Below are 57,671 nucleotides of genomic sequence, written 5' to 3'. Positions count from 1 at the left end.
GGTGGTACGCGGCCACTGGCGCCAGCAACCACACGGCCCACAGCGCTCGCAGCGGCGACCGGTCTGGATCGAATCGCACCTCAAAGGCCCGGCCGGCGGGCCACTACTCGCCACCGACCAGGTCAGAGTATGGCGGCGATAACCGTTTCCCGCCCCGGACGCCGGACACAGCGGGGGACCGGCGACCGGCCCCCGGCCCTCATCCCGACCACTACAAAAGGTCAGCGGCCCCGGCGTCGGGGGGAGAGGCCGGGGCGCCCGCGCGTTCGGGGAGTTGATGCCGGATTCGGAATTTCTTTGATTCCGTCCGTTCCGGTATTCGTCCAGGTCGATGTCTCGTGTCGAGGCCGAGTTCGCGGGGCCTTCCCGGGATTGAGGACTGGGCCTTGGCGCACCGACGAGTGCGTCTCAGCGGATTGCGTTGTCCTTGACGTACAACGTGATGGCCTCCCGCATGACCTCGGCCGCTCGCCGGCCTTGCGCCTGCGCGATCGCGTCGACCTGCTCACTGACCGCGATCGGAAGTCGAACCTGCCGTCTGGGCGATTCGGTGCCGGGCTCGGCGTGGGGGTCGAGACTCGGGCGTCCGGCGTGCGCGCGCGCCAGCAGCGCTCGCCCCACCTCGGCGGCCGCTGAGCCCCGTCGCGCCGTCTTCGAGTTCTCCGGGAGGACCATGTCGTCCTCCGCCCATCGAGCCGCGTCCTCGTAGGTCTTCTTCTTGGTCATTGCTTCCTCCATTCCTGCCCGCCCGCATGGAATCCGGCTGCATCAGTCCTCCAACCGTTCGAGGTGCTTCTTGCGGGCCTCCATGACGTGAAAGATCGTCACGTCGCGGCGACCGACCTCGACCATCACTTCGAGCCACGGCGCTCCCAGTCGGCGCTGAGGACCGATGAACAGGGTGGGCCGGATCGTCGATGGAGGCCGCGGCTCGTCGAACTCGGCCTCCATGTACTCGGCGTGCGCGATGGCATACTTCGCGTCCTCAATGTCGATTCCGTGCTTGAGGGCACTCTCGGTCCACTTGATCGCCATAGTAATACTGTACTACAGAATTGGCTATTTGTGTACTACAAAATAGGTATTGGGTGGGACGTCGTGTGTCGGCACTGGAACCCGCTGGTGCCGTGAAACGCCAGTTCCGCGGGGTTGACTTGACGGGTGTTGGCCGGACTCGGGGTTTGTGTGCCCGTGGTCGGGCGAGCTGTGCGGAGATAGACTGAAGGCCCCGGGGCGGGTTCTTCAACACGGTGAAACGAACCTGGACGACGTGGGAACCGACGTTCCGGCCGTACCCGCGGCTTGAACCGACGACGCCCGAGAAGGGCGTTGCCGAACCACTTCACCGAGGTTGTTCGACACGCTTTAACGACTCTGCCGCCGGTTCCGCTCTCGTTGAATCTGCATGTACACCCCGGCTCGGCTGAGGCCGAAGCGTTTCTGTAGCTGGGGGACGGTCTCGGTGCCCGAAATGTACAGCTCGTAGAGCCTCTGGCGTTGCTCGGCGGTGAGTTTCGGTCGGCCTCCCGGATATCGGCCTGCGGCCTTGGCTTGCTCTCGTGGTCCGGTCAGCCGCAGCTCGTAGATGCCGGCCTCGAACGCGGGAAAGATGCTGGTGAACAGTTCGAATGCGGTTCGGCCGGCCTCGGTCGCGGGATCGTAGACGGTGCCGCCGACACGTAGGCGGGCCTGCCGGTCGCGGATCACGGCGGTGACCTCGCCCAGTTCGGCTGCGGACCGGGCGAGCCGTTCCAGGCTGGTGACTACCACCGTGTCACCGGGATTCAACGCATCGAGCATGCCGGTGCGGTTCGGCAACTCGTGTCTGGTGCCCTTCAGTCCGGTGTCGATGTGAATACGGCGCGGGGCGACGCCGAGGGATACGAGCTGTGCTCGTTGCTCGTTCTCGTCTGATCCTTCGCCGGTTCGGGCGTATCCGACCATCACGGCGCTCACTCTAGTTCAGTTGACAACATTGAAGATTGGACCCCGTCTTCTGGATCGGGAAGCTACCGGTGGTTATCCGGTGGCAAGCCGGTGGCGTAGCCAGTGGCGCGGCAGGACTGTTCGGTGTCAGGGCGCAACAGTCGTCCGCTTCCCGAGCCAGCTGTCCACGGTGGAGAGGTAGTCGATCTGTGCCCGGAGGTTCGCGGCCGCAGCGTCCAGATCGTTCGCAGTGATCTGCGCGTTGAGAGAGGCGACATCGGCGGCGGCTAGATGCCGGGAGAGACGGTCTATCGCAAGGGTTCCTACGGCCAGCTCCTCGGCGGCCCGCCTTTCTTCGGCCAGCCGATGAACCCGGTCGAGGGCTTGCTCGACGAGACGAAGCGAGACGGCCCGCTCGATGAGCGCGGAGCGACTGTGCGCGAACGCGACCTGCCGGCGATCCCATTCCTGTCGCACGTAGGAGTCGGGGTCGGTGTGGGCAGGCACCTCCGGTGTTGCGCAGCGAAGTTGCAGCAACTCGTAGGTGGTTGCAGCGAAGTCGTGCAGCTCCATGTGCAGGGCGACAACCGAGCGGTGCCCATATGCAACCGGATGCTGCCAGGCCGGGTGCGTTGCGATCCGATCGACGATCCCCTCCACCACGGTCAGCAACCGGGTCTCGTCGTTGTCGAGAGTGGCCGGCCACCGCAACGAGGTTGCGGCTGACTCGACCACTCGCACCTCGTCGGCGCTGAGGCCGGATCCACGGCCATGCCACCACCGCCGGCGCGGGAGTCTGCTGCTGTAGTCGATGGACCCGCCGGCGCGGACCACTTCTTCGAGCCTGCGCTGCACCGGCTGCGGCACCGAACTCCAATTCACCACGATCGCGGTGCGCGGTAGACGCTGCGGGTATCGCAGCTGGTCACCGACCCACTCGCGTGCTGCCTCATGCGCGGAATCTGCCACGGGGAACCCCCTCCTACTCCAGTATCGGTGCGGGTGTTAGGCGGTGAGGGGTTCCGGTTCGGGCACGAACTGCTGCTTCACCAGCTTGGCGATGGCGAACGTGGGCGTGCCGTCCTCGAACAGCTCTCGCACCCGATCCCTAACACTCGCGCCGCGGTACCCGTCGTCCTCCAGTGTCCAGATCAGGGCTTTGAGCTGGTGGGGACCGTCGATGTCGGTGGATCGACGGGTGGTCGGAGCCGTGGCGGGAGTTTCGGCGTGCTCGTCGCGGGTCTCCGGTTCGCTGGACGATTCGGCGGTGTGTGTCGGCTCGGTGCGGGACTGCGCAGAGGGCTGTGCGCTGGGGAATGCTTGCTTGATCGCCGTGGTGCGTAGTTCGTCGGCGGAGACGCCGAACGGTGCGGTGTCGGGCTCGGACATGGCCTTGAGGAACTTGGTGAACGCGCTTCCCCAGCAGCGCCGGTTCTGGCCGGGTGTGGACATGGTTTTCCGGAACTGCTCGACCGCAAGGTCGAGGTGTACCCCCAGCTTCTTCGCGGTGGCGCGGTTGGCGTTGTTCGGCTGCCACTGCGGGTGCAGCGGCATCGGCTTCGGTGTGGTCTCACCGGTGCGGCGCTTGCGTTCGATCAACCGTGCCGAGAATTCGCCGGGCGGGGCGGCAGCTGCGCCCGAGGTCGTTTCCGCGGAGGTCGAACCGAAAGAGATCTCTGTATGGGTTGTTGGTGATGGGTTGTTGGTAGGTGGTTCTTGTTCGCCTGCGTTGTGGCGCACCCCCCCGGTGCGTTGTGGCGCACCCCCCCCCTGCGTTGTGGCGCACCCCGGTGCGACCTGCGGGGATGCGGGGCTCATGTTCACGACATAGAGGTTGGACGTCTGCTCGGGGTGTGCCTTGTCCGGCCTGTCGAGAACCCAGTCACGCCTGTCGGCGGGATTGCAGAACCGGGGGCGGACGTCGTGGATGAGGCCGGCCTCGCGCAGTTCGGTGATGTACGGATCGACGGACCTTCCCTGGCGCATCCTGAGGCGCTCGGCGAGGGTTTCCTTCTTCGGCCAGGCCCACCCCGTGTGGTGGTCGGTGAACTTCTTCAGGTGCGCATACAGAGCCAAGGCTTGTGGACTGAGGTCGTACTCTTCGAGGACGGTGAGGTCGATTAGAACGAACCGCCGCGAGTTCTCCGGAAGAGAGTCGCTGGTCTGGTCCGACCGATCGGGAAAGGTGCTGCCGCTGCTTTCGGGCGGGGCGGTGGTCATGCTGGGTCCTCTCGTGGAGGAAGACCGGAGACACGCCCGTCTTGGGATGGGTCCCAAAGTAGTCAGGTGTTCAAAGACCCTGTAGCATTACCGGTGTGTTGGGCCAGGTACGTGCTTCTCTACTTTGGGATCCTCTCCCTTGAGAGTGTGTATCTGATCTTCAATTTGCTGAACCCCTCGGCTGCCAACCGGGGGGTTTCGGCTTTTTCTGGTGCTTAGCTCGCTTTCTGGCGGGTTTCGGCGAGGTAGTTGTCCACTGCCTGGCGGATCAACTTCGACACCGTGAGTCCTGTCTGGCGGGAGAGCGCTTCGAGCTCTTCGTCCACAACATCGGGGAATCGCACCGAACGACGTGGTGATTCGGGCGTTTCACTGTTCGGGTTCAGCCGGAGCTTTCGCTTGGTGTGAGGTGCGTACTTACGTGGCTTCGACTCCGTCGCCATACCTCTCCCCGTCCTCCCCCGACTCGCTGTGTGCGGGCATGACCCTACACCGCTGGGCCACAGTGCGTCGGACACTATTCGGGTTCGGCGTGTCGCGTCGTGCGCGAGATTCCAGCTGACCAGTCGTTGGGCTCCGGGAGGCTGCACCGGGCCGGGCCTCGGTGCGCACCGAGGCCGGCCGGGTGGTTCAGACTCGCTCGGTTTCCCGGTTGCGCTCGCTTGCTTCGGCCGTGGGCAACGGTGGCACCGAAAATCCCTCGGCTTCGGCGGCGTCCCGGAACTGCCGCCAGCGGCGGCTGACGGTGGATTTGTCGATCTTCAACCGTTGTGCAACGTCGATCTGCTTCAGTTGCGGCTCGCTCACGAGCATCGACGCCACGATCTTGACGGTTTCGTGGGAGTCCGAATCTTCGAGGAATCGCAGCAACCCGTCCCGGGTCTGCGGATAGCCGTTGCAGGTCGCCCCATCGGAGCGAGGCAGGGTGTCCTCGGCAACGGCAACGGCGGTTCCTGCCCCGTCTGCATCGTTGCGTTCGGACGCCTTCGTAACCGGCAGGGGCGCAACCGCTTCCTCAGCGGGATGCAACTCCGGACGGCGCACACTCGTGGTAGTGCCGGTCTCGTGGTCCCAAGGGGTACCGAGGGCGGATGCTTCATCCTCGACGTTGACACGGTGTTGCACCGGATCTTCGTCCGTTGCGACGGCCCGGTGCTGGGCGCGTTCGTCGAGGACAACCTGCAACAGCATCGTGAACAGGTGGAACAACGCCAGCCACAACAGCGGGAAGATCGCCGCGATGATTGCCGCGATCCACGGGGTTTGCGGGATGAAACCGAGATCCTCCCCCGCTGCCACGCGGGCGAGGTTGCGATCAGCCATCTGCCACGAGTGGTAGGCGTTGCCGATCACGCTCAGTGCGACGGTGACGATCGCCAGTGCCATGCAGTACAGGCGGGCGTAGTTGTATTTGCCGGACACCCGGAAGATGACATAGCCGGCCGTTGCAGCCGCCTGTGCAACATCGATGGCAACCGGTGCCATCCACGCCCGCCCTGGTTGCACGTTGATCTCGATCGCCAGAGCGCGCAACGCATCAAACGAGAGGGTGAACGCCAGCGCTGCGAGAAACAACGCCATCGCTGCAACTGCTGCGATGGCCAGCATCTTCGAGTGGCTCATCGGCAGATTCCTGCGCAACGGGGCCTGGGACTGGGTTGTATCGTCGGACATGACCTGGGGATCTCCTATCTGGTGGTTTTCCTGGTCAGGGCGTCCTGCGGAGCGGCAATTCCTTGCAGGACGCCCGTCATTCCTGTGAATGCAAGCAAAACAGGCATTGAAAGCGTTGGTTGACTTCAGGTGTCAGCGAGCGGTCGACCGGGAGAAAGGGGCGCATCGACTCCCTCGAACGGTTTCCCGCCGTTGTGCAGTTCGGACCGTCGCCGGACTTCTTCCGCAATGGCCTTCTCGACGAACTGTGACCAGTTGCGGTCGGCTTCGGCTGTGCGTGTGGCGTTGAAGGCGAGGCGGGCCTGGGTGTACACCGTCGGGGCGATGTACACCGTCACCGCCTTGTTGCTCTGCTTCTTCTCGGGTTGCTCAGCAGGTTGCTCGACTGGTTGCGCGGGTGGTGCAACGTTGCGGTGCTTTGCCTGCAACCCGGACAGATCTCCCGTGACCTGTCGTGCGCCGGACGAGACGCGAGGCAGACCTGAGAGCTTCCGGCGCGGCTCGGTCACGATGCTGCCTCCTCGGCTTCTGCTGCGGTCATGCGGCGCACGACCTCTTCGGTGATGCCCACCAAGTCGTCCGCAACGGACGTGGAGGACTGGGGTGCGAGGGCTTGAGCTTGAGCCTCCCCGCGCAGGACCTCGTACCACTTGGGTCCGTTGCGAACCACGTCGTCGAGTTCGTGGACGAGCAGTCCCCGTTCTCGTGTTGCTGCCGCGGTGGCTTCGGAGTGCCGCACCGTCTTGTCGAAGATGGCGTCGGTGCTGCCACCGAATGCCTCAGCGATTGCGTCTCGAGCGTTCTGTTGAACTTTGGTTGCGGACGTGCCGACACCTGTGAGCACAACGCCGAGAAGGTCGAGGTCGGGATTGTCAGCGAGGACCGCATTGAGGCGGTTCATCACGCCGGCCATGCCCTTGCGGCTGGATGCATCGCTCTTGACCGGGATCAGAAGCCATCGTGCTGCGGCCGCAGCTGCCGTCTGCAACGCTTCGTCGCCGGGTGGGCAGTCCAGCAGGATCATGTCGTACTGGTGCGCGATCGGTGCCAAGGCCATTGCAAGGGCGAGTTTCGCTCCTGCTGGGTCTTTGGATGCTCTCGAGGTGAGTGCTGCTGTTGCTGCTTCGAGGTGGTGTCCGCCGGGAGCGACGTCCAGATTTGGCCGGACATCGCGAACCGGCTCGAGTGGGCCGCCGAATGCGAGTGCTTGCGCAAGGTTGCGTCCCTCGTCGTCGAGCTCGGTGTTGGTGTAGCCGAGATCCTCGGCGACGTTACCCTGAGGGTCGAGATCGACGAGTAGAACCTTGTAGTCGGAAGCGGCGAGTAGGCCACCGATATTGGATGCCAGTGTTGTCTTGAACACTCCCCCTTTGCTGTTGATGAGCGCGACGACTCGTCGTAGCGCCGCGGCGTCGCGCTTGAGGGACACCTTCTCGCGTGTGACCACTGCACTTCCCTTCCTGTCGTAGCAATCAATGCAGGTTTTGCTTCTTTTGCCAGCAAAACCGGCATTCCTGGTGAAGTCGGTGCCACCCCGAGGGTTGCAGGCGACTCGTCATTGCTGGCAATGAGGACATTACCAGGTATCACCATAATGCAAGTATTACTTGCATCGGGCAGACTTCGCGGCAATACCAGCATTGCTGGTATTGCGGACCCGCTGCTCAAGGAGGTGGAAAGGTGAGTCGGGGCGATCGCCCCGACTCGGAGGATCCTGCGTGGTCGAGCAATTGCAAGTATTGATGGCGATGATGTCACTGTCGGCATTGGCGCCTTCCGTGCACGGGCCGGCTACAGCGAAATTGCCTGTAATGCCATTTCGATGGGACCTCCGCATCAATGCCAGTATTGCTGGTCCGGCTGGCCTTGCCGGGGCCTATTCGTGAACCTCGCGGTGGGGGGCGAAGGTGGATACCGGGGGAACCTGCGCATGCGGTGTCGTGCATCACGGGTACGGGGTGGTGTCAGTCGGTACGATACCGGCCGGTCGGGATCTCGGGATCCATCGATGTTCGGTCGGGGGCATCGGCAGTCGAAGCGATTGCTGTGACCGCTCGATTTGATGTATGTGCCGAGTTCTCTGTTGAGCGAATCGAGGTGCCGAGGTGGAGGAGGCGTCTATGGACCCGGTGGCGGGGGCAGTGAGCGAACTGCTTGCACATGCGCGGGGTGATGAAGCGGCCTCCGTTCTCGGTTTGGTGCCGACGATCGAGCGGATGCGCCGTCGTCCACTCGTGGTGACCAGGGACGTGGACCTTGGCCCTGGCGTCTTCGCGCTCTGGCGTAAATATCCCGACTGGGACGAGATTCACTACGCTCCGTGGGTTGCGGACTTGGACCGCGCGATCGGGCACGAGTTCGGCCACATCCTCATGGGGCATGAGGGACGCTCTGTCCACGACACGGCGCGCCGGACTCTTCCATCCGAATGGCACGGTATGGCTCGGATGATGCTTCGCGAGTGTGGACAGGGGAGTTGCTCCGATGAGCGTGTGCGCCGACTGGAGATGGAGGCGGAGGCATTCGGTTCGGAGTTGTGCCGGCGGATCTGGGGTGCCGGCATCGCCAGGTCGGCCCGTATTCGGTCGTTGCTCAATGAGGCGCTGTAGCGGTGTACTCGACGATTGTTCTGTCGGTGTTGTTGTGGTGGGTCGCTTTCACCAGGGTGCGCCGATGGCGTCAATCGCACTCGGTTCTGGCGCTCGGGATCGCGGTGGTCTTCGTCTGCATGGCAGCGCACACGACCGTCAACGTGGGGCCGGTCGATCGGTTCGTCAGCAACGCGATAGGCGTTGCCAATGCCGCATCGGCGGTGAAGCAAGGCCTCTTCCTGGGGATGTGTCTGGGGGCAGCGTTGCTCCTGGTGGCGCTGTGCGTCCATGACGCAGGTGCTCAACGCCGTTGGGTAGGACCCTTATCGCTGGGTACGGTCGGTGCGATTGTTGTGGCTGTGGTCCTGTTTCTCGGCGCAGCTGATGCTCCGCAGGCGAGAGATGGCTACCAGTTCGATCAGCTCTACGGTCATCTGCCGGGCTATGCGGAGTCCGCGGCCTTCGTGATGGTCGTAGCTGCTGTGCTGTGCACGATCATCACGGTGGTGGTGGTGCACGGCTGGGATCTCGGCACTCCCGCCGGACGTGGTCTGGCGATCGTGGCTGTGGGGGTCGCCGTTCTGTCGGTGTATGCGTGGATGCGCGCCGGGTACATCGTTGCTGCCCGTGCGGGGTGGGTTGAACCCTCCACCCACGTGTTCGATGTGTCGACCGAGCTGGCGCTGGTGGGGTCTGTGCTGACGATGCTGGGCTTTACGTGGGCGTCCATCGAGAGGTTCTTCATGGGCCGGTCGCAGCGGAGGGACTTCGCGGAGCTGTACCAGGTGTTGGTGAAGCAGCGCTGGCCCGGAGTCATGCGGGAATCGTGGTCTGCGCTCGTTCCGGCTCGGCAGGTATCGGATCGGGCGAGTGAAGTGCTCGACGCGCTGTCGATGCAGGCCGACGAGGACGGGCTTCCGGAACGGGGCAGGCCGGCGACACCGGAGTCGATCGCGCGATGGGTGTGCACCGGTGAATCCGGGGGCGTCGGGGTCGACGGGCTGCGACCCCCTAGCGGGACCGACACGGTGAAGTGGGTGCGGGCAGTCGGTAAGGCGTTCGAGGTGCTTCGCGCTTCCGGTGAGGTGGAGTTGCAGCGTTGAAGGATGTGGTAGCCAGAGGCTTGACCGAAATCGCTGCGCCCTGGACGGTCAATGTCGCATCGTGCCTGACGCTCGGCATCCTGATCGGACACCCCGGGTGGGGGGCTTTCGTCGCGCTGTTCGCCGGGGTGCTGCCGATGATGCTGATCGTGTGGGGGATGGTGCGCGAGCGCATCGGGAACCATCACGTAACGGAGCATTCGGAACGGCATGGTCTGATCCTCGCGATACTTGCCCTGGTCGTCACAGCTCTCGTGGTGCAGCTCGTCGCGCAGGGCCCGGTCGAGATGATCGCGTTGACGTGTGCGGCCATAGCGACTCTGGTCAGTGTCGCTGTCTGGACGAGCATGGTCGGCATCAAGGCGTCGGTGCACATGGGCGTGTGGTGCGGCGTCGTAGCGATTTTCGCGGTCGGGCTCAGCCCCTGGTGGTGGACAGGGCTTGCTCTCGCGCCGGCCATCGCCTGGTCCCGGATGCAACTGGGGCATCACACGAGCAGGGAGATAGCGGTCGGTGCGGCCACCGGACTGGCTATCGCCCCGTTGACCTACCTCGCGGTCGCGAACCTCGTCTCCTAGGGGCGCTTCGGTTCGTCGGTGCCGACGCCGGTGTCATAGGGGTTGTACGCGCGGGCGGCGGATGCCACGTCGTTCGTTCGTAGCGACTGCACCCAGGAGATGTAGCGCACGGCCTGCTCGAACGAGTCGTCGTCGGCGAAGTACTGGAGCGGGACGTGGAAGAAGTCGGCGAGGTCCTGGGCGACCTTGAGTCCGGGGTTGGGGCGCTGGCCGTTGAGCAGCATGGAGATGTAGCCCTGGGTGATCGAGCCGCCGTTGCGCCGGATGCCATCCACGATCTCGTTCATGGTGAACGGGCCTCGGTCTTTGGGGTGCACATTGTCGATCAGATAGCGGAGCTTTTCGGCGAATGTCGCCACGCCCACCTCCTCATCGGGAATCAACAACGGCCCAGGTGAACCGGGCTCGTCAAATCTACAACCACCCCGGCGGCGATCAGAATCGCCGCCAGGGGACTCCTCCGCGCCCATTGCCTATCACCACGGTAATATTACTATTGTGATAGAGACGTATGGGGGTTTCCGCTTGGTCGGTCAAACGTATGAACGCAGGTAAGGGTGCCGGTGGTGTCAGCGTGATCCGCCCGGTCTGCGGTGAGCGCGCATCCACAGCGACGTCACCTGCTCCTCGCTCGTGTCGAGAATGGTCGCCAACTTCCGCCTCTCGTCACTCGTCGGGGAGCGTTCGCCTCGTTCGAGCCGGGAGTAGGTGGACTTCGACATACCCAGCTCCTGGGCGATGTCGGACTGTGCCAGACCTCTGCGAGTCCGCCAGCTGGCGAGGGTCTGCGCTTGCTCTGGCACGACGGCGAGTTCGTGCACTGTGACTCCGAGGACTTCGGCCACTCGCTCCAGTGTGCTCGGGCTCGGTGCACTCTCACCGGTTTCCCAGTTGCGAACGGTGTTGTAGGTGACCGAGGACAGGCGTCCGAGATCGGAGCGGGACAGGCCCCGTTCGCGGCGCACCTCGGTGAGCCGGGTGGGATCGAACCCGTACAGGGCGCGGCGCGGCACTCTCACCTCCGTCTCGGGTCCACTCCGGTAACTCTCGCACCAACTTTGCCGCATATGCGCAGCTGGGTGGAAATCGCCGCCGACATTCTGTAGGAAATAACTGTGGGAAATAACTTCGATCTGGAGTAAGGTCGTAGCCGTGAAGGAGGGGAATATGAGCGCGTGGCCCAAACGCTTTGCGGCCATATCATTTTCGGCGGCTGTGCTGGCTACTGCCGGCCTGGGTACCGCCCCGGCCTATGCCCAGTCGAGCACAGGCGATGAACCGCACTGGCTCGGTGAGCTGGTCTCGGACTGCCCGGATCTGTACGTGCTCGGGATGCAGGGCACCACCGAGACGTCGCCGGACGCGCCGGTGAAGGTCGATACCGGAATGCTCTCGAACATCATGGGTCCGCTGCTCGATCAGGCCCGTGAGCTGGGCGCGAGCGTCGATCGGGCGTATGTGCCGTATCCCGGTTCGTTCGGTGGCCTGACGCCAGGCGGCACCGAGTCGTATGTCGAGTCGGTGACGGCAGGGGAGGAGAATCTGTCCCTGGCGGCGCAGAAGGTGCTCTCGCAGTGCCCTTCGGCCAAGCTCGCCGTCGTCGGCTTCTCCCAGGGCGCCCATGCCGCGTCGAACTTCCTGCGGTCGGTCGGCAAGGGCACCGGGGTCGTTCCGGCCCGCTCGGTCGCAGCCGGTGCCCTGTTCGGCGCGCCGACCCGCAGCCCCGGATCGGGACTGTTCCCCGGGACCTCGCAGATGGCCCCGTCGCCGGTTCCCGGCACCAGGGGAGAGGCGGTCAAGGCGCTGTCGTCGGTGTCGTTCACCGCCCCCGAAGGAGGTGGCATCGGGCCGGTGGCCGATCTGACCAGCAGCTACGGCAGCCTGTCGGGGCGGGTGTCGTCCTGGTGCCAGGGCGGGGATCTGGCCTGTGATGCGCCGGCGAACGCCCCGGTCGTGCGGGCGGTGGTCAACGTCGCCGGTCAGGTCGAGGTCGGCGGGGATCCGTTCGTCGCGATCTCCACGGTCGGACGGGCGCTGGCGTCGACGGCGTTCAAGACCGCCGTCGATGTGGTCAACCAGGACATTCAGGCGCCGAAGAGCGCGCTGTCGGCGATCTCGGTCCAGCCGAAGAAGACTATCTCGCAGCGGCTGGCCGAGGCATCCGATCCTCGGGCGACGCCGCCGACGGGGCAGGAAGTCACGGCAGCGTTGATGAAGGTCGGGCTGATCGGCATCAATGCGGCGGTCACGGTCGTCAAGAAGGTGCTGACCCCGGAGACGATCGCGGCGGTCGCGGCGGCTGGGCTGGCCAATCCGGCTGCGGCCTTCGGTGTGCTCGCGGCCAAGACGGTCAGTGTGCTGCCCGAGCTGGTCCCGCCGGCGACCTCGCAGCGGTTGGTGCGGCAGGCGTTCCAGGTCGTGCAGAACGAGGTCAAGGCCAACCGGGACGCGTTCGACCTGGTGGCGATGACGACGGTGCGCAATGTCGCCGCCGAACACGGCTCCTACGGGTCGGTCCCGGCTACTGCCAGCGGACAGGCCCCGACCCGGTTCGCTGCCTCCTGGCTCGCTGCGGTGGCATCCGACCTCAGCGCTGCGGCCGACTCCACCACCTCCACGACGGTGACCTCCACCGCGACGACGCCGACCACTACGACGGTCCGGCCGTCGGCGACCACCTCGACCACCCCGTCGTCGCAGACGGCGACGTCCACCACCTCGGAACCGGCCGTGACCACCACGACTGTGGTCGACGCGGGACCGACGGTGCTCGATCAAGGCGGCATCTCGGCCGCCGAACTCAACTGATTCACGCCTCGACAGAAGAGAGAACCACTGATGAGCAAGCATCACAGGCCGTCACGGATCGCCAAGGCGAGCGTCGTGCCTGCCACGGCCGCCGCGATCGTGGCAGCGGGCACCGGTGTGGCCTGGGCAGCTCCGGTCGAGCTGCCCTCGCAGGGCGGGGTGACCACCCCGGCACCGTCCACTCAGGGCGGCACCACCAGCGCGCCGAAGCCGCCGGCCAAGCAGATCTACTGGACCCCGCCGCCGGCGCAGCAGCGCGAGTACGCGCCGCTGCCGGACTACAACTACGACACCAACCGCTATGAGCGGCAGTCCACTCCGGCGCCGATCAACCCGCTGGAGCTGCGTGCCCCGCAGCCGGTCGAGCCGGAACCGATCTACATCGCTCCGCCCGAGAAGATCATGATCGGCGATGTCCACTTCAACCAGCCGAATTGGGTCACCGACGACGACCGGGAGCGCACCAACAACACCGCCGGTCTGATCCGGTCGGACGTGGCGACGTTCTACAAGTCGATCGGTATCGAAGCCAGCCGTGCCGATCGTGTCGCTGCTGCTCAGATCGGCGCGACGGTGGCCGGTGCGGCAGCCGGCGGGGCGGCCGGTGCCGTTCCCGGTGCCCTGATCGGCGGCACCATCGGCGGTATCGCCGGTGCCACCGCCGGTGGTGTGGTGCCGCTGCCGATCCCGGTGCTGCCCGAGGTCACTACCGGTGTCGCCGGTACCGCAGCCGGAGCAGCGATCGGCGCTGCGGTCGGCGCGGTTCCCGGCGCAGTGCTCGGTGGCGCGGCCGGTCTGGCTGCCGGAACCGCCTTCGGTGCCGGTGACGACGAAGGTCAGCCCATCGAGGTGGAGCTGCCGGACGTGGGTGAAGACGTGCTCACCGAGCAGGCCGGTTCCACGGTCGAGCAGTGGCAGTCCTCCGGCCCGGTCGGACAGGCCGCCGCCGACGCAGTTCAGAACGTCGTGCAGACCGCTCCGCAGGTCGATTCGCAGGTCCGTGAGTGGGTCGAGGTCCAGCCCGGTGGTGAAGGCGTGATCGCCGGTGTGGACAGCGCTCTGGACACCTTCTTCGGCGGTTCGGCCGGCACTGCCGCCGAGATGATCTCGACCGCGATCGGCGACGGCATCGTGCCGGCCTGACCTGCTCGACCAGCTTTCGGTGGGGGCGGGCACGCCCCGCCCCCACCACCCGACGACGGAGGACACTTTGTCGACCGACAATCGAGGAACACTCTTCCCGGACGTGACCGAGCACTACGGGCCGCAGCCGACTCCGACCGAGACCGTTGCGACCGGATCGCTGCACTTCCCGATCCCGGACGAGACCATCGCCGACGCGGTAGTGGCATCGGACCTCGAACCGGTCGATGCCGACGTGGTGATCCAGACCGAACTCGAACCGATTCTCACCGCCGACACCACCGGCGAGCCCGATCCCGACGTACCTTCTCTCCCCGATCCCGGGGCCCACGACCCTGCCGACAACGGCGATGCCGCAACCGAGGTCGATCCCTATGCCGATGCCCCGGACTGGGTGCACGTCCACATTCCGCGAGGTCCGCTGGTGATCTCGCAGCGCAGCCGTGGGGGTCTCAAGTCCGCGATCGGCCGTGCCCGCCCTCCCCGGCCGACTCCGGCCCCCGAGTCGGCCGAGGCCCCCACCAGCGCCCCCGCCGTGCCGGTCACCGACACCGCTGCCGCTGCTCCCGCGAAGCCGGGCGGCGATCGGTCCCGCACCTGGATGCTCGTCGGCGGCGGTGTCGCCGTGCTGGCGGTGGTCTCCGCTGCGGTGGTGACCGCGATGACCGGCAGCACCGACGAACCACAGGCGCCGCCGCTGCCGTCCTCCTCGGTAGTGGCCTCGCCCTCGACCACCCCCTCGACGACCGCGACCGCGGCGCCGCCGCTGTGGTGCGCCCCGGTCGACGAACCCGACCGGATCGTCGGCAACGGCCCCGGTGGACGCGATTCCGGCCCGGCGGTGATCCAGGCATTCGAGCACGCCTACTACGTCCAGCGGGACGGCCAGGCCGTCGCAGAGCTGATGGTCCTGCCCGGCAGCGATATTCAGAGCTTCATCGACGCCGTTCCGGCCGGGACCGAGCATTGCGTGACCGTGCTGCCGACCGAGGACCCCAACCGCTGGTCGGTCGATGTGCTCCTGAAATTCCCGCCCGTGGGAGACGAAGGCATCCACAAGCAGTGGATCACCACCATGCCCGCCGACGGCGGCATGAAGATCGCGAACGTGGAGAACCGATGAACAACGTTGTTGCATTTCGCCGTAGCCCGAAAATCGAGCAACCCGAACACCTCTCGGCCATCGTGGTGGCCGGCTCCGGGGGAGCGGCCGCGACCACGACCTGCCTCGGCCTGGCCACCGCCCTGCGCCTGGGAACCGATGCACAGGTCGCGGCGATCGACGGCACCGTCGGTGGCGGAAACCTGCTCGACCGCGCCGGGGTCGAACCGATCGACCCGGCGCGGGCGATCCGCCAGCTCGGCTCCCACATGGCCGTCAGCAGTGCCGGGGCCGTCGTCGTCGGCGGTCACGGCGAATCCTCGGATTCGGTGCTGGTGGACAGCCTGCTCGCTGATCGGCATCTGGCCCGCATCCACGATGTCGGCACCGCCGTGCGGTCACCTCGTCTGACCCCGTTGATCGAGGCGGGCGCTGCGATCGTCGTCGCGGTGCCGCCCCGTGCCGAACCGCTGGCCCGGATGCGCGGCGCCCTCGACTGGCTGGTGCGCACCTACGGACGCGACGTGCTCTCCCACACGGTGGTGGCGATCTCACACCAGCTCCCGCAGAGAGTGGTCGATCTGACCCCGATCCGCGACGCACTGTCCCCACTGGTCGCCGCGTTCGTCGAAGTGCCGTTCGATGCGAACTTGGCTCGCCCCGGCACCGTCGACCATCGCCGCCTGTCGGTCGAGTCGATCGATGCCTGGACCGATGTACTCGACGCTTTCGGCCGCATCGAGGCCGGCGACCGCGACACCGACGGCCAGCACGCCGGGGCGGGGGAGCTGGCATGAGCATCCGCGAACACACCAGCGCCGACGCTCGTATCGAGCCGTACCCGGTGGCCACTCCCGGACCTGCGGTGTGGTTGCTCGGCGCGCACGGCGGATCCGGCGTGTCCACCCTGGCCCGGTACTGGAGCTTCGCCGACGACGCGCAGCGTCAGTGGCCGTGCGGGAATGCCCGAGAGATCGAATCGCCCTATGTGGTGGTCGTCTGCCGCGAAACCATCCAGGGCCTGTCCAGCGCCCACGATCTGATCCTCGAACACCGCAACCGCGGCCTGGCCTGCGAGCTGCTCGGGCTGGTCACCGTGGCCAACGCCGCCGGTCCGCCGCCGAAGCAGGTGCGCCAACTGCGTTCGATCGTCACCGGCGCAGTGGCTGCGCACTGGTCGATCGGCTGGCATCGCTTCCTGGCCTCGGCCGCCCGGTCGAGCCTTCCCACCTGGCGTGCCCTCGACGGCGTGCCCATCCAGACCAAGGGAGCGGTCATCGACGTTCCCGAGGACGTGATCGCTGCCGGCGTCGGCATCGTCACAGCACTCCAATCCGCCCTGCCGACCTTGTGGTCGGTGCAGTCATCACCCGGAGGGACACACTCATGATCCAGACCGTCGTGGACGTTGCGTATCTGGCGCAAGGTTCGGTCAACTTCGACATCAACCCGGAAGTGCCTCCGGGCGCGAACGGCCTGCTCAAGCTGCTGAACTGGCTGCTGTGGGGCGTCACGCTCGCCTGCGTGGCAGCCCTGATCTTCTCCGGCGGCAAGTTCGCGTGGGAGAAGTGGCAGCACGGCTCGGGGGACTCGCCGAAGATGCTCGTCGGCTCGCTCGTCGGTGCGATCGTGGCGATCTCGGCGAACCAGATCCTCGGCGCCGTCACCTCTGCGGCATAGGGCGGGGGTTACGCGATGCAGGTATCCGCCCAAGGGGTCGTGCCCCTTCCCGGCGAGGTCGTCGACGGCTTCCAAACGCTGCTCGGTTACGCGGCCGGGATCGTCTTCATCCTGTGCGTGGCCAAAGTGATCTTCGTCGGCGGACGGCTGGCCTGGGACCACAAGCACGGTGCCGGCATCGAATCCCCCACCGCCGCAGAGTTCGTCGCGGCGAACATCGGTGCGATCCTCGCCGGCGGCGTGGCCGCGACCATCGCCACGATCCTGCTGGCCACCGCCCAAGGGCCCCAAGCCCAGCAGATCGGAAGCGGCCATTCCCCGACGGTCATCGACCAGCTCGAACAGATGCAACAGCAACAGCAATCCGGCAACGAGGAGAACGAACGATGATGCGTCGGTGGGCGCGAGCAGCAATGGTCGCGGTGGCGTTGGTTGCCACCAGCTGCGGAGGATCGCACACCCCCGAGTCCGAGCTGTCGATCACCGATCCACCGCAGATCAACCGGTGGATCACCGTCGGCGGCATCGAGGTGCCGATCGGCACCACCGACGGCCCCAGCAATGGTGAATGGGAACCCTTCGCCGGATTCAGCCACACCCCACAGGGAGCGGCGCTGGCGGCGATCACCCAGTCGGTGCAACTGTCCACCGCCTCCGATCGCACCTGGCCCCAGATCCTGGCCGGTGTCGCCGCACCCGGCGAAGGCCGCGACCTGTACGCCGCCCACCGCGCCCTGGTGGAGATTTCGGGAACCGACCCCGAGATGGTGCCGACCATCGTCGGCTACACCATCGACGACTACAGCGACACCGCCGCCACCGTCAGTGTCGTGCAGCGCTTCTCCGATGACTCGCTCGCATCCTCGACCACCCAAGTGGTGTGGGTCGACGACGACTGGCGATTGAACCTGCCCAGCGAGACCGCCGCCACCATCACCGCTCTCGACGAAGTGCCGTCGGAGCTGGTCAACCTCGAGGAGACCCGCAAGTGACCGAGCAGAACACCACCGACTCGACCCACGAGAAGCACACTCCCTCGCTCGACGCCGAGAACGAACGCGCATCGTCGGCCACCAAACTCACCATCGGCTTGGCGGCGGTGGCCATCATCGTCGTCGTCGGTGTCGTGGTCAGCCTGGTGATGGTCTTCCGAGGCGAGGACGCAGAGCCGTTGGTCTCTCTCGATCCGACCACCGGCAGTAGCGCCACCGCCCAGGACAAGGACGGACTGTTCGAGCCGGACCCGGTCTTCGACAAAGGCAACCGTGTTATCTACGTGCCGCTCGAGCCCCACGGCGTGATCCTGTCCGACACCCTGGCCAGCTCGAACCGTCCGGCGGACCAGGCCCCTAGCGGGGTGATGCTCCAGCGCATCCACGGGAACATGGACCTTCCGTTCTCGACCTCCGATGGCCCCACCGCGTTCACCGACAACGGTGTCGCCACCGGGTTCTCTCGCACCGCGCAAGGAGCGGCACTCGCAGCAGCCCACTACTTCGGCTATGCCTACGCGGGCGGGAACCGGCTGAAAATGGCGACTGAGGCGGGACTGGTGTCGGACCCGAAGGGCGAGTTCTCCGCTCTGGGGATTGCTGACGACACGCCGGCGTCGGTGATGCCGATGGTCAACGTGCTGTTCAACCCTGATCTGACTCTGGTGAAGTTCGGCTACACCGTCGAACGCCCCAATGGCTCGACCCAGATCGCGGTCTCAAAGATCCCGATGGTCTGGCGTGAGGGCACCGGCTGGGTGCTCCAGGCCGATTCCACCGCTCTCGGTGTCGAGTACGAATCCCTCTCGGCGGACGGGTGGCAACAATGGTGGTGACCCGCAGCTTGTGGACAGCACTGATCAAGGTTGTCGCCGTGACGTGTGTTGTCGGTGTCCTCGCCCTCGTGGGAGCACACACCGCAGCAGCGCAGGAGACGGATTCCTCCCTCACTCCGGCTACTGACGACTCGTCCCAGGTCGACGACGAGGAAGCCACAGGACTCGAGCAGCTGGAGACCACCCTCGGCACGTTGACCTGCACCCCGGGTGGAATGCTGGCCGGCACCGTGGGTGGCTGGATCGCCAATCAGATCGGCGACGTGGACCTGCCCAGCTGCGGGGACGCGGTCGGCACCGCGGTCGATGCAGGTATCGGCACGATCGAAGATGTCGCCGGGGGCGTCGCTGAGGGTGCGGTCGAGAAGACGGCGCTGTGGATCGGCAACGCGGGTGTCGCGGTGCTGAAGTTCGCGCTCGGATGGTGGATCACCAGCACCGAAATGGACGGGGACACCTTCCAGACGACGGTAGCGACAGTCAACGACTACACCTTCTACATCCAGGTCGCGGCCCTGTCGTTGTCTCTGATCCTGCTCGGCGGCCGGCTGGCACTGGCCCGCTCCGGCGCGATCCGCGACACCTCGGAAGAGGGCCTCAAGCAGATGGGCCGTGCGGCGTTGCTCGCCGGGGGAGCATCGACGCTGATCGTGCTCGGCACCGAACTGTCGGACCAGATTTCGGCGTGGTTCATGGACAGTGCGGTCGGCTCCGACCCGTCCCGACTGGCCGAAGCGATGGTCTCGATCTACCTGTATTCGGGTCCGGCCGGGGTGGGCCTGCTGTTTCTGATCGGCATCATCGGCATGCTCGGCGGGTTGATGATGGCGTTCTTGATGCTGCTGCGCACCGGCATTCTCGTGCTCATGGCAGCGGCGCTGCCGATCGCCGGCGCGGCCGGAGGCACCAAGGTCGGCAGCCAGGCATACGAGAAGATGCTGGCCTGGACGATCGCGTTCTTGCTGGTCAAACCGGTCGGGGCGTTCGTGATCGGGGTCTCGGCGATCCTGTTCCTCGAAGCCACCCCGACCATCACCGACCCCGAGAACGGCGACGGGTTCATGGCCCTGTCCGGGGTCATCACCTTGTGCGCTGCGGCGCTGGTGCTGCCCGCCCTGATGCGGTTGATCGTCCCGAACGTCGGCGCACTGGGGGGCGGCGGCAGCGGCCTGGCCGCAGCCGCCGGCGCGGCCGCAGTCGGCGCGAAGGTCGGCGGGATGATCGCCACCGGCGGTGCCAGCGGCGCAGCATCCGGCGTAGCGACCACCAGCACCACCTCATCGAGCATCTCGAATTCTCCGAGTGGGGCTACCCCGTCGGGTTTCGGTGCCGCAGGGGGTGCCGGGGGTGGACAGGCAGGCGGCAATCAGAACGGAACTCCGTCCGCCGGCGGCAGCGCCGCCGTCGGCAGTGGTGGCCCGCAGGGCAACGACTCGGGCAGCCCCGGCGCCGCTGCGTCCGGCAGTTCTGGAGCGGGCGGTTCCGGTCACTCCGGCTTCGATGCGCCTGTGGCGACAGGAGCCGATCACCAGTTCAACCGAGGGGGCTTCGAACAGTGAGCAACGAGCCGACATTCAACACCTACGGCAACTGGCGCCGGCCCCGCAGCACCGGCCTGCTCGGAGCCACCTTCGGCACCTCGGTCGCGGCGATCCTCGCTGCAGCGGCCGTCATCATCGCGGGTCTGTTCCTCGGCATGACGGTCGCATTGCTGCTGGCCATCCCGGTGATCGTGTGCTTCATCCCCCTGGTCATCTCCCGTGACGGCCGCTCCGGCTACGAAAGGGCACTGATGCGATTCCAGTTCTGGCGCGGCCGCCGCCGCGGTGAGCACGCCTACGCTTCGGGCACGTTCTCCCGCGTTCCCGGGCGGGCCTACCGTCTTCCCGGCGTGCTCGGCGAGACCGAGCTCTACGAAGGCATCGACTCCGACGGGCGCACCTTCGGCATGATCCACATGCCCAGCCGGGGTGCCTACACCGTCGTCTTCGACGCCTATCCCCAAGGCGCCGAAGCCGTCGACCAGGACGTGATCGACCACTATGTCGGCAACTGGGCACAGTTTTTGTCCGGGGCCGGTGAGACCTCGGACATCCTCGCGGTGGTCACCACCGTCGAGACGCTGCCCGAGACCGGCATCGAGCTGTACGAGACGGTGCACCAGAACACCCGCGCCGATGCCCCGCAGCTGGCCCGCGATGCGGCCTACCAGCTCGCCACCGGCTTGACCTCCGGCGGTATCCGCCTCGCAGCGAGGATCGCGATCACCTTCGAGGCCAAGACCACCGAACGCAAACAGGACCCTTCCGAGCAGGCTGTCGAACTCGGCCGGCGTCTGCCCGGTCTGACGGCGTCGGCAGCACGCTCCGGTGTGCCCTGCTCGCCGATGGATGCCGACGAGATCATGGCGTTCGTGCGCCGCTCCTATGACCCGGCCTCGCTCGTCGATGTGGAAGCCGGCGTGTACTCCGGCGAGGGCACGGGGTTGACCTGGGAGGACTGCGGTCCCCGTACTGCCCTGGAGAGCGCCGACGGCGGCAAATACGTCCACGACGGTGCGGTGTCGGTGACCTGGGAGATGCGTGAAGCGCCCAAGGGGGCGGTGACCGAGCGGGTGCTGCAGCGCCTGTTGGCCCCGAACGAGGCGGTGCCGCTCAAGCGGGTCTCGGTGATCTATCGGCCGCATTCGGCCGGGGAAGCTACCGACATCGCTGACAGCGACTACCGCAACGCGATGGCCGAAGCACATGGTGGGTCGCTCAAGAACGGATCGATCGGTTCGGCGAAGTCGCAGATCGAGCTGGCGGCCACGGCCCAGGCCCGTATGGAACAGGCCCGTGGCGCCGGGATGGTGCGCTTCGGGGTGCTGGTGACCGTGACCGAACCGGCCGGCAGCTCCGATGTGCCGAAGATCGACGCCCTGGTCGAGGACCTCTCGCGTCAGAGCCGACTGACGATCCGCCGCTCGTGGTGCTGGCAGGCCGCAGCGTTCGCGGCCTCCCTCGGCGTGGGAGTCATCGCCCCCGACCACACCACCATTCCCAGCTTCCTCAGCAACTGAACACGCAAAGGGCACATCCATGAGTGCACGCAACGCCACGAGATCGTCGCGGCTGCTCACAGCGGAGAAGATCGCCAAGACTCTGCTGTCGGACGACGAGTTGTCCCGGCTCGAAGAGCAGGCCGCCACCGCAACCGGGCTCACGAAGGCATGGAAGAAAAGCCTGGTCAACCGCCAGTACAGCCGTCGGGCGACGGTCGAGCGGTTGACCCGGATCAATTCCGACGGCTTCGACCGCCCGCTCGCCGATCTCGACGACCGCGGATTCGACGGGGCCGGTGGGGGCCGGATGTCCACGGTGATGCCGCCGGTCGAATACCGCGGTACCTCGGTTCAGGTCGCCGGGATCTACCCGTGGATCGTCGGCGCGAAAGCGCCGCTGCTGGGTACCCCGCTGGGTCGGCATCTGACCACCGGCGCGGCCGTCGGATTCGATCCGCTCTACGCCTGGAAGATGAAGGCGATCACCGCGCCATCCTGTTTCATCTGCGCGCTCAACGGCTTCGGCAAGTCGACGCTGCTGCGCCGGATCGCCCTCGGCGACATCGCCCGCGGCACATTGGTGCTCGTGCCCGGTGACGTCAAGCCGGACCTGCGGGTGCTTACCGAGCAGGTCGGCGGGCAGGTCAGCGAGGTCGGCTACGGCACCGGCGCGATCAACCCCCTCGATCGCGGCCCGATCGGCGATGCGATCGAGCAACTGCCCGCCGGTTCCCTCGAACGGGACAAGGCCGAGTTCGCGCTGCACGCTCGCCAGCTCAACATGATCTGTGCGCTGCTCGAGATCGTCCGCCGCGGCCCCCTGAAGGACTTCGAGGAAACCCTGCTCGCCTCGGCGATCCGGCTGCTCTACGCCCCGGACTCGCAGTTCGACAACGACCACGCAGCCCGCCTCGAGGACCTGCTGACGCTGATCTCGACCGGACCCGAGGAACTGAAGGACGACGCGGTGGCCGACACCGACGACGAATACCGCGGTCAGATCAAACCGCTGCTGCGCTCGCTGCGCGCGCTGGTCAAAGGCCGGTTCGGAGAAACCTTCAACCGGCACAGCACCGTGCGGATCGACATCACCAAGCCGATGGTGGACCTGGACATGTCCTCGGTGCCGCCCGGCGATGAGTTGATGCGAGCCGCTGTGCTTCTCGCCGGCTGGAACGAAGCGTTCGCGGCGGTAGAAGCGGCGCACATCCTGGCCGACAACAAGGTGCCCGGTGCCAAGGCTCTGGCGGCGCACATCATCTTGGACGAAGTCTGGCAGGTGATCCAGACCGGCAGCTCGGCGGTGGCGCGTCTGGATGCGGTGCAGCGGTTGCAGCGGTCGATGGGCGTGGCGATGACGATGGTCACGCACTCGCTCGCGGACTTCGAGAAGGTCGGGGCGCTGGGCATGATCGAACGCTCCCGCGCCCGCATCGTCGGCCCGGTCCCCGAGGCCGAACTCGACCGACTCGGCCGCTTCATGAAGTTCTCCCGCGCTGAGCGGGCGATGGTGACCGGCTGGGCCAACGACAGCACCTCCTCGGTGGAGGAGAAAAAAGCATTGCGCCAGGCGCGCCGCAACAGTGCCGGCGACAACGGCACCGGCGCGGTCGAGAGCAAGCGCACCGCCGCCGGTGTCGGGCATTTCCTGCTCAAGCTCGGCGAAGGCGCAACACCGGGCACCCCGTTCAAGGTGTGGGTGCCCCAGGCAGAAAAGGATTCCGGGATTCACGACACCGATGCCCGTCTGCGGGCTGCCGATGAGGACCGAGCCAAGGGGTTCGCCGCATGAGCCGGCGGGAGCGTCGCGGCCGTCGCCGGTACACCCTGGTCGATGACCTCACTCGTGAGGCTGCGATCGAGACGGTCCTGGGGCGCATGAAGGCAGGGGTCAGCTTCACCGCTGCTACGCGAGCGGCCGCTGCGCAGCTGGATGTGGCCGAGACGACGGTGCGGGGCTGGGTCAACCGCTCCGGCCGTCGCCCTCGCCGCACACCGCAGGAAGTCGCCGCGTTGGAAGCGGAACTGGCACTGGCGCAGGACCTGAACCGGGCGCTGGCACGCAAGTACGGAGTTGTTGCCGAGGATCTGAGCCTGCGGTGAACGGCAAGGGGGGTACCGGCCTGATCGCGCTCATTCTGGCGCTCACACTCATTCCGTTCTTCCTGCTCCTCGTCCTCGTGATGGGGATTCAGGACGAACAAGACCGCCGCGCCGGCACGAGCTGCCTCGGACCCGGCTCCGGCCTCGGATCCGGCGACAAGCTCGCACCGATGGGCTCGTTCATCAAGCCGGTCGATCCCTCCACCGTCACCTTCACCTCCGGGTTCGGCCCGCGTTGGGGCACCGAGCATCAGGGCATCGACCTGGCCGGGGCCATCGGCACCCCGATCTACGCCTCGGCCGACGGGGTGGTGCGCAATGCCGGTCCCGCCAGTGGGTTCGGGCAGTGGGTGGTGCTCGATCATGTGATCGACGGTCAGCTCGTATCCACCGTGTACGGGCACATCGAGACCTACACCGTCGCCGTCGGCGAGCAGGTCCGCGCCGGTCAGCAGATCGCCACCGTGGGCAATCGCGGGGAATCGACCGGCCCGCATCTGCACTGGGAAGTCTGGCCCGGCGGCTGGGGCACCGCGGCGGTGGACCCGCTGCCGTACTACGAATCCGCTCCCGCACCGGGACAGACCCCGGCCGGGCCGCCCACCGCGGTGCCGTCCACCCCGCCCCAGGGCAACTTGGCGCAGCCGTTGCCGCCGTCGGCCGGCTCCGAGCAGGGCCTGCAGGTCGATGCGAAGAAACTCGCCCGCGCCCTGCACCTGCGCTTCGGCGACCGGATCGCGAGCATCGGTGGGTGGCGCGCCGACGGCGGCTACGCCAGCGATCACACCGAAGGTCGGGCTGTGGATCTGATGATCGCGAACTACCGCTCCGGCGACGGGGTGACTCTCGGGGACGAGATCACCGACTACATCCTGGCCAACGCAGAGTTCTTCAATGTCGAGTACGTGATCTGGCGGCAGACCTACTACCCGGTCGGCGGTACCCCCAGCCTGATGGAAGACCGCGGCAGCGAAACCGAAAACCACTACGACCACGTGCACGTGTCCGTCCGGGGACAGGGCACCGACGAGACGTTGGTGTCGTGGGGATCGCTGCCCGGTGGCAGCGGCAACGCCACCGCCGCGGCCGCCGACTGCCTCATCTCCGGTGAGGGTATCGGCGACCGGCTCGCCGACGGGACCGTGCCACCGGAGTTCGTTCCGTGGATCGAGCGGGCCGGGTCGATCTGCCCGCAGATCACACCCTCGTTGCTCGCCGCTCAGCTCGCCGCCGAGAACGGTTTCCGCCACGGAGACTCCGCTCCGGTGTCGGTCACCGGGGCGATGGGACCGGCGCAGTTCATGCCGGGCACCTGGGCGTCCTATGGCCGCGACTACGACGGCGACGGCCGGGTCGATGTCAACAGCATCGGCGATGCCGTCATGGCCCAGGGCCACTACATGTGCACCATCGCCGACACCATCGACGGCTGGATCGGCGACGGGGTGGTCTCCGCCCCCAATGGGCGCACCGAGCTGTATCTGGCCGGCTACAACGCCGGCGAAGGCGCCGTCCTGAACTCCGGGGGATTCCCTACCGGGCACACCGACTACGTGGTCCAGACCCGCCCCTACGCCGACAAGATCATCGCCTCCGAACCGCAGTACCGGGCGATGGGCAACCAGTGAAAGAAGGCACGCCTGTGAGGATCACACGAGTCACCGTCGCGGCGGTGTGCACCGCGGCCGCCGTCGCAGTGGCGGGCTGCGGCAGCATCGACCCCGCAGGTGAGCAGCACGTCTATGAGGGCAGCGACGACCACCAGGTGATCGAACCGCTCTCACCCCAGCAGATCGACGCCGACGACACTGCGATCACCGCGATGCAGATGATCCTGTCCTGGCAGCCCGCGATCGACGAGAGCAAAACCGACGCCCTGATCCGGGCCACACCGTATCTCGGCGGGGACCTGCTCGCCGTCGCCGAATCCGGCAGCCGTGCCGAGGTACGTCCGGACGCCGATTGGCAGCAGTGGGCAGCGGCGAAAGACGCCGTGACGGCGGTCTGCGCTCACTCGGATACCACCCCGACAGCCCCGGCCGGGATGCGCACCGTGGTCATCGACGTGATCTGTACCCAGACGGTGCTGCACGCCAGCGGGCGCAGCACCCGCCTGACCCCGCAACTGTGGCGCACCACCACCGTCCGCACCGATGACGGGTGGCGACTGACCGACTACCGATTCCAGCAGTAGAAGGGGCACACAAACGATGGCACACACCAGACGCGAGCGACCACGCAGCTCCTCGGCCGCCGACGAGGTGTTCCTCAAAGCGTTCCCCGCCCTCGTGGTGGCGGCCTATCTGCCGACGATCGCCTACAACACCGGCGGGGGAGCAGACCCCACCTGGAACCCGATCGGCCTGATCTTCGCCCTAGGGTTCGGATCGACGAGCTGGCCGGCCGGCGCGACGACCATCCTGGTCCTCGAACTGGTCCTGCTCGCCGCTCTCGCCGGGGCCGGATGGTGGGCGCTGCGCCGGTTCGGAGTGCTCGAGACCGTCAAGGGCAAGCAGTTCGAACAGCGCATCGACCGCCTCGCCCGCACGATGGTCGACCCGAAGGAGGTCGACGAGGCCGACCCGAAATACCTCGCCGCCAGCACCGACCGGCTCGCCCCGGCCATCCCCACCAATCACCCCGGCTACCTCGGCATCCCCCTCGGACACACCGTGGTCGGGGATCGCACCCTGCGCATGACCTGGGAGTTCGTAGCGATCGCCTTCGCCGGCGCCCGCATGGGCAAGTCCGCCAGCTTCGCGATCCCGGCGATCTGCCACGCCCCCGGTGCGGCACTGGTGGCCTCGAACCGCGGCGATGTGTACTCCCACACCGTCGGCATCCGCCGCGAAACAGGACGGGTGTGGGTATTCGACCTGCAAGGCGTGTCTACCGGCAACCGACAAGAACGTGCGAGCTTCTGGTTCAACCCGCTGCGCACCGTCACCGACCTGCCTTCTGCTGCGGCGGTATGCGGCTACTTCATCTCCGCTGCCACCGATGCCGGTGCCCGCGTCGATGCCTACTTCGACGGCAACGCCCGCGACCTGTTCGCCTCCTACCTGCTCGCCGCTGCCCTGGTCGGCGGGGACATCCGGCATGTGGTCGAGTGGCTGACCCACACCCAGTCACAGATCCCCCCGGCCGTGCTCGAGCAGTACGGCTACCCGGAGCTGGCCCGCACGATGCGCGGCAAACAATCCGTCAACGCCAAACAACGCGACGGCTTCTACGACATGGCCCGCCGATTCCTCTCCCCATTGGACGAGCCCCGCTACGCCGAAGCAGTCCTGCCGAACCGCCGGGTCGTCATCGGCACCGACCAGTCCGGCCGGGTCACCATCACAGACGGAGAGCACGTCCACGACCTGCCGGAGTTCATTTCCGCCGAGTTCGTCACCCGCACCGACACGATGTATGCGCTGTCCAAGGACGGCCCCGGCTCGTCCTCGGCGATCTCCAGTGCCCTGGTCGGGCAGATCCTCACCTGCGCCGAGGAATACTCCGAGCAGCAGGAATCGGAGCGGATGCCGATCCCGCTGACGGCGGTGCTCGACGAGGCCGCCAACATCTGCAAGATCGAGGACCTGCCCCGCTGGTACTCGCACTTCGGTGGTCGCGGCATCATCCTCATCACCTTCTTCCAGTCCCCCTCCCAGGGAGAAAAGGTCTGGGGCCGCGAAGCCTTCAAGTCCATGGTCGATGCGTGCAGTGTCGTCTGGTACGGCGGCAACGTCGAAGACGACGCCTTCCTGTCCGGCCTGGTCGATGCCGTGGGCACCCACTACGTCGACACCGAGTCTCGCAGCCGCCCTACCGGTTTGTTCTCCAGCGGTCAGGCGAGTGTGTCGAGCAATTGGCAGAAGGAAACCATCTTCGAAAAGCGGGACCTGCGGGCGCTGCCGAAAACCCGGGCGCTGGTGACGATCGGTGGCTCCACCCCGATCCTGGTCCGCAAGGCGTTCTGGGGGAACTCGCTGTTCGCCGAGGCGATCCGTCAGTCGACGAAGGACAGCAAGCAGCTCGGCCCTGCCCAACAGAAAGCGCTGCCGGTGGGGGAGTCCGATCGCCTAGGCAGTGAGGGTCCGCAGCAACCACGCACCGTGGACGCGCCTGTCGTGGATTCCTCCCGCACCACTGCCCTGTTTACGTCCGAGTTCATGTCGAAGGAATGAGCATGGTGAATCTGCCCCGCACGACCGATGATCGCTGGGACACCGGCAACGAGTCCGGAGACGGCACCGCCGACGAGTGGACCCCGGAACAGGCCGCAGCAGTCGACTCCACTCCGGAACCGCAGGAGAAGAAAGAGCCGAAGTACGCGAACGTCATCGACTGGGTGAACGGTTTCTTCCTGCCGGTGATCCGCCGGCGGATCAGTGACAACGACGGCGGCCTGTCCTGGGATGCGAGGTGGTGGGCGTACCCGGAGGTCGTGGCCCGACTGACCGCGCTACACCAGGCATGGGAGGAAGCACGAGCGTCGGATTCGATGTCCGCGGTGTCCGCGTGGTGGGTACAGCACCTCGAACCCCACCTGAAGGTCATCCTCGACGGCGACACCGGACCGATGGCCAACGCCAAAGCCGACCGCAGCTTCATGGGCTGGCCGGCCATGCCCGCGGACCCGATTCCGTCCGATCTGGTCGACACGATCATCAACCAGTACGGCTAGGAGAAACCGTGGGCATCCACGGTCACGGTGTCCCAGTCGTCCGAGCTTTCGGTCAGCAGTCCTACGTCCCTGAGCTGGGTACGACGCGGTGATCCGGGCAATGAGGGAGCGGTCCTCGGCCGGTACGAGCTGGGTTACGACATACGAAGGAGTGGCATGAAACTATCTTTGCCCGAGCCGGATCTGGCACCGGCCGGGGAGCAGTGGCGTCAGATGATCCGTGACGAACAGCAGCAGTGGCTTGACGAGCGGGGAGTGTCATTGAGCGACGATCAACGGAAGTTGGCGTTCTACCAGGCCGCGGTCGCGGTCGGGGAGCTGCGCGAGCGAGTTGCTCAGTTGCCTGCCGAGCAGGTGCGTGGCGAAGCCCTCGATGCTGTGTCCCGCTACGCACCCCGCAGCCGGTGGTGGTGGGTCCAGCACGCAGCAGTGGTCTTGGCGTTCGTCGCTGTGATCGGATGGTTCTATTTCAACCAGGACACGGTGGTCCTGTGGGAGTACGTCCCGGCCGGGGAAACTGCGGACCTGGTTGCGCAAGCCGTGGGATACGGGCGGTGGGCTACCTGGACGGCGATGGTCGCGGTGCTGGTGTTCGTCCTCGGTCTTGCCGCCGTCATGTGGTTCGGCAAAAGCCCGCTGTTCAAGGAAAAAGCCATCCAATACTGGCGGACGGCTCTGGGAATGGCGCTGTGCGCCCTGTGCACCGGGGTCTTCGTCCTCGCGTGCACGATCTACGCGTTCTACACAGACCTGGCGTAGCAGTATGACGACTGTGGGGGCCACCGTCCGGTGGTCCCCACAGTGCTGTCTTCGGTCAGTACCCGAGCGTTGCTTCGTGACTGTGTTCGACGCCGGTGTCAGGGACGAACGCGGCCTCGTTGGTGTGGTCGGGCGTGCGTTCGATGTTGAGCATCTCGGTTACCGATCGGGGGTGACTGCTCACTGCAGCACCGATCGCATCGAGTAGTTCCTGACTGAGCTGGTTCAGGTTGACGGGTGAGAGGGGAGGAGCGACCTCGTCGTCACCGTTGACCGGGCCGACCGCGGCGGCCAGACCCCGGCCGGCGGACTCGAGGGCAGCTCCGATCTTGCCCAGGTCACCACTGCTCGTCGGTGCCGTCTCTGCGATCCGTTCGAGCTGGTCGGACACATCCGCTTCGTTTTCTTCTTCGACTGCGTCGGCCGGGTCGGGCTGCGGGGCAGGGTCGCTGGACACGTCCGGGTTGGTCTCGGACTTGTCGACGTTCATCTCTACGGTGTCGGAGTCGGCGGTGTGTTCGTCGGTGGTGCGGGCGAGGGATTCGGTCACCGCTGCCGGGACTTGCTCGGTGGGTTCGGCCACTGCGAGGTGCTGTTCGGACAGTTCGGCGAGCTTGTCGAACGACGGCACACTTCGGGCGGCGACGTAGGTCAATGCGACGGCGGCGGCGGCGTCGAAGACGCGGTTGTCGGCGTCCCGGTCGGTGGCCTGCCGCTCGGCGAGGCGGCGGGCGATCTCGTCCAGGGGCATCTGCACCTGCACATATCGCTGCTGCTCTTTCCGGTACTGCTGTGCTCGCAGTGCGTCCAGTCGTGCCGCATTCTCCTGCGCGAGCTGCTCCCATTTGCGGGTGATCTGTGCCTGCGCGCCCACATGCCGGGCTGTTGCTGCTGCTGCCAGAATCTGGACCGTGGTCTGCTCGGCGGGCTGTCCCCGGAATGCGCCGAGAACCTCGGTTCGGTCCTTCGGTGCCGGGGCCGGATGCCCTTGAGCGCGGCGGCCGTCGACTTGGCGAAGAAAGCCGACGAGGTCGGTCACGTCCTGGCTGGCTTGCGCCCTGGCCGGTCGGGGTTGCGGTCTCGCCTGGGCACCGGCCGGGGACCCGTCGAGCGAGTTCGGTGCACTCGCCGCCTCGGTGGGGTGAGCTGCTCGTCCCCGATTGCGCAGGAACCGCCGCTTCTGGTCGTTGTCCGCCATAGTCCTTCTCCTTGTGCCATCGGGGGCGGGGGTCGCCGCGTCCGGGCCTACAGGTCCCGTTCCGGTCCGGTGTCGTGGTCGAGGGGGTCGAGACCGAACTGGACGTTCGCCCCCGAATCGGTGTGTGTCTGTCGCGTCGACGTGCCGGTGGTGTAGTCGGGTCCGCCGGCCTTGCGTCGGGCGAGTTCGGCGTCGATCTGGCCGAGGATGGTGCGTTCGGCGGCGATCGATTCCTCGAGTCGGGTGATGCGGTCGGTGATCCGCCCGATGGTCTGATCGTCGGTGGCGCGGGCGCGGGCCTTGGCGGCTTCGGCGGCGCGGTAGTGCTGTGCACCGCGTTCGATCACCGCCCAGCGTCGCTCGGGCGGCGCTGCCTGTTCGGCGGCGGTCACAGCGGCGCGGGCAGCGGCGATCTGGTGTTCGGTCACGTGCGGGGACCGGGTCAGGGCATCGAGTCGGGTGCGGGCAGCACGCACCACCGCGATGTTGCGTTCGTCGATTTCGACCTGTGCGAGGGACCGCTCCACGCCCGAGAGGGCGGACATCTCCCCTCGTGCCCGCTCGAGTTCGTCGCGGGCCAGCGACAGCAGCATCGCATCTTCGGTGAGCCGTCCCCGGCTGACACCTTGCGCGGACACCAGCTCGGCGTCGCTGTAGCGGGCGTAGGGTCCGGCCACCTCGCCGCGGGTGTCCTCGGGTCGGCGCAACCGCTCGATGTTCGTCTCGACCGCACCCTGGCGTGCCTGCCGGATGTGCGCCATCGGATCGGTCTCGTCGGCGGGGGCGTCGGCGAGCACCCGCGAGACCGCGATTTCCCGCACCGTGGCCTCCCACAGCCGCACCCGGCGGGGATCGGTTCCCCGCTGGCCGATGGCGGTGATCCACGGCGCGTTCTGTTCGAGGGCGGTGGTGGTGTAGGAGTCGATGAACGCGTGCATCTGCTGCTCGCACGAGCGGGCGTAGGCGGCGAGGATGGGATCGGTTGCGGCCGCGGCGTCGGTCAGTGCTGGCACGCGGTAAGCGGCTACCGCGTCGGTGCGGCGGCGTGGCAGTTGCGCTCCGTCGGAGTTGTCGATGCGGTTCTTCAGGGCGCGGGCGATGACCTGGCCGGGGGAGTTGGTCTCGGTGTCGATCCGGCCGGCTCTGCCTTCGGAGCTCATCACGGCGGCGGCCTCGCGCAGCAGAGTCTCGGTGTCCCAGCCGAAGGTTTCCGATTGGGCGACGTAGGTGACGATCTGATCCCACCCGCCGAGGCTGTGCACCCAGCCGAACTGCTCGTCGGTGAGAATCCGGCCCAGGAGCTGTTCGGTGTAGTCCGCGTACAGCTCCCCGACGGCCAGCATGTAGATATCGACGATCTTCGACCAGGACGCGGCCTTGCGCTGTTCGTCCTCGATCATCTGGTGCACGGTGCGCTGGGAACCGTCGCGGGCGATGATCTTCGCGAGCAGACCGATCGCGCCGGGATGCTCATCCGGGCGATGTTCGAAGTCCCAGTCGGGCAGCTCGTCGTTGGCAGCGTAGACGATATTGGCGTGCTTGCCGCGGGTGAGCGCGACGTACAACGACTGGCGATCCATGTTCGCCCCGGCGAGCACATGGCAACTTCCCACCGTCATGCCCTGCGAGCGGTGCACGGTGGTCGCGTAGCCGAGTTGCACGTTGTCGGTGATGTAGTCGGCGGCGACGGTGACCTGGCCGCCGCTGATGTTGTTGCGCAGCCGCAGCGATCCGTCGTCGCCGATGGCAGCGACGGTCCACAGGTCGCCGTTCTTCACCCGGCCCGAGGTGTTGCCGTCGGAGTCCTCGACGACGTACTTCGAATTGTTCTTCCGGGTGACCACCACGTCCCCGACAGCGGCCTCGAGACCGTCGGCCAGGACGATGCCGGGTCCGGTGACGGTGCCGCCTGTGCGGTAGTAGGCGGCGGCTTTCTCGTTGAGCTGGCGCACCAGATCGTTGGTGGGGGCGACCATCAACGCGACCTGCCCGGCCTCGACGTCGGCGACGTAGGCGTCGAACACTGCATCGGCCAGCTCGTGCGCCATGCCCTGCCGGATGCGATCGTTCTGCTCGTACCACTCGAGCACCGTCACATCGCCCGTGCGCAAGCGCAGGCTCGCCTCGGCCTCACCGACGGTGGCGAAACGGTGGACCTGGCGCAGGAACGGGGCGTTGGTGCGATCGGCCAGATCACGCAGAACGCCACCGGCTTCGACGGAAGCGAGCTGCTGCGGATCACCCAACAACCGCACCACCGCACCGGACTCGGTGGCCATGCGGGTCAGGTCGGCCAGATCGCGGGCCGAGGCCATGCCCGCCTCGTCCACCAGCAACAGATCACCCTTGCCGATCCCGGTCGCGATACCGACGCGATCGCGGGTGAGCACGTCGGCGATGGTGCGTCCCTGCACCGAAATTTCCTCACCGAGCACTTCGGCGGCACGGGCCGACGGACCCAGAGCGATGACGTTTCCGTTGACCGCTTCCCAGGCCCGGGCGATCACGGTGGCCGCGGTGGTCTTGCCGGCACCGGCCGCACCGACCGCCACCGCGACCCGTTTGCCGGCCGTGAGGAAGTGGGTGATCATCGCGAGCTGATCGGCACCGAGCTCGTGGCCGTTCGCCTCCTCGACGGCGCGGATCGTGCGGCGAATGATCCGATCGTCCACGATGTGCTCATCGTCCATCCGGGCCTGCTCACGCATGAAATCCTCGGCGTCGAGAACCGACTGCGCGGTATACCGCATCTGCGCGCGATCGACCAGCAGGCTGCGCCGACGTCCCCGTTCGACGCGGTCGCTGATCCGCTCGGGCAGGTGATATTCCTCGACGTCAATGGGCAGGCAGTAGTCACGCAGGGCGAGTTCGAGTGCATCATCGTGGATCGCGCGCAGCTGCTCGTCGTCGGCGAAACTGAACTCTCGCAGCCGCCTCTCGATCTCGGCGGTCACCGAGAACACCGTCCACGAACCGACCTTGCGCGAGAGCGTGTCGACGACCTCATCGACGAGCGCCGGCACCTGCCCGGGAGTCAACTCCGGTCGGCGGTCCCGTTCCCCGCGGACGGATTCGACCAGCTCGGCGGGATTGTTCCCGGCGAGAATCGCCTCGGCGCGCTCGCGCCATTCGGCCCGCAATTCGGCCAGGGAGCGTGGGGGATTCTTCGCGTTGCGGGTGTCCAAGGTGGCCTGTTGCGCCTGGGCGTACTGCACCTTCTTCGGCGGGTTCTTGCCGTAGCGGGTCTTGTAGTCGCGGGCCAGCTCTTCCTGGCGTGCCTCGATCGCGGCGCGGCGGGAGAACTCCTCGATCAGGGACACCGGGATGCCTTCGACCTCGTAGACCGGTTGCTTGCCGACCGGCGTATCCGGCCTCGGAGCGAAGGTGACACCGAGCTTGCGGGCCACGAGATCGGCCACCCGGGTGTTGTACTTCTCCGACGCCGACACGTTCGCCTTGTAGAGAATGGACCCGTCGATGGTGGTCCATCGGCCTTCGGCATAGACACGATTGAGCACGGCGCTGTGGGTGTGCAGGTTCGGGTCCGCAGCGCGATTGTCGAAGTGATCGAACCGGGCGATCAACAGCCCTTCGGCCTTGACCTTGCGCTCCCCGCCTTTGCCGCGGCGGGTGTAGATCACGTGATCTTCGATCCACTCCAATGCTTCGTCCACGGCCTGCTTGTGGGCTTCTTCAACTGCGGCCTTGACCTGATCGTCGCCCAGGCCCCACAGCAACGAGATGGACTTCATCGGGGTGAACACCAGGTCATAGCCGGCCACCGGCTGCCGCGCCTTGCTGTACTGCTCGGTGATGAACTTCCACACACTTTCATCGCTGAGCAGCCCGGCCTGCTCAGCACTTTCGCAGCTCAGGTGCTTGCGGGCGGTGGCGAACTGGATGTCCTTCTTGGTCTGAGTGTCGGGGTATTCCCCGTGCTGCGCCTTGTAGGCGGTGCACAGTTCCTCGACGTCGTGGACGTATTCCTGACTGTTCTGAAACCACGAAAACGCTCGTCCGAGGGCGGTGCTTTGGGACCAGTTCAGGTGCTCTTCGACCGAGGCTTCGGGTCCGGGCTTGGTGTCCAAGGCGGTCGGAGTACGCGCAGCACCGAACACCGATCGCATCGCGGATTCGGTGACTTCGGTGCCGACCTCGACACCGACCTTCTCGGCCAACTTGCCGCACCACACGCCGGGCGGGGTGCCCTTGGCGACGTAGTAGTCGACCGCATCGGGCTTGCGGGACTCGGTGGCGTCGCCCTTGGCGACGTGCTTGGTGAGATAGACATAGCCGTCCCCAGCGTTGAGCTTGTGGACGGTCATCACGGCGCCGATTATGCCATGTCGCACCTTTAGTGCATGAGGTGTGAGAATTTTCTGGGCGAACGGAGTTCGCACCGAGGTCCGACAGGCCCTCGGGGGGTCCTGGCGGAGCTGCGGAGCTGCGGAGCTGCGGGTGTTAGGCCGGTTGGGGTGGTTTTTCGTCGGTGAGGTGAGCGAAACGGATGGCATGTCGAGGTGACGACGAAGCGGGGCGCGGAGCTCCCCGCGGGGTGTGGCGAGCCGCTACACTGCGGGACTATGGCCTCGACTTCTCGTGTGGCGTCCCGCCGCTCCCTGCGTCCGCACACCGCCGGCAATGTCCGGGAGAACGCGCGCCGCGCACGCGAGCGCCTGTTGGCTCGTCAGGCGGAGCTCGAGAAGCTGTCCGCGCCGATCCACGCCGCCGCCGAGAAGCTGGCGAAGCTCGACTCGGCGGTGTCCGCTCGTGCCGACGCGCCGTTGAAGAAGATCGAGCGGCTCGAGAAAGCGCGTGATCGGAAGATCGAGAAGATCCGGCAGGAGTATGCGGCGAAGATCGCTGCGGTGCGTGAGGAGCTGGAGTCCGACGCCGAGCAGATGACGCCGGCCGAACGCGAGCAGGAAGAGATGTTGCTGCGCGAGTATGCCGATGCGATCGTCGCGTTCAGCGGTAAGGCGTCGGCGGCGGAGCTGGCTCCGCTGCTCGGTGTGAGTGTGCGCGAGGCGAAGAAGATCATCGAGCAGGCTCGGGCCGACCTGGGGATCACCGGCGACAGCTCGGACAGCGCTGAGCCGTCCGACGAGGACCGGCCGGTGAGCGTGGCCGTGTCCTGAGCGCGGTGCGGCCGTGAGCGAAGACGAGGAGCCGCTGTTCGACCTCGCGTTCAGCGACGGCACCGTCGAGTTCGTCGCCGACGATGCTCCGGACCGTCGCCGGGTACGGGTGGTGGACAACTCGCTGCGGCCGTCGCAGGCGAACATCTCCGCGTTCTGGTCGAAGGTCGTGAAGTCCCCGACGTGTTGGTACTGGGTCGGGGCGATCAGTGCGCCGGACGGATACGGGCGGTTCAACTTCCAGCGCGGGAATCGGCAACGCACGATGCTCGCGCATCGGTTTTCGGTGGAACTGACGCACGGGCCGTTGGCTCCGAACGTGGTGTGCGAGCACAAGTGCAACGAACCGTTGTGTGTGCGGGTCGGGCTGGCGCACCTGGTGGAATCCACCTACAGCGAGAACGTGCGCTACGCGATTGCCCTGGGCCGGCTGTCCGGTCACGCTCTGCTCGACGGGCAGGGCCGCACTCGCTACGAGCGGTCGCTGGCGATCCGGGAGGCGTTGCGCGACGGCTACGACGAGCAGGCGTTGCTGCGCGCGAAGACCGATCCGGGACAGTGGCAGCAGACGCTGTTCTGAGCAACAGGTGGGCCTGTGCTGGTAGGTCCGGTGACTACACGCGAAGGGGTGTCGATGGTTCAGCGATCCGAAGTGGAAAAGCAGTTGTACGAGGCGGTCAAGCACACGATCCGGCCGAGCGAGAGTGACCTCGAAGCGGTCCTCCACGGTGAGCCGGTGCCGTTGTCCCGGCCGGCGTCCGGGTCGTTCGACCTGGCGTTCCCGGACGAGCAGGTGGGCGATGCGTTGTAGCGTGCGTGCGGCACTATGCTGTGCGGTGTAAGACGTGCGCAAGTGGTGGTCGGGCTCGATACCTGACCAACACTTGCGCGCAACGGGCGAGGCCCCCGGAACTACGGATTCCGGGGGCCTCGTCGTGTCGGGTGGTGTCAGATCCGGTCACCGCTGGGCGCGGGCAGCTCGATGCCGAAGCGTTCGCGGGCGATGCGCACTGCGGTGCCTGCGAGCTCGCGGATCATCGACGGGTGCAGTCCCTGCTCGAGTGCTTGTTCGAGCAACCCGAGGAACCGCGTGTCGCACAGCGGGAAGCGGGTGGCTTCCTCGCGGGCGGCACGGAACGCGCACCCGGCCTCGACGCCCTGCCCGTTGGCGTAGGAGAAGTACCCGGCCACCGTCAACGCGGCCACTCGCTGGGCGGTGGGCAGTCGGCGGGCGATGGCACCCATCGTCTCGGCCGCGACACCGCCGTCGAGCAGTGCCAGCCCGAGCATCGCATCGCGGGCGGTGACATCGGTGACGAGAACGAGTCCGGTGCGCGCTGCGAGTGCGGCATCCGGTTCGGTGCGGGTGCGCACCGCCTCGGCCAGCTCTTCGAGGACCGAGCGGGCGAAGTTGTCGCCGAGCTCGTCCTTGGCTGTGCGGGCGTGGGCACGGTCGCTGAGGGTGACCGTGCCCACGCGGCGGAAGCGTGCCTCGATCTCGTCGCGGCTGCCTGCCACGGTCTTGCCGAGAACGGCGTAGGTGGCGGCAACCTCGGTGGCGTTCGGGGCGGGGATGGTGCCGCACTGCAACGTCTCCACCTCGGTCCACTGCTGGCCGTCGTCGATGCGCGGGGTGTAGTAGATCCCGCTGACGTCCATGCCCAGATCCAGCAGTGCGGCCTTGGTCTTGCTGCCTTCGGCGATCACATCGGCGAACGGTGTGCGGTCGGTGACGATGACGACGATGACGCGATCGGATTCGCCGGTCTTGGCCAGTGCCTCGGCCGACACGGCGAGCTGGCGCGCACCGAAGTCGCGGCGGGCGGTCCACACGAGCCGGTCACCGCGGAACAGCAGCAGCAGGGTGGACAGCTCGGGGGTGAAGCCGAGGATGTTCGGCACAGCGGCGATCAGCTCGCCGATTCCCTTGATGCGGATGCGCTCGGACATGAATGCGTTCTCCTTCGTTGTCGGGCGGGCCGGCGGCCCGCCGGTTTGGTGAGTGGGTGTTGCGCGCCGGGGCCGCTCGCGGCCCCGGCGCAAAGGGGGCGGGTCAGGCGCGGTCGATGGCGGCGTCGATGACCGCTTTGATGCGCGAGGTCCGTACGCCCCGCGCTTCGGCGTCACGCAGCAACTGCGAGTGGCGGCGCAGCAGATCCGAAATCCTCGGTCCGGTGGAGACGTTGCGGATCACTGCCGCAAAGTCGTTCCCGAGACACTCGGCGCGTCGCAGGATGGCGTCGACGTGATCGTCGCGCCCGGCGAACGTGTGCTTGGTGGTCATCGCAACTCCCCATGCTCGAAGTGAGAACCGGCGGCGATCGGGCCGCCTGTTCTTTGCCCTTTCTGGCATGGAGATTCAGACCGGCTGTAAGGCCGCGGAGTGCAAGCCGGGGGGCGAAAAGTTTCGGAGGAGCGAAGCGGGGGAGAAAGTTTTCGAGCCGTAGGCCGCGTCAGCGCCCCCGGGTTGCGCGCAGCGGCCGGCCGGTCAAAATCGGAAGGCCAGAAAGGGCAAGGGCAAGTTCTTTTTCAGTGCGGCGCGCCAGCGCCGCTCGATTCGGTGGACACCGAAGGTGGCCTGGCGGCGCTGCTAGGGCGCAGCTTCGGCACCGCTGCCGTTGGGCGGTGTCCGGGGTGTGCGCTACTGTCCCGTTCGGCGGTATCCGGGGGGCCGCTGCGCCTCAACTTTCGGTGCGAGAACTCTTCTGGGAGTTCTCGGCCCGGACTCGGTGACTCGGGAGATCACCGGGTTCGAGGCGCAAGCGGCCCCCTCGATGCGCAAGTGCTGTCGGCGGCCCTTGCCCGCAGTGGGTCGGTCTGACCAGCGGCCTCGCGCACGCTGACCAGCGGCGGCAGGCCGATGCTTCCCGAAGGCCGCCGCCGACGCCCCTCCACCGGCCTGCCGCACATCCGATCATAGCGCTCGTTCGAAAATATGTGCGAATATCGGCGGTGTGGGATCCTGCGAGCGCGCTCCGAAGCTGTGCCCGAACGGGCGTCGCCTGGGGCCGGGCCGCGTCGTAGTGGGATGGTGGCCGTGCTCGTGCGAGACGGCCCACCGGCCGTCGGGAGCGACCGGGCACCGCACCTACCGGTGCTCGTCGTGTGGTGCCGAGATCCTGATTCCACCGCATACCGGTATACCGGCGCCCGCGACACCCCGAGCACCCACCCGAAGACAAACTCTTCCGTAAGCGCCGGATCGCCATAGAAGATGATCCTGATGCAACGTGTAAAGCAGGTATTGACGCCGCAGCGCGTAAAGGTATCCTTTACGGGTGAGGATCGTGGATTCGGCGCGCAAGCACGGGATCGGTGATGACGACATCGTCCACGCGTTCGACGAGGCGATCCGCTACGTCGAGTACGAGTACGACGGCGAGGAACGGCTGTTGATCATCGGTCCCGACACTGCGGGCCGGTTGCTCGAGCTGGTGGCCGTACCCGCGGGTGAGCCGACCCGGATCATCCATGCCGATCGCCTTCGGGCGAAGTTCTACCACTACCTGAGGTGAGCACCATGCAGACCGTCAAGCGCAGCGACACCGATGTGACCGGACTCGACCAGCTCGATCCGGCCGTCACCGACGCCCGCGATGCCACCCATGTGCGGCGGATCATCGCCGCCCGCAAGGCCCTGGCCGCCGCCGAGGCCGAGCTTCGGGCCGCCGTGGCCGCCGCCCGAGACGCCGGTGATTCCTGGGCCGTGATCGGTACGGCACTGGACACCACCCGGCAGGCGGCATACCAGCGATTCGGAGCGAACAAGTAGACTTTCCGTGCCCGGCGCATCGACCGGTCACCGAGCGCCCTCGGGCGCTCCTGCATGGTGCCCCGAGGATGTCAGGGCAGCAAACCGTGCGCGCCGGACGGCGCCGCTGATGGTGTCAGCGCACTGCTCGATTGGTCCGCGACTGGCCAGATCCTGCCTCGCAGATGTTGCCTCGCCACCGCTGCGGCGGCTCGTCCCTTGAGCCTTGACAGATCGGTCAAGAACCTCTCGGGAATATCGGGAAGCCATGTCAGTCGATGTCGTAGCCGGCCTCGCGGGCAAGGATCTTGGTGATTTCCTCGAAGGTCTTCGTGCCCCGGATCAGATCGACCAGCAGCTCTTTGTCGGCGTCGCTCATCTGACGGCCTTCGATCGCCATGATCGGTTCCATCGCCGCGATGTCGGCGCGGGCTTCGGCTTCGGTGACGTGTGGTTCCACAAGTTCCCCCTGGTCGGTGGTGGGGTGGGGCAGAACCTGGATCGGTTCTGCCCCACCGCTGGTGACGAGCTTGGAGGCGCGGTCAGACGGCGCGGCCGTCTTCGTATCCGTCTCCACAACCGGCTTCGTACTGTTGCATCGGATGCATCGGATCGGGGTGCTGCTGCGGTCCGGTGCTGGTGAGATCGCGCCTGCGCAGTGGGCGCACGTCGCCGGCCGCCCGCAGCCCTTGCGCGAGCGTGTCGTCGAGTTCGAAGGTGTCCTCGCCGGTCGGCACCGCGTCGGTGGGTTCGAGCACCGCCTCGGTCGGCTCCACGACTACATCGGTTGCCTCTGCGACACCCTGGAGTGCTTCATCGTCAACTCTGGTTGTTTCTGCGGCACCGTCGGTGGTGTCGACCTCGGTGCCGGGGGGTTCGACGGTTGTGGCGGACACTTCGGCTTCGAGGCGTCCGCGGCGGTCCATGCTGGCCTGGTGGATCGCCTCGCGGGGGATGTCCCGGTCGGCGGCGAACTTCCCGACGGCGCGGACGGCGGTGTTGAACGCCTCACTGCGGGTGTTGACGGCGGCGCGGTCGAGCGTGCCGTCGCCGTCCCAGGCTTCGAGGTGCCACTGCCGGTCGTCCCAGTACACCCGGGCGCCGGGCCGCCCGCTGTCGGCGTCGAAGCCGTACTGCCAGAGCGCTTCGCTGGCGTCGAGGGGCACCCACGGCTGGGCCTTGCGGTCCGCTTCGCGCTGTTCGGCGCCGTCGAGCCATGCCTGCCGGGCTGCGGCCATACGCCCCGGCACCGATGCGAGCAGGTCCTGTTTGCTCATCCCCTGGTGTTCGGCCCACGCATCGGTGGGGTTCAGGTCGAGGGTCCACTTCGGGTACTGGCCGTCGGCGGCCCGCCGCTCCCGGTCCTGGCGGGCTCGGCGCATCGCCTCGGGGGAGTTCTCGCGGGCGTTGACCTCGAGCCGCAGCTCTTCGGCCCGCAGCTTCGCGACCTCGAGTTCGGCGGTGTCGGTGAAGGTGAGTTCCGGCTCGGCCTCGGCCTCGGCGAGCCGGAGACGGTTGTGCTCGATCCGCGCCTCGATCTTCGACACGTGCGTGCTCGCTTTGCCGGCGAGTTTGCGGATCGAGGTCAGCATCGCCTGCGCTCCGCTGGAGCGTTCGAGAACGTTGTAGAACCGGTCGCGCTCGTACCAGCTCGTTTCCTCACCGACGGTGATGTAGAACTGCCCGATGACCTGGGTGTAGCCGAGGGTGAGCGGCACTCCGCCCAGACCGCCGAAGACCTTCTCGTCGTTGGTCTTGGTCACCTCGCCCGCGAGCCGGGTCAGCGAGCCCCGCAGCGCGTCGGCCAGGTCCGCGGTCTGCGAGTCGGGGATCTCCCGGCCGTCGAAGTGCCACGTCCTTGCGGCGCGGTCTTCGATGCCGGTCCACGCTTGAAGCTTGGCGGCGGTCTCGCGCACCTCGGGCAGCCGATTCTCGTCGGCGGTGATCGACCGTCCCAGCGCCCGGATCGCGGCGCTGCGGGCGGCGTTGGCGCTGTGCACGGCGTCGCGTCGGGCTTCGAGCGCGGCGACCTTCCGGTCGGCCTCGACCTGCTCGACGAACACCGGATCGCCGGTGGCTGCGGCCTTGCTCTGCGCCCACGAGACGGTCAGGTCCCCGCCGACGTCCTCCATCGTCGGCGGCACATCGGCTTTGCGGATCATCGACACGAAGTTCGACTTGCGGGCCACGTACTGGTACATCATCGCGTCGAAGGAGCGGCGGGCGACCATGTTGACCACGCTGACGCTCTGGTGGACGTTGCCCTGACGGATGATGCGGCCCAGCCGCTGTTCCATGTCCGCAGCCGTCCACGCCGGGTCCATGTTGATCATCTGTTTGAGCGCCCGCTGGACGTTCAAACCGGTGCCGCCCTTCTTGGTGGAGGTCAGCAGCACCCGGATCCGGCCGTCGGTGCACGCTTCGACCAGCCTCGCCTTGGCCTTGGGGCTGTCGTAGTCGTGCATGAACGCGATCTCCTCGGCCCTCATGCCTCGCCGGACGAGGGCGTCGCGCAGCTCGGTGTAGAGATTGCGGGCCCGGGGGCCGGCGCCGGCCTTGGGGGTGCCGCGGTCGCAGAACACCAGCTGGAACACCCCGGTCATCTCGGGGCCGTACTTGTCGGCCGGGATGCGCAGGTCGGCGTGGTCGCGGTGGACCTGCCAGATCAGCTCGGCGGCGTGTTCGATGCGGCTGTGCTGCGGGTCCGGCGGGGCCAGGTTCGCCAGCGCGGGATACATCGTCAGGTTCCGCCCGTCGGTGGCGATCTTGAGGCTGTTGTCCAGGTCCATCCGATCGCCCTGGATCATGCTCATGCGGACATCGAGGTCGGCCATCGCGTCGATGGCGTCCTGGCCCATGTCGAACTCCACGATCTTCGGGGTGCCGCCGTCGAGGACGGGCAGCCGCACCGGGATCCGATCGGCGGTCACCACGTCCCGGAACTGGTCGAGCATCGCCACCAGCTGCGGGACGTTGGCGTATTCGGCCATGCGCGTGCGCATCTGGATGCGGGTGGCGGTGGTGTTCATCTCCGGCACCGACACCGGCTTGGCGAAGGTCCCCGCCCAGTTGTCGATCCGTCCCAGGCCGGCGGCGTGCAGCAGGTCCGGGCGCAGGTACTTGGTCATCACCCAGATCTCCGACAGCGAGTTGCTGATCGGGGTGCCGGTGGCAAACGCGATCGCCTTGGCCGGCGCGTGCGCCATGCCCTGCTCGGCGCCCCGGGCGCGGGCCTTCTCCCGCAGGTACTTGGCTTTCATTTCCAGGTCGGTGGCGCGTTGGGAGCCGGTCGGGACCGACAGGTCGGCGCTGTTGGATGGGCGGGTGAGGTTCTTGTAGTCGTGGGCCTCGTCGATGAACAGGAAGTCGCAGCCCGATTGCTCGAAGGTCAGCCCGTCGTCGGTGGCCTTGGCCGCGATGATCTTCTCGATCCGGGCCTCGGTGTTCTTGATCGCCTGCTCGATCTGCTTGACCGTGAACTCCGCGCCTTGGTTGTTGGCGGCGGCGAGGGCGTCGCGCAGTTCGGCGAGTTCGCTGTCGAGGTACTCGATCTGCGCTTCGCGGCGCAGGGCGATGCGACTGAACACCGACTGGGGCACGATCACCAGGTCCCAGTCGCCGACGGCGGTTTGCCCGACGAAGCGTTGCCGGTCGTCGCGGCCGTCGAGTTCGGAGGCGACGAGGATGTTGGCGTTCGGGTAGGCGTCGCGGGCCTCGACCGACCACTGCGCGAGCAGGTGGTTCGGCACCACGATCCACGGCTGGCGGATTTGTCCGAGCCGTGTGGCTTCCATGCACGAGGCGGTGATCGTCAGGGTCTTGCCGGCCCCGACGACATGGTCGAGCAGGATCGTCTCGTCGTGCAGGAACCGCTGCACGGCCGCGGCCTGATAGTCGTAGGGCGTGTACTTCGGGTTCAGCCCCGGAAACGACTTGCTGCGGCCGTCGTGGACCGGTTTGACGTAGGAGTTGTAGCGCTCGTTGAATGCGCGGGCCAGGCGCAGATAGCGGTCGCCGTCCTCCCACAGCCACTTTTCGAACCGTTCTTGCAGCGCCGCGGCCGAGGCATGGGCCTGTTCGGTGAGCTTGACGTTGAACCGCGGCTTCGGGGAGCGTTCGAGCTCGTCGGCGGTCTTGAGGATTTGGACGGGTTTGTTGTTGGCGAGCAGCTCGACCATCTTCACGCCCGGAAGCCGGTCGGTGCCGTACTTGTCCGGGTAGCCGCCGGACCATTCGTGGCGGCTCTTCTGGTCGGTCCCGAGTTTCCAGGTGCCGGTGACCGTGTCGTGCTCGACGGTCAGCCGGTCGTCGCGCAGCCCGAACTCCTGGACCAGGAACTGGCGGTAGTCCTCGACCGGAATCCAGGTCGCGCCGATGCGCACCCCGATCTCGGCGGGGTCCACATCCGGCGGCACGACCGTCTCGAGCGCCTGCACCAGCGGCGCGTAGCGGGGATCGGCGGCGGCCTTGACCTTCGCGAGTGCGAGCTTGTCGCGGACCTGCCCGGACAGGGCGACGGTGGCCAGCTCCCATTGATCCGCGTCGTGCAGGGAGGGGTAGATCCGGCCCTGGGCCTGCTCGAGTGCGTCCTCGACGGACACCTTCAGCAGCTCGGCGACCCGCTGCGGGGAGATGTGCCCGAGCTCGTCGAAGCTGATCGCCAGCGCCTCGTCGACATCGGCGGCGCTGGCGGTCTGGTCCTTGAACGGGGTGGTGTCCTCGGTGAAGATCGCCGTCTTGGTCGCCACCGCGTCGGTGCCGTCGAAGCGCGACTGGAAGTTCTCGATGGCCAGCACCATGCCCAGGCGTGGATCGCGGGCGATCGCGCCTTGCAGATGCGCGGAATAGCGGCGCGGTTGCGGCTGCTCGGACGCCTTCTCGTACAGCTCCTCGTACACCTGGTCGGGGATCGACCCGGTGTAGGGGCCGGCCTGCGCCGGATCCAGGCCGTCGGCGGCGGCTTCCTCGCGGCCGGTCTTGAGCCGCCACTCGGTGATCGCCTTGTCGAGGCGGGCGGTGATCTTGTCGTCCGACAGCGGGGTCGGTTCGGTGAGCTTGAACCGGTTCAGCGGCCCCCACCGGCGCACATAGCCGTCGTAGAGCGAATTCAGCCGGCCACGGATCACGTCCCGGTCGGCGGTGGTGTGGGTGTGGGAGCGGCTGGCCTCGGACAGCTCCATCACCGTCTCACCGAGAGCGATGAGCACCTTCCACTGCTCCGCGAGGTCCTTGCCGCGGCAGGTCACCTCGGTCCAGCCGCGACCGAGGGTGAACTGCTCGAACCGGTTCTCGGCTTCGTGGAAGCGCATCGCACCGGGCAGCACCTCGTTGGAATCGAGGTCGGCGCCGGTGCGCAGCCCCGGCGCGGTGAACGCCTCGACCGCGGCAGGATCCGGGGCCTCGGCTGTGAACCCGAGCCCGCGACCCCGGGCCTGGTCGATGAGCGGATCGAGCTGGCTGCGCAGCTGCGCCGCCAGCGGCTTTGTGGTGGTGGGGGCAACGCGCAGCGATCCCCCGGCGTACATGCCGCCCCCCACCGTCACGGTGCCCAGCACCCGCTCGGGATGCTTCGCGAAGTACGGGTTGATCCACGTGCGGGCGGCTTCGCCGGTCCTGGCGTCGACCGCGGCGACCTGGACGGCGGGCTGTGCCCAGTCGAGGGTGTCGGCGGTGGGGGTGGCGCCGTCCTCGCGGCGGCGGAAGATCAGCACGTCGGTGACCACCTCGGTGCCGGCCTGCCGGTCGAACGCCCCGGTGGGCAGGCGCACCGCCCCGATCAGATCACCCTGGGCGGCGATCGCGGCGCGTTGGTCGCCGCTGCGGGCGTCCGAGGTGAACATCGACGTCACCACGGCGACGTAGCCGCCGGGAGCCGTCAGGGCCAACGATTTGGCGATGAAGTGGTTGTGGATCGACAGCCCGCCGGCGTTGTGGATCGGATCGACCAGGGAAAACTTGCCGAATGGGACGTTGCCGATCGCCCCGGTGAACGTGGCGGCGGGGGCGAAGTTGCGTTCGAAGCCGTGGTTGCGGATCTGCTGCGAGGGATACAGGTAGTGCGCGATCTTCGCGCTGATCGGCTCGATCTCGACGCCGACCATACGCACCGACTCCGGGGCGGTGCCGACGAAGTGACCGGCCCCGCAGCCCGGCTCGAGCAGCACCGCACCGTCGGGCAGCCCGGCGCGCTGCACGGCCCGCCACAGCTCTGCGACGATCGCCGGGTCGGTGTAGTGCGCGTTCAAGGTGGTCTGGCGGGCCTGGGCGAAGCCCTTCTCCCCGAGCAGATCGAGCAGCTCGGCGTGCTCGTCGCGCCACTGCGCGAGAACCCTCGGGCGTTCGTCGAAGACCTCCGGCACCGCTCCCCAGCCGGACCACCGCGCCAGCACCGCTTGTTCGTCGGCGGTGGCCGGTCGCTGCTGGTCGTCGAGCTCACGCACCAGACGCAGGGCGTCGATGTTCGCCCGTGCCCGAGCCTTCGCCCCGGACGGGACCAGCACCTCGGTGCCGAGATTGAAGTCCCGTGCCTGCACATCCTGCGGGGCGGGACGCACAGCCGCGGCGGCACCGGCGGGCCGCTCACCCTCGGGCTCCGCAGCACGGTCGCCGGTCTCGGTGACGACCTCCGGCTGCTCGCCTGCGGCCGCGGCTGCGGCGGTGGCTGCGGCGGTGGCTGCGGCGGTGGCTGCGGCCGACGGCTCGGCCGCGCCTCCGGCTGCGGCAGCCTCCGGCTGCGGTGCCGTCTCAGCCTGCGGTTCTGCGATCGCGGCGGATTCGTCTTCGGCGGCCGGTGCGGCGGCCGGCCCGATGGGGCCGACCATCAGACGGTCGTCAACCGCCCATGAGGTCGCGGCGGCATCACGGCCGGCCTGGGCCGCCGGTTCGGCAGGAGCCGACTCGGCCTGTTCGAAGATCACCGCGCCTGTGTCATCGACCGCAGGCGCTACAACTCGAGGGGACGGCGGCTCGGCCTCCTCGCTGATCCGTAGTTGTTCCGCCTCCGCCTCCCTCTCGGCGTCGGCCTCGGCAATGTGCTCCGTGTCGAGCTGCTCGCCCTGGCGTGCTGCCGCGAGGTCGGCGCGGGCGTCGGCGATCGCGTCCCGCAACGTCAGCTCGGGTCGGGGCTTGCCACCGACGTACGTGATGGAGGCGGAGCTTTTCGGTGCCCGTCGGGAGCCGATGGTGATGTGCCGGCCGGCGGGATCACCGACGACCACCTCTCCCGCCCCGGCGAAGGTCAGGTCGGTGGGGGTGAGGCTGTAGAGGTCGTCGCCGGCCGCCCGGATCTCGCGCAGGACCTGCGGGTCCACGTCGTGCGCGAGCGTCCAGTGCAGGTCGATGCCGAGGGATTCGAGCAGGTCGACCTCGGCCGGGAAGTCGCTGCGCAGCTGGTCGATGATGCCGCTGCGCACGTCGTTGATGAGTGAATGGTCGGCAGCGGCCGAGCCGGATTGGCTGTACTGCCACAGCAGGTCCGCCCGGGCGGCGGCGTGGTAGAACTCGTTGTTCCGGGCGTAGGCGTTGGACCTGGACAGCACGGTGGCGCGGGCCTGGGCATAGGGGCGGTAGACACGCTCGATCCACTCCGGGATCGGGATGTTGCCTGCTTCGAGCAGCGCACCGACCGCCACCCGTGCATTGCGGCCGCAGGTGACGAAGGTGCCGCCCCCGTCGAGGGTGTAGTCCCAGCCTCGGGCCGGGAGATAGCTGACCTTGCTGGTCAGGCGATCGTTCAACTTCAGGGCGCAGTATGCGGCTCCGTCGCTGAACCGGGCGGCAAGGTCCGATGCCTGGGGTGCCGGCAGGTTCGGGAGGATGGTGCCGCGCATCTCCGCAGCCAGCCGGGCGGCGGGGATGTCGGCGGTCGCCGCGACGAGATCGGGGCGTTCCTCGGCCATGACCTCGAACGCGGTCTCGATGCCGATCTCGATGAGCGGGGTGCGCGTGTCCATCGGCAGTCCGGCCCACGATCCGAGGAGCGGGTCCCGGCGCGCGTGCATGGTCATCCACGCCGTCCACTGCGCGGCGGTGTCCTGATCCCAGGTCAGCTCGGGGCCGTGGATGCGCTCCCACTCGGCATAGGCCCGCTCGTACAGCTCGGCCGGCAGCGGGTGGTTCTCGAGCAGGACTTTCGCTGCGGCCTGCCGCAGCGGGGATGCCTCGCGGGCTGCGTCGGCAATCAGCCTCTGGGCCTCGGCGCGGGCCACGGCCGGCAGGTACTCCGGGCGCCGGCCCTCGACCTCGGCGATGAGCCTGGGATCGACAGCGACCTCGGCGATCAAGGCGCGGCGTTCCTCGGCGGTGGCCTCGCGGCGTCCCTGCGCGACGCCGTCGAACCACCGGCTGCGGATCTCGTCGCGGGCCTTGCGGCGGCGCACCGCCTCGAGCGCAGCAGCGACCTGCGGGTCGGTATCCGGTTGCGGCAGGGTCAGCGGGTCGTCCGGGTCGTAGGCTGCACGGCCTCGCGCCCACCATTCATCGACCTCGACGGTGGCGGCCTGGTCGATGCCGTCCTGCACGGCGTCGACGTGCTCGCCGCGCTGGGCGGCGGTGGCGGGTTCGGCCGGCTCCCGGGTGTCGAGCACGGCCTGGGTGGTGTCGAGGAAGTCCTCGGTGATGTGGCGTTCTTCGCTGGCGCGGGCATCGACGATCGTGTCGGTGACCTCGGCGGTGACCGGGTGCTGCACCGGCTCTCCGGTGCGGGCCTGCCAGTACGCCTCGGCGGCGCGGTGCCCGAGTTCGCCCAAGCGTTTCGGATCGGACAGGATCGCCCGGCACACCAGGAACATCCCGTCGGTGAGCGAGTCCCGATCGGCCATCAGATCGGCCAGGGCGACCTGCGCCTTGACCTTGAAATGAATCTCGGCCCACGAAAGGAACTGCGCGGCGGTGTTGACCTGTGGGTTCGCGGCAGCATCGGCCTCGGTGTCCGGCTCGGCCAAGGTCTCGAGCAACCGACGCTCGACCTGGGCCAGCGGATCGATCACCGGCCGCGGCTGCCGAGCCTGCCCGGCCTGCGGTTCCCCGCTCCGGGACACCCCGGCAGCGGCCTGGTCCTCGGGTGCCGGCTCGGCCGGCGCCGCGGCCGGGATGAACATCGGTCCCGCGGGACGGCCGGTGAACTGGGCCTGCGGGAGGTTGCCGGCCAGCAGCGCGGCGATCAGGTCGTGGGCCTGGCCTTTGGTGAGGCCCGCCTCGACCACGAACGGCGCGGTCGTCTCCGCTGCCAGACGCTCGAGGGTGCGGAGCTGACGGGCGGTGGCCGGGTGCTCACGCCACGCCGGCTTCGCGGCCGCGACCTCGCGCACCGTCCGTTTGGGAACGGCCTCCGGGTTGATCCCGAAAGCGTGCAGCTCGCTGCGCAGCCGGTTCTCCTGCGCCCGCAGCTCACGCCAGCGGCCCCGCAGACGTTCGAGGCGCTCGGTGAGCGTGGCGACGCGCTGACCGTTGAGGTCGATACCGCGCTCGAGGCCGAGTTCGTGCGCCCTCGCCAGGGCCGTCCTGGCTTTGACCAGGCGACCGCCGAGTTTCTCGGCCTGCGTTTCCAGCTCGACGAGCTGATCGCGGACCTGCGCCCACTGCGCCTGGATCAGAACGGCAGATCCGGGTCCTCCGGCGGGTTGCGGCGCATCTCGTCCTCGATCAACGCCGCCAGTTCGTCCGCCAACGGGTCGCGGGAGGTCATCGGCACCGGTTGGTTGTCCTCGATCCGCTGCGCGATCAGGGCCTTCGCCAACGTTCGGAACCACCCCGGCTTCGCCAGCCACACCCGTTCCACGACTCGTACCGCGGTCGGGTTCGGTCGCACGTTCCGTGTCCGCCACCGCTCCGGGTCCTGCGCTGCCCGGGCGGCTTCCCAGTCCTTCTCGATTTCCTGGTCGGCCCACTCCTCGAACCGCTCCCACGACTCCCGCATCTCGGGTGTCACCTGCGGATACAGCTCGGTGGCGAGCACCATCTCCCGCGCCGCCCGCCACGCTGTTTCCTTGGCCTGCACCACGTTCCAGTACGTCGCGTCCGGCGCCGCCGGGTGCGCCTGCTCGAACTGCTCGGCCGCGTCCTCGGTCATCTGCTGAAGGCGCAGCGCTTCCCGGTCGATCCGCTCCTGCTCGGTCGCCGGATCGAGCCCCAGCCACTCGACCAGAATCCGCCTGGTCTCGGCCGCGATCCGCAGGTCGATCCCCTCGACCTGCGCCCTGAAATCCTCGCTCTGCGTCACCGCTGCGTCCTCCTTGATCCTCGGAACCGGATGTGCCCCGCGGGGCGGCTTGCTCTGCCACACGACCTCCTCGACTGCGCCCGATCCCGGGCGTAGTTCCCCCCTGTTCCGCAAGGGATTACAAGGTCGATATTACCATCAAGATCAGCGAAAACCGCATCTGACCTGCGGTTTTCCTCTTGTCGTCCGGTGCGGGCGTTACGGCAGGCGGGCTGCGCGAGGGGTGGCCACAGCAACCGCCAGAACGAACAGCAGCGGGAAGATCATCAGTCCGCCGAGCCCGGCGAACACCGCCCGGCCGGCCCTGCCGTAGCGCCGGTACGAGCGCGACGCGCACACGGCCGCGCTCACGGTGGACAACAGATTGAAGATCGACAGGATCACGAAAAAGCCCACAATCGAAGTCCCTTCGTCGGCGTGTTAGGCCAGGGGTAGCTAGAGATCGAACAGGGAGAACTGGTTCTTCGCGGCCGCGGCGTCGGTGTCGCGTTCGTACCGTTGCGCCATCAGCCGCGCCGCTTCCGGGGCACAGCCGATCTCCTGCGCGACAGCGTGCCAGTCGGCACCGTCGGCGTTCATCTCCCAGGCGGTGCGGTGCAGCTCGTCGTCCATGCGCGCGTCCTCCTCCGTGTCGGCCGGCCGTTGGTTGTCTATTTTGCAATATTATTGACTGGACTGCAATTGACGCCGACCCCACGGCAATGAGGACCAGGCACCCGCATAGCCTTCTCATGTAACAGTTCAACCGGGAATGGCAGGGAGCAGGATGAGCGACGAGTCCAACGTGCTGGATCAGTTGATCTCCCGCGTTGACGACGACACACTGCGCGCCCGTCTCGCCCACGAAGTCGACCTCTTGCGCGGGTCTCGCCGATTCGGCCTCGTCTTCGACCGGCACCTGCCCGAGTCCGTCCGACTACCCGACCACCCCATCCGCAAGGGCATCCGCGTCGCGCTGCGCGACGAGTCGTCTGCCGCGACCTGGGTCGTCGATCGGTTCACCGACCGCACCCGCGAGGTCGCAGTCCTCACCGGCGATGGCGGTGAGCGGCACATATCCGAGCTGGTAGTTGTCCGCGAGTTCGGTGAGCCGATCTACCCGGGCCTCCGTTCAGTTGAGCGCATCGAGAACGGACCGGCCGACGCTCCGTGGCACGTCGTGATCAACGGCGAGAACTTCCACGCCTTGCAGGCGCTGCGGTCCACGCACCGTGGCAAGGTCGACCTGATCTACATCGATCCGCCCTACAACACCGGCAACGACGGATGGATCTACAACGACCGCTACGTCGACCAGAACGACCGGGCGAAGTCATCGAAGTGGTTGTCGTTCATGGAGCGTCGGCTCCTGATCGCTCGCGACCTGTTGAAGCCGACCGGCATCCTCTTCGCAGCAATAGGGAACGACGAACATCATCGTTTCCGGATGCTGCTCGATCAAGTCTTTGGTGATCGAAGTTTCATTTCGGACATCGTTTGGCAGGGCGGCACCGACAACTACGCAAAGTATATCTCGAACAAGGCTGACTACATGTTGGTTTACGCCAGAGACAAGGATGCCCTCGACCACGCTGAAACGTCGTGGCGGGAGCCGAACCCGCTGGTCGAAGCAGGGCTGGTTGCAGGAGAGCGGATCTGGGAGGAAAGCGCTCACAATCCGTCCGTTGCGGCCAAGGCAATGAAGAGTTGGTGGGAAGGGGCCTTGGCGAATGCGGCAGAGGTGCCGACCAAGACCATCAAGCGGTACGTCAACTTTGACGAGGACGGCCGTATCTACTACGGGGCGGATGCCGGTGCACCGGAGCGTCGATCGAGCAGGTGCTTCAGGCAGCTGCCACATCCGGAATCCGGGCGACTCTGCCCTGCACCGAAGAATGGGTGGCGTTGGGACGAAGATGAACTGATGCAGCGCCTGAAGGATGGACGAATCCTGTTCGGTTCTGACCACACAACGGTGCCGCAGCGGAAGTCATATCTTGTCGACCTAAACCAGACGATTGCCAGATCGGTTTTTGAACGCGATCGTCGAGCCGCCTCTCTGCGACTCGCAAATATTCTCGGCGACAAGCGCTTTCCGAACCCGAAGGACCATCAAGTCCTTATGCGCTGGTTCCGCATGACCGCCCCGCAGGATGCCGTAATCCTGGACTTTTTCGGCGGATCCGGCACGACGACCGAAGCTGTGATGCAGCTCAATGCGGAGGATGGCGGCACCCGTCAATCGATCCTCGTGACCAACAACGAGGTCGGTGCGGTCGAAGCCAAGAAGCTCAGAAAGTCCGGTCTTCATCCGGGCGATGTCCAATGGGAGGCGTCCGGGGTATTCGAGCACATCTGCCGGCCCCGGATCTCGACCGTGGTCACCGGTAAGCGTCCGGACGGCTCGTCTTACTCGGAGGGACTCGCGGCGAACGTCGAGATGTTCGACCTCACCTACCTCGATCCCGGTATGGTGCGCCGCGGACACGAGTTCGAGTCCGTGGCCCCGCTGATGTGGCTCGAAGGCGGTGCCCGCGGACCCCGCATCGACGAAGTCCCCGAGGAAGGCTGGGCACTCACCGGCGCGTACGGCGTTCTGTTCGACGTCGACGTGCTCACCGCATTCGCCGAGGCCGTGACCGACGCCGCGACCAGTGGAACGCCCCCTGCGGTGGTGTTCGTCATCACCGACTCCGAGGCCGAGTACCAACAGGCCGTCGAGCGGCTCCCGGTCGGGATCGAGACCGTCCAGCTCTACGAGGACTACCTGTCGAACTACACCATCAACATCACCGGTGGTGGGCGGTGAAGTTCACACTGGAGCCGTACCAGAGCACCGCGGTCGAGTCGGTGCTCACCCACCTGGCCAAGGCCCGAGCCGGCTACCTCGACGACGGGGAGCGCACCGCCGTCGGTCTGACCGCGCCCACCGGCGCCGGCAAGACCGTGATCGCGACGGCGGTGCTCGAAGGGATCTACAAGGGCACGCCCACGCGGACTCCGAACCCGGACATGACGGTCCTGTGGATCACCGATGACCGCTCGCTCAACGCGCAGACGATCTCCAAGATCACCCAGGCCTCGGGCGGATCGATCGACATCAACCGCATCCGCTTCCTCGGCGAGGTCGACCACCGCACGCTCGAACCCGGTCACATCTACTTCGTCCACATCCAGGCGATGCAGAAGAACTCGACGCTGCACGCCGTCCGGCCCGACGGCACCCACAACGACAAGCGCACCCACGGCGCCTGGGACATGATCGCCAACACCGTCCGGGAACGCGGCGAAGACTTCCTGGTCATCTGGGACGAGGCGCACCGCGGCTCGGGCACCAAGAACACCGACCGCAAATCGATCGCCGGCACCATCGTCGGCGGGGGCACCACGAACATCGGCACCGTCCAGCCGCCGGCCCCGGTGGTGCTGGGCATCTCGGCGACGCCGGACCGATTCCAGGCCGCCATGCAGGCCGCGGACCGCACCATGCGGCTGGTCGAGGTCAAGGCCGGCGACGTCCGTGAATCGGGTCTGCTCAAGGACCGCATCCTGCTGCGCAGTCTCGGCGAGCCGCAGTCGGCCGACAACACGATGCTCGCCCTGGCCGTCGAGGACCTGAAGTCCTCCGACCAGGCGTGGCGCATCCACCACGCGACCACCGGCGACCGGCCGGTCGAGCCTTTGCTGGTGGTCCAGGTCGAGCAAGGTCTGTCTCCGGCGAAGGAGGAGGCGCGGCTCGCCGAGATCCTCGCGGTGATGGAATCGGCCTGGCCCGTGTTGTCGGACTACGCCGTCGCCCACGCGTTCGGCGACCACGGCCAGTACAAGGTCGGCGACAAGACCGTCCGATACCTCCCGCCCGAGGCCATCTCCGGGGACGACCAGGCCCGCGTGGTGCTGTTCAAGTCCGCGCTGACCACCGGCTGGGACTGCCCGCGGGCCGAGGTGATGATCTCCTTCCAGAACAAGGACAGCTACACCGAGATCGCCCAGCTGATCGGACGATTGGTCCGCACGCCGCTGGCCAAGCGTGTCGACGGCGGCGACGACCGCCTCAACGAGGTCGCCGCGTACCTGCCCGGGTTCCGCACCGAACACGTCGCCCGCGTCGTCAACGCCCTGACCGAGGACGAGACCGTCGAGGTCGACGTCGTCGTCGCCCCCGCCGTGTGCGAGAAGTCAGCCGATGTGCCCCCCGAGCTGTTCGATCTGCTCGACTCTCTCCCGTCCTACACACGGCAGAGAACAACGTTCAGTTCCCGTACCGCCCAGCTGATGCGCCTGGCCGCCGCCCTCACCGAGCACGACCTCCTCGAGCAGGGCTCGGCCAAGGCCAAGCAGTGGATCGTCGACCAGATGCGCGCCGCCGACGGACAGCGCAGCAGCGAAATCGACGCCAAGGTCGAGGACATCATGTCCCTGACCGTCAGCACCACGATGGTCGCCTACGGCGAGGCGATCATGCAGAGCGTCGGCAGGTCCGCCACCCCCACCAACGAGCGCGACCTCGAGGGCTACTTCCGGAAGGCCAAACGTCTGCTCCCGGACGGCTCGGCCAACTGGTACTACAACGACCTGTGCGATCGAGGCGAGGACGACATCGACGCCTCGGCCCGCCTGGCCGCGATGGCCGACCTCGGATTCAAGACGGTCATCGAGGAACAGGCAGCGGCCCTCATCGACAACTGGCGTCAGCAGCACGCCGCCAAGGTGTCGGCGAAACCGCGCCATGTCCGGGACCAGATCGAACCGCTGTGGCACCTGGGCGGAACGCCGATGCTGCCGACCACGGTCGCGGTCCGCGACGCCTACCCAGCAGCAACCGAGAAGGTGCGCGGTGCGACCGTCGAGCCGATCGACACCTACCCCTTGCACCTCTACGTCATCCCGGCGGGCAAGCCCGACGCCGGCAAGTTCCCCGTCGACACCTCCCGCTCGTCGTGGGAGCAGGAAGTCCTCGCCTCCGAACTCGACTCCGACACGCTCGTCGGCTGGTACCGCAACCCGTCATCCGGCCGGCACGCGTTGGCCGTGCCGTACGAGTTCGGCGACAAGCACCAGCTCATGCACCCCGACTTCCTGTTCTGGCACGACGACGGCGACGGCCAGTACGTCATGGACATCGTCGACCCGCACCGCTTCGACCTCGCCGACACCTCGGCCAAGTGGTCCGCGCTGGCACGCTACGCCCAGGACCACGCCGACCGCGTCCGCCGCTGCCTCGCCGTCGCAAAGGTCGGCGAATCGCTGCGGGCCTTGGACCTCACCGCCCCCGGCATCGACGAACGCATCGCCGCGGCCACGAATCAGAACCTTCTCGAGGCGATCTTCGTCGCCGAAGGGGTGTCGTACCCGTGACCACCCCAATACCAACTGGAGGATGAGAGTGGGGCAGCCGAACAGAGGGCGTTTTCTCGACCGACCGACCCCCTGGGTGGACCCACCCCCGCCGGGACCGACCGTTGTCATCGACATCGATGGTCCACTGGCCAAGATGGACGCGTTCACCTACCTGATTTAGGCCCCCAAGTACAAGGACCGGGACTGGAAGGCCTTCCACAGGCACTTCAGCGACGCCGCGCTCAACCGGCCCGGCGGCCGCCTCGTCCGCGACCTTGCCGGCGCGGGCTTGACCATCGCGTACACCACAACGCGTCTCGGCGCGTTCATGCCGACCACGGACTACTGGATCCGGCAGAACTCCCTACCTCCGGGACTTATCGAGTGCCGCGACTTCTGGACCGACGGCACCGTCCGCCCAGCCCTCGACATCAAGCGCCGGCATTGGTGGAAATGGGTCGACAAGTACGAGGACCGGTCACCGGTCGTGGCCTGGATCGACGACGACCCCGAGGCTGTGGCGATGCTCGCCGAGCAGGGCTGTCCGGCCTGGCAGTTCGACCAGCTCGTCGGCGAGCATCGAGCCGGAAACCTGCTGCCGACGATCGAGCGCGGCCCCGGCCCGCGGTCGAGTTCGCCGAGCAGCGCGCCGCAGCCCGCCCGATTTTCGACGAGGCCGAAACGGTCCGCCAACGCACACACCCGAAATGGCAGCAGGCACACGCAGCCCGCATGAAGCAGCAGCGGCAGAAGGAACACCGCCAACGGCTCGCCCAGGCGTGACCGGCGACGGTCGACTGTCCTCGCCGGCACCGACACCGGTCCTGACGAGGCACTCGCGTGGGCGGAAGTGACCGGGCGTCCGGCGCCCCGGTCCGACGGCTCTCCGCGGGTGGTGAGACCGGTGTGGGGTGGGTGTGGGGCCGGGGTGTACCGTGGCCGTCGGTCACGGGCGGTCACCCCGAGCGTGCGGGCCGTGCGCCCCGGCCTCTCCCCCCCGACGCCGGGGCGCTGGCCTTTTCAGTATGTATATGTAGTAACCCCCCGACGGCGGGGATCAACTCGCTATCCATGTACAAGCGGGAAACAGCACGTCCGCTGGTACGTTGCGAGACTCTTCCTAGCCCGGGGCTTTCACGGTAATTCGACCGTGCCCCGTGTCGCACAGAAAGAAAGGCGCTCCGACCTGCGATAATTCGACTTGTCTAAGGTTGAACAATCGCGTGATCCAGGAGCACCCTTCAGGTGAGCAAGTCTACGTCCTGCTACCCCCAGCTGTCCGCATCGAGCACCGGAACCAGTGTCGTGTCGCATGCCGGCACCGTCCTGCTGCTCCGCACCGCGGAGAAAACCGGACTCGCCGCAGCACTGTCGACCGAGCTCGCCGGATTCCGGAAACCGTTGGCGCACCACGATCCCGGCAAGATTCTCCTCGACCTCGCTGTATCCCTGGCCATCGGCGGGGACTGCCTCGCCGACATCGACCAGCTCCGCGCCCACCCGGAGATCTTCGGGTCGGTGGCCTCCGATCCGACCGTCTCCCGCCTGATCAGCGCGTTGGCCGCCGATGCCGACACCGCACTGGCCGCGATCGGCCGGGCCCGCGCCACCGCCCGTTCCCGCGCCTGGATCGCAGCCGGTCCCGCGGCACCGGATCACGACATCGACGAGCACCACCCGCTGATCGTCGACATCGATGCCACCTTGGTCACCGCTCACTCCGACAAGGAATCCGCTGCTCCGACCTTCAAACGAGGCTTCGGGTTCCACCCGCTGTGCGCGTTCGTCGACCACGGGACCGACGGCACCGGCGAACCCGTCGCGATGCTGCTGCGCCCCGGCAACGCCGGTTCGAATACCGCCGCTGATCACGTCACCGTGGTGCAGGACGCACTGGCGCAGTTGCCGTCCGACCCGGCGTATCGGGTCGGGAAGAAGGTGCTCGTGCGTATCGACGGTGCCGGTGGCACCCACTCCTTGATCGAGTATCTGACCGAGCGCAGGCTCTCGTATTCGGTCGGGTTCTCCCTGACCGACACGATGACCGCCGCCCTCGATCTGGTCCCGGAGCAGGCCTGGACCCCGGCCTACGACTCCGACGGGCAGGTCCGCGACGGCGCCTGGGTGACGGAGTTGACCGACCTGCTCGACCTGTCGACGTGGCCGAAAGGCATGCGGATCATCGTTCGGAAGGAGCGTCCGCATCCGGGTGCGCAGTTGCGGTTCACCGACCGCGATGGGCTGCGGTTGACGGCGTTCGTGACCAACACCCGCTGTGGGCAACTCCCGGATCTGGAGCTGCGGCACCGGCGTCGGGCGCGGTGCGAGGACCGGATCCGGGCGGCGAAAGTCACCGGGCTGCAGAATCTTCCGTTGCACGGTTTCGATCAGAATCGGATCTGGTTGGCGCTCGTGCAACTCGCGTGTGAGCTGCTCGCGTGGATGCAGATGCTCGCGTTGACCGATGTCGCGGCTCGGCGGTGGGAACCGAAGCGGTTGCGGCTACGGCTGCTGTCGATCGCCGGGAAGATCGCCCGGCATGCTCGCCGGGTTCGGCTGCGGCTGGCCGCGACGGCTCCTGCTGTCGATGTTCTCGTGGCCGGCTTGAACCGACTTGCAGCACTACCTGCACCCGTGTGACCTGCACGAATCCTCTTCATCGAGACGAAAGGACGCTCAGCTTGGGGCCGTGGACCCCGGCGCCACCCGGCCGTGTCGGGTAGTCGATCGTGGATGCACACCGGATCCGCGGTTTTCCACCCAATCCGAACTGCTCAGGCCAGCGCGTCACCCGCACGAAAGATTGAGGCTAG

51 protein-coding genes and 1 pseudogene (1 of these 52 running past the window's edge) are annotated in these 57,671 nt (G+C 67.1%); 32 read left to right on the top strand and 20 right to left on the bottom strand.

Translation table 11 applies throughout. The annotated features are described in order from the left end of the window. Nucleotides 1–142, top strand: a pseudogene (locus RZ1_RS24880) (hypothetical protein) (its annotated part extends 181 nt beyond the left edge of the window); the annotation flags it as partial. Nucleotides 143–408: 266 nt separating this feature from the next. Here RZ1_RS24880 and RZ1_RS24875 read toward each other — a convergent pair. The 9 genes from RZ1_RS24875 to RZ1_RS24835 form a co-directional block, all read right to left on the bottom strand. After that, nucleotides 409–726, bottom strand: coding sequence for a hypothetical protein (locus RZ1_RS24875; RefSeq protein WP_072815215.1), 318 nt, complete (start codon nucleotides 724–726; stop codon nucleotides 409–411). Between the two features lie 42 nt (nucleotides 727–768). Then, nucleotides 769–1,035 (bottom strand): hypothetical protein, encoded by a 267-nt coding sequence (locus RZ1_RS24870; protein WP_072815214.1) that lies wholly within the window; start codon nucleotides 1,033–1,035, stop codon nucleotides 769–771. A 330-nt stretch (nucleotides 1,036–1,365) separates the two neighbouring features. Beyond that, entirely contained in the window at nucleotides 1,366–1,944 is a 579-nt protein-coding gene (locus tag RZ1_RS24865; RefSeq protein WP_083583906.1) for a recombinase family protein, read from the bottom strand. Between the two features lie 129 nt (nucleotides 1,945–2,073). Further along, the gene (locus tag RZ1_RS24860; protein ID WP_072815212.1) at nucleotides 2,074–2,895 is read right to left on the bottom strand and encodes a hypothetical protein; all 822 of its coding nucleotides are present in this window, start codon (nucleotides 2,893–2,895) and stop codon (nucleotides 2,074–2,076) included. A gap of 36 nt (nucleotides 2,896–2,931) precedes the next feature. Further along, nucleotides 2,932–4,146 carry a helix-turn-helix domain-containing protein gene (locus RZ1_RS24855; protein ID WP_072815211.1) on the bottom strand — a complete coding sequence of 405 codons (1,215 nt, stop codon included), beginning with the start codon at nucleotides 4,144–4,146 and terminating at the stop codon, nucleotides 2,932–2,934. 215 nt (nucleotides 4,147–4,361) lie between these two features. Continuing rightward, nucleotides 4,362–4,589, bottom strand: a complete 228-nt coding sequence (locus RZ1_RS31905) for a ribbon-helix-helix domain-containing protein (RefSeq protein WP_083583905.1) — start codon at nucleotides 4,587–4,589, stop codon at nucleotides 4,362–4,364. A gap of 187 nt (nucleotides 4,590–4,776) precedes the next feature. Next, nucleotides 4,777–5,820: a DUF2637 domain-containing protein gene (locus RZ1_RS24845; RefSeq protein WP_083583904.1), complete on the bottom strand. Its 1,044-nt coding sequence runs from the start codon at nucleotides 5,818–5,820 to the stop codon at nucleotides 4,777–4,779. Nucleotides 5,821–5,945: 125 nt separating this feature from the next. After that, entirely contained in the window at nucleotides 5,946–6,329 is a 384-nt protein-coding gene (locus tag RZ1_RS24840) for a ParB family protein (protein ID WP_083583903.1), read from the bottom strand. Then, the gene (locus RZ1_RS24835; RefSeq protein ID WP_072815209.1) at nucleotides 6,326–7,267 is read right to left on the bottom strand and encodes a ParA family protein; all 942 of its coding nucleotides are present in this window, start codon (nucleotides 7,265–7,267) and stop codon (nucleotides 6,326–6,328) included. The genes RZ1_RS24840 and RZ1_RS24835 overlap by 4 nt, the downstream gene beginning before the upstream one ends. A 271-nt stretch (nucleotides 7,268–7,538) precedes the next feature. Between RZ1_RS24835 and RZ1_RS30700 the strand changes: the two genes are divergently transcribed. The 4 genes from RZ1_RS30700 (at nucleotide 7,539) to RZ1_RS24820 (ending at nucleotide 10,092) form a co-directional block, all read left to right on the top strand. Beyond that, nucleotides 7,539–7,706 (top strand): hypothetical protein, encoded by a 168-nt coding sequence (locus RZ1_RS30700; RefSeq protein WP_169918109.1) that lies wholly within the window; start codon nucleotides 7,539–7,541, stop codon nucleotides 7,704–7,706. A 255-nt stretch (nucleotides 7,707–7,961) separates the two neighbouring features. Next, nucleotides 7,962–8,429, top strand: coding sequence for a hypothetical protein (locus RZ1_RS24830; RefSeq protein ID WP_139281968.1), 468 nt, complete (start codon nucleotides 7,962–7,964; stop codon nucleotides 8,427–8,429). A 335-nt stretch (nucleotides 8,430–8,764) separates the two neighbouring features. Beyond that, nucleotides 8,765–9,514, top strand: a complete 750-nt coding sequence (locus tag RZ1_RS24825; protein ID WP_139281967.1) for a hypothetical protein — start codon at nucleotides 8,765–8,767, stop codon at nucleotides 9,512–9,514. 20 nt (nucleotides 9,515–9,534) lie between these two features. Further along, nucleotides 9,535–10,092 carry a hypothetical protein gene (locus RZ1_RS24820; RefSeq protein ID WP_225223363.1) on the top strand — a complete coding sequence of 186 codons (558 nt, stop codon included), beginning with the start codon at nucleotides 9,535–9,537 and terminating at the stop codon, nucleotides 10,090–10,092. Here RZ1_RS24820 and RZ1_RS24815 read toward each other — a convergent pair. After that, a complete protein-coding gene (locus tag RZ1_RS24815) occupies nucleotides 10,089–10,451 on the bottom strand; it encodes a helix-turn-helix domain-containing protein (RefSeq protein WP_072815229.1) in 363 nt (120 codons plus the stop codon). The genes RZ1_RS24820 and RZ1_RS24815 overlap by 4 nt on opposite strands. Before the next feature lie 210 nt (nucleotides 10,452–10,661). Then, nucleotides 10,662–11,105: a helix-turn-helix transcriptional regulator gene (locus tag RZ1_RS30210; protein ID WP_072815205.1), complete on the bottom strand. Its 444-nt coding sequence runs from the start codon at nucleotides 11,103–11,105 to the stop codon at nucleotides 10,662–10,664. 154 nt (nucleotides 11,106–11,259) lie between these two features. Between RZ1_RS30210 and RZ1_RS24805 the strand changes: the two genes are divergently transcribed. The 18 genes from RZ1_RS24805 to RZ1_RS24720 all read left to right on the top strand — a co-directional run bounded on the left by RZ1_RS24805 (nucleotide 11,260) and on the right by RZ1_RS24720 (nucleotide 29,233). Then, nucleotides 11,260–12,900: a cutinase family protein gene (locus RZ1_RS24805; protein ID WP_072815204.1), complete on the top strand. Its 1,641-nt coding sequence runs from the start codon at nucleotides 11,260–11,262 to the stop codon at nucleotides 12,898–12,900. Between the two features lie 30 nt (nucleotides 12,901–12,930). Beyond that, the gene (locus tag RZ1_RS24800) at nucleotides 12,931–14,043 is read left to right on the top strand and encodes an insoluble domain protein (RefSeq protein WP_174565242.1); all 1,113 of its coding nucleotides are present in this window, start codon (nucleotides 12,931–12,933) and stop codon (nucleotides 14,041–14,043) included. Nucleotides 14,044–14,146: 103 nt separating this feature from the next. After that, a complete protein-coding gene (locus RZ1_RS24795) occupies nucleotides 14,147–15,166 on the top strand; it encodes a DUF8176 domain-containing protein (protein ID WP_072815203.1) in 1,020 nt (339 codons plus the stop codon). Then, nucleotides 15,163–15,942: a hypothetical protein gene (locus RZ1_RS24790; RefSeq protein ID WP_072815201.1), complete on the top strand. Its 780-nt coding sequence runs from the start codon at nucleotides 15,163–15,165 to the stop codon at nucleotides 15,940–15,942. Before RZ1_RS24795 ends, RZ1_RS24790 begins: the two co-directional genes overlap by 4 nt. Continuing rightward, nucleotides 15,939–16,535 carry a DUF6668 family protein gene (locus RZ1_RS24785; protein ID WP_072815199.1) on the top strand — a complete coding sequence of 199 codons (597 nt, stop codon included), beginning with the start codon at nucleotides 15,939–15,941 and terminating at the stop codon, nucleotides 16,533–16,535. Before RZ1_RS24790 ends, RZ1_RS24785 begins: the two co-directional genes overlap by 4 nt. Continuing rightward, nucleotides 16,532–16,825, top strand: coding sequence for a hypothetical protein (locus RZ1_RS24780; protein WP_072815198.1), 294 nt, complete (start codon nucleotides 16,532–16,534; stop codon nucleotides 16,823–16,825). The genes RZ1_RS24785 and RZ1_RS24780 overlap by 4 nt, the downstream gene beginning before the upstream one ends. A gap of 15 nt (nucleotides 16,826–16,840) precedes the next feature. Next, entirely contained in the window at nucleotides 16,841–17,215 is a 375-nt protein-coding gene (locus RZ1_RS24775; RefSeq protein WP_006553222.1) for a hypothetical protein, read from the top strand. Beyond that, nucleotides 17,212–17,817, top strand: coding sequence for a DUF8175 domain-containg protein (locus tag RZ1_RS24770; RefSeq protein ID WP_083583898.1), 606 nt, complete (start codon nucleotides 17,212–17,214; stop codon nucleotides 17,815–17,817). Before RZ1_RS24775 ends, RZ1_RS24770 begins: the two co-directional genes overlap by 4 nt. Then, entirely contained in the window at nucleotides 17,814–18,653 is an 840-nt protein-coding gene (locus RZ1_RS24765) for a DUF8175 domain-containg protein (RefSeq protein ID WP_072815194.1), read from the top strand. The genes RZ1_RS24770 and RZ1_RS24765 overlap by 4 nt, the downstream gene beginning before the upstream one ends. Continuing rightward, nucleotides 18,644–20,212, top strand: a complete 1,569-nt coding sequence (locus tag RZ1_RS24760; protein WP_072815193.1) for a hypothetical protein — start codon at nucleotides 18,644–18,646, stop codon at nucleotides 20,210–20,212. The genes RZ1_RS24765 and RZ1_RS24760 overlap by 10 nt, the downstream gene beginning before the upstream one ends. Next, nucleotides 20,209–21,714: an SCO6880 family protein gene (locus RZ1_RS24755; protein WP_072815191.1), complete on the top strand. Its 1,506-nt coding sequence runs from the start codon at nucleotides 20,209–20,211 to the stop codon at nucleotides 21,712–21,714. Before RZ1_RS24760 ends, RZ1_RS24755 begins: the two co-directional genes overlap by 4 nt. Nucleotides 21,715–21,733: 19 nt before the next feature. Next, nucleotides 21,734–23,488, top strand: coding sequence for a putative type IV secretion/conjugal transfer ATPase (locus RZ1_RS24750; RefSeq protein WP_072815189.1), 1,755 nt, complete (start codon nucleotides 21,734–21,736; stop codon nucleotides 23,486–23,488). Continuing rightward, on the top strand, nucleotides 23,485–23,799 hold the full coding sequence (locus tag RZ1_RS24745; RefSeq protein WP_072815188.1) for a hypothetical protein: 315 nt from the start codon (nucleotides 23,485–23,487) through the stop codon (nucleotides 23,797–23,799). Before RZ1_RS24750 ends, RZ1_RS24745 begins: the two co-directional genes overlap by 4 nt. Continuing rightward, nucleotides 23,796–25,427, top strand: coding sequence for a M23 family metallopeptidase (locus tag RZ1_RS24740; protein WP_072815187.1), 1,632 nt, complete (start codon nucleotides 23,796–23,798; stop codon nucleotides 25,425–25,427). Before RZ1_RS24745 ends, RZ1_RS24740 begins: the two co-directional genes overlap by 4 nt. A gap of 14 nt (nucleotides 25,428–25,441) precedes the next feature. Beyond that, nucleotides 25,442–25,993, top strand: coding sequence for a hypothetical protein (locus RZ1_RS24735; RefSeq protein ID WP_072815226.1), 552 nt, complete (start codon nucleotides 25,442–25,444; stop codon nucleotides 25,991–25,993). A 16-nt stretch (nucleotides 25,994–26,009) separates the two neighbouring features. Beyond that, nucleotides 26,010–27,974 carry a type IV secretory system conjugative DNA transfer family protein gene (locus RZ1_RS24730; protein WP_072815185.1) on the top strand — a complete coding sequence of 655 codons (1,965 nt, stop codon included), beginning with the start codon at nucleotides 26,010–26,012 and terminating at the stop codon, nucleotides 27,972–27,974. 2 nt (nucleotides 27,975–27,976) lie between these two features. Then, nucleotides 27,977–28,474, top strand: coding sequence for a DUF4913 domain-containing protein (locus tag RZ1_RS24725; protein WP_072815183.1), 498 nt, complete (start codon nucleotides 27,977–27,979; stop codon nucleotides 28,472–28,474). Between the two features lie 156 nt (nucleotides 28,475–28,630). After that, on the top strand, nucleotides 28,631–29,233 hold the full coding sequence (locus RZ1_RS24720; RefSeq protein WP_072815181.1) for a hypothetical protein: 603 nt from the start codon (nucleotides 28,631–28,633) through the stop codon (nucleotides 29,231–29,233). 55 nt (nucleotides 29,234–29,288) lie between these two features. Here the strand turns inward: RZ1_RS24720 and RZ1_RS24715 are convergent, their stop codons facing one another. Beyond that, nucleotides 29,289–30,431: a hypothetical protein gene (locus RZ1_RS24715; RefSeq protein ID WP_072815180.1), complete on the bottom strand. Its 1,143-nt coding sequence runs from the start codon at nucleotides 30,429–30,431 to the stop codon at nucleotides 29,289–29,291. 47 nt (nucleotides 30,432–30,478) lie between these two features. Then, nucleotides 30,479–34,756: a MobF family relaxase gene (gene mobF / locus RZ1_RS24710; RefSeq protein ID WP_072815178.1), complete on the bottom strand. Its 4,278-nt coding sequence runs from the start codon at nucleotides 34,754–34,756 to the stop codon at nucleotides 30,479–30,481. 258 nt (nucleotides 34,757–35,014) lie between these two features. Here mobF and RZ1_RS24705 point away from each other — a divergent pair, with 258 nt between their 5' ends. The 3 genes from RZ1_RS24705 to RZ1_RS30695 are packed head-to-tail and all read left to right on the top strand — an operon-like array spanning nucleotide 35,015 to nucleotide 36,380. Continuing rightward, nucleotides 35,015–35,569, top strand: coding sequence for a hypothetical protein (locus tag RZ1_RS24705; protein ID WP_072815176.1), 555 nt, complete (start codon nucleotides 35,015–35,017; stop codon nucleotides 35,567–35,569). Nucleotides 35,570–35,582: 13 nt separating this feature from the next. Beyond that, on the top strand, nucleotides 35,583–36,149 hold the full coding sequence (locus RZ1_RS24700; RefSeq protein ID WP_072815174.1) for an HNH endonuclease family protein: 567 nt from the start codon (nucleotides 35,583–35,585) through the stop codon (nucleotides 36,147–36,149). A gap of 54 nt (nucleotides 36,150–36,203) precedes the next feature. After that, nucleotides 36,204–36,380, top strand: a complete 177-nt coding sequence (locus tag RZ1_RS30695; protein ID WP_169918107.1) for a hypothetical protein — start codon at nucleotides 36,204–36,206, stop codon at nucleotides 36,378–36,380. A gap of 137 nt (nucleotides 36,381–36,517) precedes the next feature. Here the strand turns inward: RZ1_RS30695 and RZ1_RS24695 are convergent, their stop codons facing one another. Further along, nucleotides 36,518–37,519: a DUF4192 domain-containing protein gene (locus RZ1_RS24695; RefSeq protein ID WP_072815172.1), complete on the bottom strand. Its 1,002-nt coding sequence runs from the start codon at nucleotides 37,517–37,519 to the stop codon at nucleotides 36,518–36,520. A 103-nt stretch (nucleotides 37,520–37,622) separates the two neighbouring features. Next, nucleotides 37,623–37,853, bottom strand: coding sequence for a hypothetical protein (locus RZ1_RS24690; RefSeq protein WP_072815170.1), 231 nt, complete (start codon nucleotides 37,851–37,853; stop codon nucleotides 37,623–37,625). 994 nt (nucleotides 37,854–38,847) lie between these two features. Between RZ1_RS24690 and RZ1_RS24685 the strand changes: the two genes are divergently transcribed. Together RZ1_RS24685 and RZ1_RS24680 are read left to right on the top strand one after the other, a co-directional pair. After that, nucleotides 38,848–39,084: a BrnT family toxin gene (locus tag RZ1_RS24685; protein ID WP_072815168.1), complete on the top strand. Its 237-nt coding sequence runs from the start codon at nucleotides 38,848–38,850 to the stop codon at nucleotides 39,082–39,084. Nucleotides 39,085–39,089: 5 nt separating this feature from the next. Beyond that, the gene (locus tag RZ1_RS24680; RefSeq protein WP_072815224.1) at nucleotides 39,090–39,341 is read left to right on the top strand and encodes a hypothetical protein; all 252 of its coding nucleotides are present in this window, start codon (nucleotides 39,090–39,092) and stop codon (nucleotides 39,339–39,341) included. A gap of 250 nt (nucleotides 39,342–39,591) precedes the next feature. Here RZ1_RS24680 and RZ1_RS31485 read toward each other — a convergent pair whose 3' ends face one another. From RZ1_RS31485 to RZ1_RS30690, 5 genes are all read right to left on the bottom strand, one after another. Next, nucleotides 39,592–39,897 carry a hypothetical protein gene (locus tag RZ1_RS31485; RefSeq protein ID WP_238071864.1) on the bottom strand — a complete coding sequence of 102 codons (306 nt, stop codon included), beginning with the start codon at nucleotides 39,895–39,897 and terminating at the stop codon, nucleotides 39,592–39,594. Further along, nucleotides 39,863–48,706 (bottom strand): helicase-like domain-containing protein, encoded by an 8,844-nt coding sequence (locus RZ1_RS24670; RefSeq protein WP_244899385.1) that lies wholly within the window; start codon nucleotides 48,704–48,706, stop codon nucleotides 39,863–39,865. Before RZ1_RS24670 ends, RZ1_RS31485 begins: the two co-directional genes overlap by 35 nt. Before the next feature lie 203 nt (nucleotides 48,707–48,909). Then, on the bottom strand, nucleotides 48,910–49,539 hold the full coding sequence (locus RZ1_RS24665) for a hypothetical protein (RefSeq protein ID WP_072815219.1): 630 nt from the start codon (nucleotides 49,537–49,539) through the stop codon (nucleotides 48,910–48,912). A gap of 198 nt (nucleotides 49,540–49,737) precedes the next feature. Beyond that, the gene (locus RZ1_RS24660) at nucleotides 49,738–49,935 is read right to left on the bottom strand and encodes a hypothetical protein (RefSeq protein WP_238072206.1); all 198 of its coding nucleotides are present in this window, start codon (nucleotides 49,933–49,935) and stop codon (nucleotides 49,738–49,740) included. 39 nt (nucleotides 49,936–49,974) lie between these two features. Continuing rightward, complete coding sequence (locus tag RZ1_RS30690) at nucleotides 49,975–50,151, bottom strand: hypothetical protein (protein WP_169918105.1); 177 nt, start codon at nucleotides 50,149–50,151, stop codon at nucleotides 49,975–49,977. Nucleotides 50,152–50,305: 154 nt separating this feature from the next. On the opposite strand from RZ1_RS30690, the gene RZ1_RS24655 reads away from it, so the two are divergent. The 4 genes from RZ1_RS24655 to RZ1_RS24640 all read left to right on the top strand — a co-directional run bounded on the left by RZ1_RS24655 (nucleotide 50,306) and on the right by RZ1_RS24640 (nucleotide 57,498). Then, nucleotides 50,306–52,327 (top strand): site-specific DNA-methyltransferase, encoded by a 2,022-nt coding sequence (locus RZ1_RS24655; RefSeq protein ID WP_072815167.1) that lies wholly within the window; start codon nucleotides 50,306–50,308, stop codon nucleotides 52,325–52,327. Next, nucleotides 52,324–54,876, top strand: coding sequence for a DEAD/DEAH box helicase (locus RZ1_RS24650; RefSeq protein WP_072815166.1), 2,553 nt, complete (start codon nucleotides 52,324–52,326; stop codon nucleotides 54,874–54,876). The genes RZ1_RS24655 and RZ1_RS24650 overlap by 4 nt, the downstream gene beginning before the upstream one ends. A gap of 271 nt (nucleotides 54,877–55,147) precedes the next feature. After that, nucleotides 55,148–55,594, top strand: coding sequence for a hypothetical protein (locus RZ1_RS24645; protein WP_238072205.1), 447 nt, complete (start codon nucleotides 55,148–55,150; stop codon nucleotides 55,592–55,594). Nucleotides 55,595–56,103: 509 nt separating this feature from the next. Continuing rightward, complete coding sequence (locus tag RZ1_RS24640) at nucleotides 56,104–57,498, top strand: IS1380 family transposase (protein ID WP_072815165.1); 1,395 nt, start codon at nucleotides 56,104–56,106, stop codon at nucleotides 57,496–57,498. The last annotated feature ends 173 nt before the right edge of the window (nucleotides 57,499–57,671 follow it).

Source organism: Rhodococcus zopfii NBRC 100606 = JCM 9919, assembly GCF_001895025.1.
Classification (GTDB): domain Bacteria; phylum Actinomycetota; class Actinomycetes; order Mycobacteriales; family Mycobacteriaceae; genus Rhodococcus; species Rhodococcus zopfii.
The sequence above is the reverse complement of the archived record's forward strand: the minus strand, read 5'-3'. Positions and strand labels throughout refer to the sequence as shown.

Excerpts from the sequence above, each read along its gene's own strand:
- RZ1_RS24875 (WP_072815215.1), bottom strand. The coding sequence starts at position 726 with ATGACCAAGAAGAAGACCTACGAGGACGCGGCTCGATGGGCGGAGGAC.
- RZ1_RS24870 (WP_072815214.1), bottom strand. The coding sequence starts at position 1,035 with ATGGCGATCAAGTGGACCGAGAGTGCCCTCAAGCACGGAATCGACATT.
- RZ1_RS24865 (WP_083583906.1), bottom strand. The coding sequence starts at position 1,944 with ATGGTCGGATACGCCCGAACCGGCGAAGGATCAGACGAGAACGAGCAA.
- RZ1_RS24855 (WP_072815211.1), bottom strand. The coding sequence starts at position 4,146 with ATGACCACCGCCCCGCCCGAAAGCAGCGGCAGCACCTTTCCCGATCGG.
- RZ1_RS31905 (WP_083583905.1), bottom strand. The coding sequence starts at position 4,589 with ATGGCGACGGAGTCGAAGCCACGTAAGTACGCACCTCACACCAAGCGA.
- RZ1_RS24845 (WP_083583904.1), bottom strand. The coding sequence starts at position 5,820 with ATGTCCGACGATACAACCCAGTCCCAGGCCCCGTTGCGCAGGAATCTG.
- RZ1_RS24805 (WP_072815204.1), top strand. The coding sequence starts at position 11,260 with ATGAGCGCGTGGCCCAAACGCTTTGCGGCCATATCATTTTCGGCGGCT.
- RZ1_RS24800 (WP_174565242.1), top strand. The coding sequence starts at position 12,931 with ATGAGCAAGCATCACAGGCCGTCACGGATCGCCAAGGCGAGCGTCGTG.
- RZ1_RS24790 (WP_072815201.1), top strand. The coding sequence starts at position 15,163 with ATGAACAACGTTGTTGCATTTCGCCGTAGCCCGAAAATCGAGCAACCC.
- RZ1_RS24785 (WP_072815199.1), top strand. The coding sequence starts at position 15,939 with ATGAGCATCCGCGAACACACCAGCGCCGACGCTCGTATCGAGCCGTAC.
- RZ1_RS24780 (WP_072815198.1), top strand. The coding sequence starts at position 16,532 with ATGATCCAGACCGTCGTGGACGTTGCGTATCTGGCGCAAGGTTCGGTC.
- RZ1_RS24775 (WP_006553222.1), top strand. The coding sequence starts at position 16,841 with ATGCAGGTATCCGCCCAAGGGGTCGTGCCCCTTCCCGGCGAGGTCGTC.
- RZ1_RS24770 (WP_083583898.1), top strand. The coding sequence starts at position 17,212 with ATGATGCGTCGGTGGGCGCGAGCAGCAATGGTCGCGGTGGCGTTGGTT.
- RZ1_RS24760 (WP_072815193.1), top strand. The coding sequence starts at position 18,644 with ATGGTGGTGACCCGCAGCTTGTGGACAGCACTGATCAAGGTTGTCGCC.
- RZ1_RS24750 (WP_072815189.1), top strand. The coding sequence starts at position 21,734 with ATGAGTGCACGCAACGCCACGAGATCGTCGCGGCTGCTCACAGCGGAG.
- RZ1_RS24745 (WP_072815188.1), top strand. The coding sequence starts at position 23,485 with ATGAGCCGGCGGGAGCGTCGCGGCCGTCGCCGGTACACCCTGGTCGAT.
- RZ1_RS24730 (WP_072815185.1), top strand. The coding sequence starts at position 26,010 with ATGGCACACACCAGACGCGAGCGACCACGCAGCTCCTCGGCCGCCGAC.
- RZ1_RS24725 (WP_072815183.1), top strand. The coding sequence starts at position 27,977 with ATGGTGAATCTGCCCCGCACGACCGATGATCGCTGGGACACCGGCAAC.
- RZ1_RS24720 (WP_072815181.1), top strand. The coding sequence starts at position 28,631 with ATGAAACTATCTTTGCCCGAGCCGGATCTGGCACCGGCCGGGGAGCAG.
- RZ1_RS24715 (WP_072815180.1), bottom strand. The coding sequence starts at position 30,431 with ATGGCGGACAACGACCAGAAGCGGCGGTTCCTGCGCAATCGGGGACGA.
- mobF (WP_072815178.1), bottom strand. The coding sequence starts at position 34,756 with ATGACCGTCCACAAGCTCAACGCTGGGGACGGCTATGTCTATCTCACC.
- RZ1_RS24705 (WP_072815176.1), top strand. The coding sequence starts at position 35,015 with ATGGCCTCGACTTCTCGTGTGGCGTCCCGCCGCTCCCTGCGTCCGCAC.
- RZ1_RS30695 (WP_169918107.1), top strand. The coding sequence starts at position 36,204 with ATGGTTCAGCGATCCGAAGTGGAAAAGCAGTTGTACGAGGCGGTCAAG.
- RZ1_RS24695 (WP_072815172.1), bottom strand. The coding sequence starts at position 37,519 with ATGTCCGAGCGCATCCGCATCAAGGGAATCGGCGAGCTGATCGCCGCT.
- RZ1_RS24690 (WP_072815170.1), bottom strand. The coding sequence starts at position 37,853 with ATGACCACCAAGCACACGTTCGCCGGGCGCGACGATCACGTCGACGCC.
- RZ1_RS24680 (WP_072815224.1), top strand. The coding sequence starts at position 39,090 with ATGCAGACCGTCAAGCGCAGCGACACCGATGTGACCGGACTCGACCAG.
- RZ1_RS30690 (WP_169918105.1), bottom strand. The coding sequence starts at position 50,151 with ATGGACGACGAGCTGCACCGCACCGCCTGGGAGATGAACGCCGACGGT.
- RZ1_RS24655 (WP_072815167.1), top strand. The coding sequence starts at position 50,306 with ATGAGCGACGAGTCCAACGTGCTGGATCAGTTGATCTCCCGCGTTGAC.